Annotated in this window: 38 protein-coding genes and 4 pseudogenes; 28 read left to right on the top strand and 14 right to left on the bottom strand. The window is 73.9% G+C overall.

Annotated features, from left to right (window positions below):
* Both C569_RS0114545 and C569_RS0114540 read left to right on the top strand, forming a co-directional pair.
* A pseudogene (locus C569_RS0114545) lies at nt 1-248 on the top strand (ISAs1 family transposase); the annotation flags it as partial.
* A gap of 165 nt (nt 249-413) precedes the next feature.
* The gene (locus C569_RS0114540) at nt 414-1,670 is read left to right on the top strand and encodes a hypothetical protein (protein ID WP_018786512.1); all 1,257 of its coding nucleotides are present in this window, start codon (nt 414-416) and stop codon (nt 1,668-1,670) included.
* 35 nt (nt 1,671-1,705) lie between these two features.
* Here the strand turns inward: C569_RS0114540 and C569_RS0114535 are convergent, their stop codons facing one another.
* Together C569_RS0114535 and C569_RS0114530 are read right to left on the bottom strand one after the other, a co-directional pair.
* Complete coding sequence (locus C569_RS0114535) at nt 1,706-2,338, bottom strand: class I SAM-dependent methyltransferase (protein WP_018786511.1); 633 nt, start codon at nt 2,336-2,338, stop codon at nt 1,706-1,708.
* Entirely contained in the window at nt 2,338-2,775 is a 438-nt protein-coding gene (locus C569_RS0114530) for an Rrf2 family transcriptional regulator (protein ID WP_018786510.1), read from the bottom strand. Before C569_RS0114530 ends, C569_RS0114535 begins: the two co-directional genes overlap by 1 nt.
* 94 nt (nt 2,776-2,869) lie before the next feature.
* Between C569_RS0114530 and C569_RS30315 the strand changes: the two are divergent.
* The 5 genes and pseudogenes from C569_RS30315 to C569_RS0114505 all read left to right on the top strand — a co-directional run.
* Nucleotides 2,870-3,856 (top strand): annotated as a pseudogene (locus C569_RS30315) (FAD-binding oxidoreductase); the annotation flags it as partial.
* 66 nt (nt 3,857-3,922) lie between these two features.
* On the top strand, nt 3,923-4,111 hold the full coding sequence (locus C569_RS0114520; RefSeq protein ID WP_018786508.1) for a hypothetical protein: 189 nt from the start codon (nt 3,923-3,925) through the stop codon (nt 4,109-4,111).
* A complete protein-coding gene (locus tag C569_RS0114515; RefSeq protein WP_018786507.1) occupies nt 4,096-5,313 on the top strand; it encodes a glycosyltransferase in 1,218 nt (405 codons plus the stop codon). The genes C569_RS0114520 and C569_RS0114515 overlap by 16 nt, the downstream gene beginning before the upstream one ends.
* A 70-nt stretch (nt 5,314-5,383) precedes the next feature.
* Complete coding sequence (locus C569_RS0114510) at nt 5,384-6,241, top strand: alpha/beta fold hydrolase (protein ID WP_018786506.1); 858 nt, start codon at nt 5,384-5,386, stop codon at nt 6,239-6,241.
* 85 nt (nt 6,242-6,326) lie between these two features.
* Nucleotides 6,327-6,956 (top strand): hypothetical protein, encoded by a 630-nt coding sequence (locus C569_RS0114505; RefSeq protein ID WP_026268152.1) that lies wholly within the window; start codon nt 6,327-6,329, stop codon nt 6,954-6,956.
* Between the two features lie 196 nt (nt 6,957-7,152).
* On the opposite strand, the gene C569_RS0114500 is transcribed toward C569_RS0114505, so the two are convergent.
* Nucleotides 7,153-7,338, bottom strand: a complete 186-nt coding sequence (locus C569_RS0114500; protein WP_018786504.1) for a hypothetical protein — start codon at nt 7,336-7,338, stop codon at nt 7,153-7,155.
* Between the two features lie 62 nt (nt 7,339-7,400).
* On the bottom strand, nt 7,401-8,291 hold the full coding sequence (locus tag C569_RS0114495; protein ID WP_018786503.1) for a DUF72 domain-containing protein: 891 nt from the start codon (nt 8,289-8,291) through the stop codon (nt 7,401-7,403).
* A gap of 144 nt (nt 8,292-8,435) precedes the next feature.
* Here C569_RS0114495 and C569_RS0114490 point away from each other — a divergent pair, with 144 nt between their 5' ends.
* Nucleotides 8,436-9,128 carry a hypothetical protein gene (locus C569_RS0114490; protein WP_018786502.1) on the top strand — a complete coding sequence of 231 codons (693 nt, stop codon included), beginning with the start codon at nt 8,436-8,438 and terminating at the stop codon, nt 9,126-9,128.
* 23 nt (nt 9,129-9,151) lie between these two features.
* Nucleotides 9,152-9,889 carry a Pr6Pr family membrane protein gene (locus C569_RS0114485; RefSeq protein ID WP_026268151.1) on the top strand — a complete coding sequence of 246 codons (738 nt, stop codon included), beginning with the start codon at nt 9,152-9,154 and terminating at the stop codon, nt 9,887-9,889.
* A gap of 12 nt (nt 9,890-9,901) precedes the next feature.
* Here the strand turns inward: C569_RS0114485 and C569_RS0114480 are convergent, their stop codons facing one another.
* The 3 genes from C569_RS0114480 to C569_RS0114470 all read right to left on the bottom strand — a co-directional run bounded on the left by C569_RS0114480 (nt 9,902) and on the right by C569_RS0114470 (nt 13,033).
* A complete protein-coding gene (locus tag C569_RS0114480) occupies nt 9,902-11,980 on the bottom strand; it encodes a glycogen debranching N-terminal domain-containing protein (RefSeq protein WP_018786500.1) in 2,079 nt (692 codons plus the stop codon).
* Complete coding sequence (locus tag C569_RS0114475) at nt 11,977-12,354, bottom strand: SCP2 sterol-binding domain-containing protein (protein WP_018786499.1); 378 nt, start codon at nt 12,352-12,354, stop codon at nt 11,977-11,979. Before C569_RS0114475 ends, C569_RS0114480 begins: the two co-directional genes overlap by 4 nt.
* A 172-nt stretch (nt 12,355-12,526) precedes the next feature.
* Nucleotides 12,527-13,033 (bottom strand): DinB family protein, encoded by a 507-nt coding sequence (locus C569_RS0114470; protein WP_018786498.1) that lies wholly within the window; start codon nt 13,031-13,033, stop codon nt 12,527-12,529.
* A 99-nt stretch (nt 13,034-13,132) separates the two neighbouring features.
* Here C569_RS0114470 and C569_RS0114465 point away from each other — a divergent pair, with 99 nt between their 5' ends.
* The 10 genes from C569_RS0114465 (at nt 13,133) to C569_RS0114420 (ending at nt 23,809) form a co-directional block, all read left to right on the top strand.
* The gene (locus tag C569_RS0114465; RefSeq protein ID WP_026268150.1) at nt 13,133-13,648 is read left to right on the top strand and encodes a 2'-5' RNA ligase family protein; all 516 of its coding nucleotides are present in this window, start codon (nt 13,133-13,135) and stop codon (nt 13,646-13,648) included.
* A gap of 257 nt (nt 13,649-13,905) precedes the next feature.
* Complete coding sequence (locus tag C569_RS0114460; protein WP_026268149.1) at nt 13,906-15,015, top strand: hypothetical protein; 1,110 nt, start codon at nt 13,906-13,908, stop codon at nt 15,013-15,015.
* A gap of 23 nt (nt 15,016-15,038) precedes the next feature.
* Entirely contained in the window at nt 15,039-15,866 is an 828-nt protein-coding gene (locus tag C569_RS0114455; RefSeq protein ID WP_018786495.1) for an MEDS domain-containing protein, read from the top strand.
* Complete coding sequence (locus C569_RS0114450) at nt 15,863-16,825, top strand: anti-sigma factor RsbA family regulatory protein (RefSeq protein WP_026268148.1); 963 nt, start codon at nt 15,863-15,865, stop codon at nt 16,823-16,825. The genes C569_RS0114455 and C569_RS0114450 overlap by 4 nt, the downstream gene beginning before the upstream one ends.
* A gap of 136 nt (nt 16,826-16,961) precedes the next feature.
* Nucleotides 16,962-18,431 (top strand): hypothetical protein, encoded by a 1,470-nt coding sequence (locus C569_RS0114445; RefSeq protein WP_018786493.1) that lies wholly within the window; start codon nt 16,962-16,964, stop codon nt 18,429-18,431.
* A gap of 122 nt (nt 18,432-18,553) precedes the next feature.
* Entirely contained in the window at nt 18,554-18,928 is a 375-nt protein-coding gene (locus C569_RS0114440) for a hypothetical protein (protein WP_018786492.1), read from the top strand.
* A gap of 42 nt (nt 18,929-18,970) precedes the next feature.
* Complete coding sequence (pip, locus tag C569_RS0114435) at nt 18,971-19,975, top strand: prolyl aminopeptidase (protein ID WP_018786491.1); 1,005 nt, start codon at nt 18,971-18,973, stop codon at nt 19,973-19,975.
* Nucleotides 19,972-20,796, top strand: a complete 825-nt coding sequence (locus C569_RS0114430; protein WP_018786490.1) for a metallophosphoesterase — start codon at nt 19,972-19,974, stop codon at nt 20,794-20,796. The genes pip and C569_RS0114430 overlap by 4 nt, the downstream gene beginning before the upstream one ends.
* Entirely contained in the window at nt 20,793-21,455 is a 663-nt protein-coding gene (locus C569_RS0114425) for a 4'-phosphopantetheinyl transferase (protein WP_018786489.1), read from the top strand. The genes C569_RS0114430 and C569_RS0114425 overlap by 4 nt, the downstream gene beginning before the upstream one ends.
* Before the next feature lie 92 nt (nt 21,456-21,547).
* Nucleotides 21,548-23,809 (top strand): catalase, encoded by a 2,262-nt coding sequence (locus C569_RS0114420; RefSeq protein WP_018786488.1) that lies wholly within the window; start codon nt 21,548-21,550, stop codon nt 23,807-23,809.
* Here C569_RS0114420 and C569_RS33185 read toward each other — a convergent pair.
* Nucleotides 23,742-24,038 carry a DUF2804 family protein gene (locus C569_RS33185; RefSeq protein ID WP_255327271.1) on the bottom strand — a complete coding sequence of 99 codons (297 nt, stop codon included), beginning with the start codon at nt 24,036-24,038 and terminating at the stop codon, nt 23,742-23,744. The genes C569_RS0114420 and C569_RS33185 overlap by 68 nt on opposite strands.
* Nucleotides 24,012-24,164: pseudogene (locus tag C569_RS34885) on the bottom strand (peptidylprolyl isomerase); the annotation flags it as partial. The gene C569_RS33185 and the pseudogene C569_RS34885, both read right to left, overlap by 27 nt.
* 240 nt (nt 24,165-24,404) lie before the next feature.
* On the opposite strand from C569_RS34885, the gene C569_RS0114410 reads away from it, so the two are divergent.
* The 4 genes from C569_RS0114410 (at nt 24,405) to C569_RS33175 (ending at nt 27,829) form a co-directional block, all read left to right on the top strand.
* On the top strand, nt 24,405-25,553 hold the full coding sequence (locus C569_RS0114410) for an RNA ligase RtcB family protein (RefSeq protein ID WP_018786487.1): 1,149 nt from the start codon (nt 24,405-24,407) through the stop codon (nt 25,551-25,553).
* Entirely contained in the window at nt 25,550-26,155 is a 606-nt protein-coding gene (gene prfH, locus C569_RS0114405) for a peptide chain release factor H (protein ID WP_018786486.1), read from the top strand. Before C569_RS0114410 ends, prfH begins: the two co-directional genes overlap by 4 nt.
* A 324-nt stretch (nt 26,156-26,479) precedes the next feature.
* Nucleotides 26,480-27,307: a DUF72 domain-containing protein gene (locus C569_RS0114395; RefSeq protein ID WP_155945549.1), complete on the top strand. Its 828-nt coding sequence runs from the start codon at nt 26,480-26,482 to the stop codon at nt 27,305-27,307.
* 351 nt (nt 27,308-27,658) lie between these two features.
* Nucleotides 27,659-27,829 (top strand): hypothetical protein, encoded by a 171-nt coding sequence (locus tag C569_RS33175; protein WP_155945544.1) that lies wholly within the window; start codon nt 27,659-27,661, stop codon nt 27,827-27,829.
* 63 nt (nt 27,830-27,892) lie between these two features.
* On the opposite strand, the gene C569_RS0114385 is transcribed toward C569_RS33175, so the two are convergent.
* The 3 genes from C569_RS0114385 to C569_RS0114375 form a co-directional block, all read right to left on the bottom strand.
* Nucleotides 27,893-31,123, bottom strand: coding sequence for an Ig-like domain-containing protein (locus tag C569_RS0114385; RefSeq protein ID WP_026268145.1), 3,231 nt, complete (start codon nt 31,121-31,123; stop codon nt 27,893-27,895).
* A 243-nt stretch (nt 31,124-31,366) separates the two neighbouring features.
* Entirely contained in the window at nt 31,367-32,812 is a 1,446-nt protein-coding gene (locus tag C569_RS0114380; RefSeq protein ID WP_036345837.1) for a cryptochrome/photolyase family protein, read from the bottom strand.
* 21 nt (nt 32,813-32,833) lie between these two features.
* The gene (locus C569_RS0114375) at nt 32,834-33,385 is read right to left on the bottom strand and encodes a winged helix-turn-helix domain-containing protein (protein WP_018786480.1); all 552 of its coding nucleotides are present in this window, start codon (nt 33,383-33,385) and stop codon (nt 32,834-32,836) included.
* A 260-nt stretch (nt 33,386-33,645) separates the two neighbouring features.
* Here C569_RS0114375 and C569_RS0114370 point away from each other — a divergent pair, with 260 nt between their 5' ends.
* Entirely contained in the window at nt 33,646-38,037 is a 4,392-nt protein-coding gene (locus C569_RS0114370) for a S8 family serine peptidase (protein ID WP_026268144.1), read from the top strand.
* Between the two features lie 206 nt (nt 38,038-38,243).
* Here C569_RS0114370 and C569_RS0114365 read toward each other — a convergent pair whose 3' ends face one another.
* Nucleotides 38,244-38,735: a winged helix family transcriptional regulator gene (locus C569_RS0114365; protein ID WP_026268143.1), complete on the bottom strand. Its 492-nt coding sequence runs from the start codon at nt 38,733-38,735 to the stop codon at nt 38,244-38,246.
* Here C569_RS0114365 and C569_RS35055 point away from each other — a divergent pair.
* Nucleotides 38,704-39,219: pseudogene (locus tag C569_RS35055) on the top strand (hypothetical protein); the annotation flags it as partial. The gene C569_RS0114365 and the pseudogene C569_RS35055 overlap by 32 nt on opposite strands.
* A 30-nt stretch (nt 39,220-39,249) precedes the next feature.
* On the opposite strand, the gene C569_RS0114360 reads toward C569_RS35055, so the two are convergent.
* Nucleotides 39,250-40,284, bottom strand: a complete 1,035-nt coding sequence (locus tag C569_RS0114360; RefSeq protein ID WP_026268142.1) for a sigma-70 family RNA polymerase sigma factor — start codon at nt 40,282-40,284, stop codon at nt 39,250-39,252.
* Nucleotides 40,285-40,379: 95 nt separating this feature from the next.
* Here C569_RS0114360 and C569_RS0114355 point away from each other — a divergent pair, with 95 nt between their 5' ends.
* The 3 genes from C569_RS0114355 (at nt 40,380) to C569_RS34285 (ending at nt 42,603) form a co-directional block, all read left to right on the top strand.
* Nucleotides 40,380-41,207 carry an alpha/beta fold hydrolase gene (locus C569_RS0114355; RefSeq protein WP_018786476.1) on the top strand — a complete coding sequence of 276 codons (828 nt, stop codon included), beginning with the start codon at nt 40,380-40,382 and terminating at the stop codon, nt 41,205-41,207.
* 87 nt (nt 41,208-41,294) lie between these two features.
* Nucleotides 41,295-41,606, top strand: coding sequence for a hypothetical protein (locus tag C569_RS33730; RefSeq protein ID WP_196806729.1), 312 nt, complete (start codon nt 41,295-41,297; stop codon nt 41,604-41,606).
* 55 nt (nt 41,607-41,661) lie between these two features.
* Nucleotides 41,662-42,603 carry a hypothetical protein gene (locus C569_RS34285; protein WP_231394794.1) on the top strand — a complete coding sequence of 314 codons (942 nt, stop codon included), beginning with the start codon at nt 41,662-41,664 and terminating at the stop codon, nt 42,601-42,603.
* Nucleotides 42,604-42,623 lie beyond the last annotated feature (20 nt).

Genomic DNA, 42,623 nt, shown 5'->3' with positions numbered 1-42,623 from the left:
CGGCCCAACTGGCCGGATGGATCCGCGGCCACTGGTCGATCGAGAACAAGGTCCACTGGGTGCGAGACGTCACCTACGACGAGGACCGATCCCAGATCCGCACCGGCACCGGCCCCCAAGTCATGGCAGCCCTCCGCAACGCCGCCATCGGCGCCCTACGCACCGCCGGCATCACCAACATCGCCGCCGCGAACCGGCATCACGCCCGCGACAGCACCCGCCCGCTGGCACTACTCGGCATCACCTGACGACTTTGCCGGGGCCCTGGGGGTCCGGGCGGCACAACGCCCCGGGCGCCGGATGTCTTCCCCGGCGGGGGCCGCTGATGTCGGACCATTGACGTCCGTCACACGCGCGTGATCTGATCGCCCCCCTGAAGAATCTTTCACATTTCGATGTCTGGGAGGTCGGGCATGACCGTGTTCCGTCGTTCCGTGCTCGCGGCGGCGCTGGCGCTCGCCACGGTGGCGTTACCCGCCGCCGCGGCGCCCACCCGGCCGGCCGCCGCCGCGCTGCCCACCGCCGCGGTGGCGCTGGGAGACAGCTTCATCAGTGGTGAGGGCGCCGGGGCGTACGCGCCGGTGGTGGACGTCAACGGGGTGGCCCGGGGCTTCCCCGGCTGGTCCGCCGCCAACGCCAACGCCTACTTCTGCCACCGCTCGCCGAACGCCTCGCTGTTCCAGGCCGACCTGCCCGGCATCTCCGCGCGGTTCAACCTGGCCTGCTCGGGCGGTCAGCCGTACGACATCGCGAACGCCTCGTCGACCCGGGCCACTGGGCGGCAGGTGGCCGCCCAGCTCGACCAGCTCCGGTCGGTGGCGCGGACCCACGACATCGACCTGGTGCTCGTCGGCCTCGGCTCGAACAACAGCTCGTTCACGTTCGGCAGCGTGGCGGAGAAGTGCGCCAACCGGTTCATCGCCGACGCGTGGACCGGCTGGTGGGAGTTCTGGGCATACCTGGGCGGGCCGGTGGAGCAGAAGCCGTGCACCGACGCCGACCTGGGCACGGCCGCGCAGTTCGCCGCCGCCACCACGGAGACCACCACGGCGTTGCGGCAGCTGCTGGCCACGCTCGACGAGATCGACGCCGACGGCCAGCACCGGGTGGTCTTCCAGGACTACACCAACCCGCTGCCGTACGAGCTGGACCAGCGCTACTGGACCGAGGACAGCCGCGACGACACCCGGGACAAGTTCCGCGCGCTGGGCGCCGAGCGGTACGCGGCCGGCTGCCCGATCCACCGGGCCAGTCTGGCGCCCGGACACCGCTTCTCGCAGGGGCTCGGCACGCTCGTCAGCTCGGTCCGCGGCACGCTCGCCGGTGAGTTCCCGCAGGACGACCTGGTCTACCTGAACGTGCAGCGCGCGTTCGACGGCGCCCGGCTCTGCGAGTCGACCGGCAGCCCGGGTAACGCCCTGGCCACGCCGATCCGGCTGATGGACGGCCCGACCGGCACGTTCGTCACCAGCCTCTCCGGGTACGACAAGCTCGACATCCAGCGGATCGCCAACGCCTGCGGCACGTACTTCCAGACCTGCCAGGAGTCGTGGCACCCGAACGCCGCCGGGCACAAGGTGCTCGGCCGGTGCCTGGCCGGCGCGGCGGCGACCGGCGCCCGTACCGTCTCCTGCGTCCGCGCCCCGGACGGCACGGTGAGTGTGAGCTGAGTCCGGCACTGACGCCGGGCAGAACCGGCCCGGCGTCAGTGCCGGATCGCGGTGCCGAGCACGTGCGGCGAGGCCGGGCCCGGCAGCCCGGCCGGCGGGAAGCGGAAGCGGTGGAGCGTGGTCACCTCGAAACCGGCGGTCCCGATCGCGGCCACCGTGTCCCGGGCGGTGTGGCACCCGGCGCAGAACAGCGGCCAGAGCGTGGCGTCGGCCAGGCGCTGGGCCCGCCGCAGGCCGGGCGTGGATGCCACCACGTGTTCGTAGAAGCGCAGTTCGCCGCCGGGCCGCAGCGCCCGGCGCGCCTCCCTCAGCGCGACCGCCTGGTCCGGCACCGAGCAGAGCACGAGCGACAGCACCACCGCGTCGGCGGCACCGTCGGCGACCGGCAGCGCCTCCGCGAGACCGGCGGCGACGGTCACCGGTACCGGGGCGCCGGGTGCGGCGGCGCGGGCCAGGGCACGCAGGCGTGGTTCCGGTTCGACGGCGACCACCCGGGTCACCCCCGATGGGTAGTGCGCGAGGTTGCGCCCGTTGCCGGCGCCGACCTCGACCACCCGGCCGCGCAGCCCGGCGACGAGGCGGGCGCGGTGCTCGGACATGCCGGCCTGGTCCATGGCGACACTGGCGCGGGCGAAGAGCCGGGAGAAGATGGGGTGGGAGACGGCCATCAGCGACCGGCCGGTGGCGCGCCGAGGCTGAGCAGGAGCGGGCCGGCGGATCCGTCGACCAGGTCGCCGAGGCGTACCCCGTCGAGCACGGCGAGGAAGGCGGCCTGCGCGCGGCGCAGCTCGCCGCGCAGCCGGCACTCGGCGACCAGCGGGCAGACCGGCTGCGCGCAGTCGACCACCTCGCCGTCGCCCTCGAAGGCGCGGACCACCAGGCCGACGGTGATGTCGCCGGCGTGTTCGGCGAAGGCCACGCCACCGGAGCGGCCCCGGATGGTCACCAGAACGCCGATGCGTTGCAGCCGCTGCACCACCTTGGCGACGTGGCTGCGGGGCAGTTCGAGCCGGGTGGCGAGTTCGTCGACTGTGGCCCGGACCGGGGAAGCGGCGGTCAGCATGGCGATCCGCAGCGCCATGTCGGTCGACCGGTTGAGCCTCACGCACCGACCCTAGCCACTCGGCGCCGTCCGGGACACCTGCGGATTCACGGTGACCCATGCCACTGCGGCACCGGGACCTTAGACCCTAAAAGAGTGGGGACCGGTCCTGGACCGGATCGCCCACAAGCACGCCTCGCTCGGCATCACCGCCACCCAGTACCCGATCGTCGGTCGCCACCTGCTCGCCGCGGTCGGCGAGGTGCTCGGCGACGCGGTCACCCCGGAGGTGGCCGCCGCCTGGGACGAGGTCTACTGGCTGCTGGCCTGCGAGCTGATCGCCCGCGAGGCGCGGCTCTACGCGGGTGCCGGCGTACCCGAGGGCGGCCCGGTGTGGCGGGACTGGCGGGTGACCGGCCGGGCCCGGGAGAGCGCCGACGTCGTCTCGCTCACCCTCGCGCCGGCCGACGGCGGCGCCGCGCCCGGCTTCACCCCCGGCCGGTACGTCTCGGTCGCGGTCGACCTGGACGGTGGCCGAGGGCAGCAGATCCGCCAGTACAGCCTCTCCGGCCGCCCCGGCGCCGGCCAGTGGCGGATCACCGTGAAGCGGGTACGCGGCGAGCGCGGCGCACCCGACGGCATGGTCTCCGGTCACCTGCACGACCGGGTGACCGTCGGCGACACGCTGCGGCTCAGCCCGGCGTTCGGCGAGGTCGACGCCACCGCCGGCGACGGGCCGCTGTTGCTGGTCAGCGCCGGCATCGGACTCACCCCGGCGATGGCGGCGCTGGCCCACCTGGCCGACCGGGATCCCGGACGGCGGGTGACGCTGGCGCACGCCGACCGGGACGCCGAGGCGCACGCGCTGCGCGCGGAACTCCCCGCGCTCCAGCAGCGGCTGCCGAATCTGGCCGTTCACCTCTGGTATCTCGACGCCGCCGGGGCCGACCTGCCCGGCCTGAAGGCGGAGGTGTCCCCCGGCCTCATCGACCCGGACCGGATCCCGCTGCCCGCCGGAGTGGCCGCGCACCTGTGCGGTCCGGTCGCGTTCATGAACCTGGTCCGGGCCGGCCTGCTGCGCCGGGGTGTGCCGGCCGAGCGGATCGCCTACGAGGTGTTCGGTCCCGGGATGCTGCCGGGCTGACCCCCGGCCGCGGAGAAGTCGGTGGTGCGCCGGTTAGGGGCGGAACCCGAGGGTAGGGGTCCACCCATGCGCGCCCTCGGCACCAACGCGATCGTTCACGACCCGGCCGCCGCCCCGGCGGTCGGCGGCCGGGTGGTGGCCGCCGCCGAGGCGGAGCGGTTCAGCCGCCGCACGCCCGGCGGACGGCCGGTGCCGCGCCGCGGCGGATTGGGGCTGGACCGGATCATGAGGGAGAAGACATGCGGATCGCGATGATCTCGGAGCACGCCAGCCCGCTCGCCGTCTTCGGCGAGGAGAAGGCCGGCGGCCAGAGCACGCACGTAGCGGAACTCGCGTCCGCGATGGCCGGCGCGGGCCACGACGTACGCGTCTACGCCCGGCGCGACTCCTCCACACTGCCCCATGCGGTCGACACGCCGGACGGCTACCAGGTGTGCCACGTGCCGGCCGGCCCCGCCCGGCGGCTGCCCGAGGACGACCCGCTGCCGTACCTGGGGGAATTCGGCAGCTGGCTGGCCGACACCTGGCGGCACGGCGGCTGGGCCCCGGACGTGGCGCACGCGCACTTCTGGACGAGCGGACTGGCCACCGTGCACGCGAGCCGCCGGACCGGCGTGCCGACGGTGCTGACGTACCACGCGCTCGGCACCGTCGAGCGCCGCCACCGGGGCGTGCGGGACACCAGTCCGCCGAGACGCCTCGGCTACGAGCGGGCGCTCGGCCGGGCCGTGGACCGGGTCGTCGTCCAGTGCTCGGACGAGGTCGCCGAACTGGTCCGGATGGGCGTACCCCGGTCCCGGATGGCGCTGGTGCCGCCCGGCGTGAACGAGGCAGTGTTCCGCCCGGACGGTCCGGCCGCGCCCCGCGACCCGACCCGCCCGCGCATCCTCACCGTCGGACGGATGGTCGACCGCAAGGGTTTCCTGGACGTGGTCCGGGCGCTGCCCGCGGTGCCCGACGCCGAATGCGTGGTGGTCGGCGGCCCGCCGGCCCACCTGCTGCCCGCCGACACGTTCGCCCGCCGGCTGTCCGCCCTCGCCGAATCGTGCGGCGTGGCCGACCGGGTACGGCTGCTCGGCGGCGTGCCGCGCGAGGAGATGGGCACCTGGTACCGGTCGGCGGACGTGCTCGTCGCCGCCCCCTGGTACGAGCCGTTCGGGCTCACCCCGCTGGAGGGCATGGCCTGCGGCGTGCCGGTGATCGGCACGAACGTGGGCGGGATCGCCGACAGCGTGGTGGACGGGCTCACCGGCGACCTGGTGCCGCCGCGTGACCCCCGCGCGCTGGGCACCGCCCTGCGCCGCCTGCTCGGCGACAACGTGCGCCGGTTCACGTACGCGACCGCCGCGCTCGACCGCATCCGCAGCAGGTACTCCTGGAAGCGGTGCGCCGAACAGCTCGGCGCGGTCTACGGCGCGCTGGCCGGCACGGCACGGCGGTCGCCGGCGGTGGCGTGACGCCCCAGGCCCGGCGCGGGCCCATCCCCCCCTATTACCCGCCGGTAGGTTGGGCCGTAACCTGATCCGGGTGAGCGGGGACTACACCCAGGAGTTCGTGGACGTCGACGGCGCGCGCATCGGCGTGCAGGTCTACCCGGAGCCGGCCGGTCCGCCCGGCGCGCCGGTGGTGCTGATCTGGCCGGCCATGGGTGTGCGCGCCCGTTACTACCGGCCGTTCGCCGCCGCGCTGCGCGACGCCGGGCTGGCGGTGATCGTGGCCGACCTGCGCGGCACCGGCGAGAGCACACCTGCGCCGTCGCGTGCCTGCCGCTACGGCTACCAGGAGATGGCCGCCGACATCGGTGCCGTGCTCGACGCGCTCAAGCCCCGGCTGGACGGCCGCACCCGGCTGCTGCTCGGGCACTCCCTCGGCGGCCAGGTGGCGGTGCTGCACCAGGCGCTGCACGACGACGGGCGGGTGGACGGGCTGGCCCTGGTGGCGGTGGGGTTGCCGTGGTGGCGGCGGTACCCGGGCCTGCGCGGGTGGGGCGTGCTGCCGTACACCCAGGCGATCGCGGCGACGGCCCGGCTGCTCGGCGTCTGGCCGGGCTGGAGTTTCGGCGGCCGACAGGCCGCCGGCGTGATCCGGGACTGGGCGCACACGGCCCGCACCGGCCGCTTCCCCGTGCTGGACGGGGTGGACGCGGAGGCCGCCGTGCGGCGGATCAGCACACCGGTGCTCGCGGTGAGCGTCGACGACGACCAGTACACGCCGCACGAGACGCTCGACCACCTCTGCGGGAAGATGACCGCGGCGCCGGTGACGCGGCACCGCTACACGGTCGCCGAGGCGGGCGCGCCGCTCGACCACTTCACCTGGGTACGCACGTCGGCGCCGCTGGCCGCCCGGATCGCCGCGTTCGCCGGCACGCTCCCCCGCCGCTGATCCTCCTCCTTCTCCACCACGCCCCGGCGTGAGTCGCCCGATCGTGGGTATGCCGCACCGCCCGAACACGGCGGAGGGGGATCTGATGTCAGAACGGCACACCACGCTGCGCTCGATGCACGACCTGGGCCTGGCGGCCTGGTTCGGCGGTTCCCTGATGGGGGCGCTCGGCGTCAACGGCGCGGCGGCGCGGATCAACGACACGACCGAGCGGCTGCCGGTGGCCTCGGCCGGGTGGGCGCGGTGGACGCCCGTCAACGCGGCCGCGATCGGCGCACACCTGGCCGGCGCGGTCGGCGAACTGGTAACCGAGAGCCCGCGAATGGCCCGCCAGGCGGGCGTGGGGAAGGTGAGCGCGGTAAAGACCGCGCTGACGGTCGGTGCCCTGGCGGTGACCGGCTACAGCCGGCTGGTCGGCATGCGGCTGGAGAAGGCCGGCGGCCCGCCGGTCGAGGGGACCACCGAGCCCAACCACCAGACGCCGGCGAACGTCGCCGCCAGCCAGCGGCAGATGAAGATGCTCCAGTGGGCGATCCCGGCGCTGACCGGCGCGCTCGTGGTGGTGTCGGCGTACATGGGCGAACAGCAGAAGCCGGGACAGGTGTTCCGGGGCATGCTGGGCCGCGCGGGCGGGCTGATGTCCGCGCCGAAGAACATCGGCAAGGTGGCCGCCGTGGGGGCGGCCGGACGTCATCTGGTCGGGGCGGCCCGTTGACCACCGCGCGGCCGGCGACCCACATCGGGGTGGGTCACCGGCCGCGCGGTGCCCCGGACCAGGCCGTCCGTCCGCGGGCGGACATCAGCAACCAGGCGAGGTGACCATGACCAGCAGGGACCGGCCGGGTACGGACGACGGACGCGGGCCGGAGTCGGCCGCGCCGTGGGGCACCACCGACCGCGCCCCTGAGCGGTCAGGAGCCGGTGCCGTCCTCGCCCGGCCGGCCCGGCGCCGACGGCTCGTTGTCCGGCACCGGTGACTCGGCCACCGGGTGCCCGGTGTCGTCGACCAGGCCCGGCGCCATGCTGCCGCCGTGCGCCTCCTCGGCCTCCCGGGTCGCTCGCGGATCCCGCTCGTCCTCGTCGCGCCGCTTCTCCACAGATCCCCCCTCGGCAGTCGTCCCTGCACCCCGGCGGTACCCGGCCGGCGGCTGGGGAAACGTCAGGCGCGCGCGGCGGCGGACGCGACGCCGAGCAGGTCGGCCAGCCGGGCGGCGTCGCGCTGGGCCTGGTCGCCGCAGCAGTTGTTCATCAGCACGTGCAGCTCGGCGCACTGGTCGGCCAGTTCGCGCAGCAGCACCGACCAGTGCCGCAACTCCCGCTCGCCGTAGGCGTACCGGAACCGCTCCTGCTTGTCGCCGCTCTCCCAGGCGGTGCTGTGCCCGTGGAACCGGATCACGGCCAGTCCGGTGGTGGCGACCAGGACCGGCGGCACCGAGGAGACGTGCCCCTGCGGCATGTCCACACAGGCGTACCCGAGGTCGTGCTCACGCAGGAACGTGACGGTGTCCGCCATCGCGTCCCCGTCGAACCAGGACGAGTGCCGCAGCTCGACGGTGACCGGCCAGGGGCGGCAGCGCCGCGCGGCGTCCAGGATCCGCCGCCGGGCCGCCTCGCCGCGGGCCAGCCACGGCGGGAACTGCAACAGCACGGCGCCGAGCCGGTCGGCCGCCGCGAGCGGCGCCAGCGCCGCGTGGAACCGGTCCCACAACTCGTCGTACGCCCCGGCGGGCAGGTCGCGCCAGCGGATCCGGTTCGGGACGCCGGCCGGGCGCAGGTCGCGGGGCAGCGCGTCGACCGGCGTGTGGTGGCCGGTGAACAGCCGGAACGCCTTGACGTCGAAGGTGAAGCCGTGCGGGGTGGCGGCCGCCCAGCCCGCCGTGGTCTCCGGCGCCGGCACGGCGTAGTACGACGTGTCCACCTCCACCAGTCCGAACCGCTCGGCGTACCAGCCGAGCCGCCCGGCGGGGGTGTTGACCCCGCGCGGATACCAGCCGGAGCGGACCAGCATCTGGTCGGCCCAGGAGGACGTGCCCACCTTGATGACACCCATGTAATTCAGTTCACCGCGACCGCCGGACGTCGGCAACCGGAGATGCCGTCCGGGCCGTGACCGGCGCCGGGTGACCGGCGTCACCGGCTGGGCGGCGCGCCGGGGTGTGACGCCCGGCCGGTTGGCGGCGCTGAGGGTGACGAGATGGACGCACCCGGTCTGGACGAGGAAACCGTCGAGCGGCTGCTCGCCGGCCGCTCCGGCGACACGTCGTCCGCTCCCCGAGGGCTGGTGGCCGTACTCGCAGCGGTCCGGGCCGTGGCCGGCACGGGCGAACTCGTCGGCGAGGCGGCAGCGGTCGCGGCGTTCCGGGAGGCACAGCGGGCACGCCGTCGCCGCCGCGTCCGCTTCGGCGTCCGGGTGGCCGTGGCAGCACTGGCCGCGTCCCTCACCGGCGGCGTCGCGCTCGCCGCGACCGGCAACCTTCCGCACGCCCCGCACCCCGCTGCGCCGCCGGTCGTCACCGCGTCCCCTGCGCCGTCGGCCCGGCCGAGCCCGCCGGCCGGCTCGCCCGCACCCCGGACGCCGCACCCGTCCTCACCGCCCGGCCTGTGCGTCGCGTACCGGGCCGTCGCCGAGCCGCAACGGGGACGCGTCCTCTCCACACCCGCCTTCAGTGACCTCGTCGCCGCGGCCGGGGGTCACGACCGCGTGCCGGACTACTGCGCCGGGCTGCTGGGCGACGACGACCCGCCGGGGAGATCCGACGGCACGCGGCGCGGCGGCCGGATCGAGCGCCCGGTTCACCCGGACGGCGGGCCGCCGGGCGGGGACGGCACCCCGCCCGGGCCCGTCGAGCCGCAGTCCGGCACCCCGCCCGGGCGGGGTGCCGCCTGAGGACCGGCTGGTAACTTGCCCCCGTGACCCCCCGGCGTCGCCTACCGGCGATCCTCCTCCGCCTCGCAGTGCTGCTCGCCGTGCTGGCCGGCATCGTGCTCACCGCGCTCGGCCCGGCCACGGTGACCGGCCTGCTGCCGTACTTCACCATCCAGAGCAACGTGGCGGTCGGTGTCCTCGCCGGGTACGCCGCCTGGTGCGCGCTGCGCGACCGGCCGGAGCCGCCGAGCGTCCTCAAGGGCGCGGTGACCCTCTACATCACCATCACCGGCACGGTCTACCACCTGGTCCTGGCCAACCCGGCCAGCCCGTTCGCGATGACCCAGCCGGACCGGCAACCGGGTGAGTGGTGGGGCAACCAGTTCCTGCACACGGTGGTGCCGCTGCTGGCGGTCGCCGACTGGGCGCTGTTCGACAGGCGCGGCCGGCTGCGCCCCCGGTACGCCGCCTGGTGGCTGGTGTTCCCGGTCGGATACCTCGGATTCGCGCTGGTGCGTGGCCTGATCGTGGGCAGCTACCCGTACCCGTTCATCGACGCGGGAGAGCTGGGCTACGACGGGGTGGCGGTCAGCGCGGCCGGGTTCGCCGCGGTGTTCTGGCTGCTGGGTCTGCTGTTCGTGGGCGTGGACCGGCTGCTCGCCCGGGCCGGGCGAGTCGATGCGGAGCAGGCGCCACCCGCGGCCGGGCCGACGGAACCGACGACGGCGGCCGGGCCGGGCGCCGCGACGGCAGCACAGCGGGAGACCAGCGGCTCGGCCTGAGCGGCGGGCCGGTCAGGCGGCCCGGTGGGCCGGCTGGCCGGCGCGCGTCCGCCGGCCCGCGCCGCGTTCCCGGCCGTACGCGTCGGCCCGCCCCCACCGCCCCGGCACGTCGAGCAGCTCGATCCGCCCGAAACCCGCCGGGATCGCCGGGTTCACCAGCAGGTTCTCCCCGCACGGGCGCAACCCCAGCATGGTCGACAGCAGCATCAGCAGCCCACCGGAGGCCCACGACTGCGGTCGTCCGGCCGCCGGCAACTGGACCGGGTACGTGGTCACCGCGCGGGGGTAGCCGGCGATCACCTCCGGGACCGAGCCGCCGAGCGTCTCCGCCATCGCGAACATGCTCGCGGCGATGTCGGCCGCCTCCTCGTCGAAGCCGTACCGCCGCAGGCCCGCCGCGACGATCGCGTTGTCCGACGGCCAGACCGCGCCGAGGTGCGCGCCGACCGGGTTGTACGGCCGCTGTCCCTGCGCGTAGGTGCGCACGCCCCAGCCGGAGAACAGCTCCGGCCCGCGCAGGTGCCCGGCCAGCGCGTCGGCCCGGTCCGGCTCCACGATGCCGCTCCACAGCAGGTGCCCGAGGTGTGAGGTGAGCGCGTCGACCGGCTCGCCGTCCGGGGTGAGCGCCAGCGCGTAGTAGCCCTGCTGCGGCAGCCAGAAGTCGCTGTTGAACCGCTCCCGCAGCCGCGCCGCGTCGGCCTCCAGGCGCTCGGCGTAGCCCCGGTCGCCCCAGAACTCCCGGGCCAGCCGGGCGCCGCGGAGCCGCGCGTCGTACGCGTAGCCCTGAAGCTCGCACGTGGCGCGCGGGTACGGCGGCTCCGCGCCGTACCGGTCGACGATCGCTTCCGGGGAGTTGCGCCAGGTCTGGTTGGCGACCCCGCTGCCGGTGTTGCGCGGCAGGTAGCGCAGGTAGCCGTCGCCGCACTGGTCGCCGTAGCGGGTCAGCCAGTCCAGCGCCATCAGGGCCGGGTGCCGCAACTCGTGGACCAGGTCGGTGTCACCGGTCCAGCGCTCGTACTCGTCGAGCAGGATCACGAACAGCGGCGTGGTGTCGGCGGCGCCGTAGTAGAGCGCGGTGGGCTGCTCGTCGAACGCGGCCGCCTCGCCGTACCGCAGCTCGGCGACGATCTTGCCCGGTTCCTCCTCGTGCCGGTCGTCGAGCCGGCCGCCCTGCAACATCGCCAGCATGTGCAGCGTGGCCGGGGTCAACTCGGGCGTGAAGGGCAACGTCTGGAAACAGGTGATCAGCGCGTCCCGCCCGTACAGCGTCATCGCCCAGGGCATCCCGCCGACCGGCACCGGATCGGTGTAGGCCAGCGGCATGTAGCGCAGGGCGGCCAGGTCGGTCAGGGCCTGCCGGTACACGGCGTTGAGCCCGGGCCGCTCGGCGGTCAGGTGCGGCGCCCGGTCGAGCCACCGTTCGAGGCCGTCCCGCATGTCCTGGCTGACGTGCTGCCGGTGGGACTCGATGTCGGCCCGCAGGTCCCGCCCGCCCGCGCCCTGGATGATCATCGCGACGTGCAGGTCGGCGTGCCACTCGCCCTGCGGCTCCACGCGGATCCGGAAGGTCATCCCGCGCGCGTCCACGTCGGCCGGAGCGGTGCTGGAGACGCATGTCTCCCGGGCGAACCGCCCGCGCTCGTACCGGATCCGCAACCGCCGCTCCTGCGGGTCGGGGACCACCGTCGGGCGGCGCGGGCCGGGCCGCAGGATCTCCGAGGTGTCGGCGAAGTCGGCCGCCATCTCCATCCGCACCGTGTACTCGGCGGGTTCGGCCGAGTGGTTGAGCACCGTGACGCTCTCGTGGTACGCCTCGTCGATCGACCGGTGCCGGATCACCGAGACGTCGGCGTCCACGTAGTGGCTGGCCGCGCCCGGCACCAGCACGAAGCGGGTCTCGAAGTAGGTCAGGTCGTCGCGGGACAACGCGTGCAGCCGCTCGCCGTCGACCGTGAGCACCCAGTGGGACAGGAACCGGGTGTCGAAGGAGAACAGGCCGATCGGCGCGCACGGGTCGTGTTCCATGTCGCCCTGCGCGTCGCTCACCGCGAACGCGTTGCCGGCAAGGACGTGGACCAGTTCCTGCTTCATCGGGCCGCCACCCGCTCGCCGGTCACGGCGCGGGGATCCCGGGCATCCGGCGGGCCGGGGAAGAGCCGGCGCAGCGTCATCAGCAGCTTCAGCTCGCCCCGCGCGGTGAGGTCGTTGCGCAGCAGCGCGGCGGCCGGGTGCAGCCGCCCCGCCGCGATCCGGTCGAACACCTCCCGGTCCGCGCCGACCACCAGGTCCGCCTCCTCGGTCAGGCGGTCCACCCGGACGTCCTGCCGGTCGACGGTCAGGTACCAGTGCTCGGTGCTGCCGCCGTCGCGCAGGTCCAGGCGGATGGTGCCGGAGGTGGTCTCGGGCAGCTCCGGGTGCCGGCCGGCCGTCCCCCGGGTCAGGTGTTCCACGGCCGAGACGCTCATCGGGCCCTCCTCGTCGGTGGTCGCGGCCGCCCGCCTGCCGGCGCCGCCCGTCCCTCAGCGTCCCCGCCGGGCGGGTGAGGCGAACTCACCCGGTCCGGGTGAGACGCGGCGGCGCGGCGGGTATCCCTGCGGGCATGCCGACGACCGGGGACGCGCCGGGCGGGCGCGGCGCTCAGCGCAGGATGAGCCCGCGCACGTACGCGGCCTGACCGACGTGCTGGAAGTCGTCGTCGAGGACGCTCACCAGCCGCACCCCGAGCGTCACCGGCGGATCCCAGTTCTCGTCGACCACCCGGTCCAGGTCGGCCGGGCTCAGCCCGCGCAGGTATCCCAGGCTCCGGTCCACCACCGCCCGGTGGTAGTCGAGCAGCACGCCGCCGTCCTCCGGGCGTACCGCCGCGATCTGCTCCGGGCCGTGCCCGAAGCCGGTGTCGGCGGGGTCGGGCCGCAGGCCGCACCGCGCCGCCCAGTCGCCGGTGGTCCAGAGCTGCGGCTCCCCCATCATGTCGGCGACGTGGTCGTCCTGGATCCGGGTCAGGTGCCAGATTTGCCAGCCCACCGGGTTCGCCCCGTCGGCCGGCGCCCGCCGCAGCTGGGCCGCGTCGAGCCCGTCGAGCGCCCCGGCGACCAGATCGGGCAACCGCCCGTACGCCTCGGTCAGCACGTCCGTCGCGTCCACGCGTCCCCCACTCCCCCGCGGTTCCTGCCGTCCCTCGGGCAGTACCGCCCAGCGTGCCCGGCAAACCTCGGCGCGGACGCCGGCTCTAGGGTGATCGCTGTGGTCGCGGCGCTGGAGCTGTATCTGGACACCGACGCCACCCGGCGGATCCGGGTGCTGTGGGACCTGCTGGAGTCCGACGGGGTGCCGAGCATGCGGTCCCTGCTGGCGCAGCGGCACCGCCCGCACGTCTCGCTGGCGGTCGCGCCCCGCCTCGACCCGCACCGCGTCGCCGAGGCGCTCGCCGGAACCGCGGTGGCCGCGCCGCTGCGGCTGGAGTTCCAGCACGCCGGTCAGTTCCTCGGGCGGGTGCTCTGGCTCGGGCCGGCACCGACGCCCGAGCTGCTGGCGCACCACGGCGCGGTGCACGAGCGGCTGGCGCGGGCCGGCGTCGAGGTGGTGGAGCACTACCGGCCGGGCCGGTGGGTGCCGCACTGCACACTGTCCATGCGGGTGCCGAACCCGCTGATGGGCGCGGCGGTACGCCGGTGCCTGGAGGTGCTGCCGCTGACCGCGACGGTGGTCGGCGCGGCGGTGGCCGACCACGCCCGCGACATCTCCCACCCGCTGCCCTGACGCCCTCCCCGCCAAGATCCACGCCACCTCGGGGAGGTGGGCCTGCCACTCCAGGTGCCGGGCCCGCCCGCCGGCCCAGTGGCGGACCGCGATGCGGGCACGACAGCGGGCAGGCGACCGGGTTTCGCGCCATCTGCGGCTGCCCTGACGATCGGGGCCAAACCGAAGCAAGCTGGTAAAAGCGCAGGTCAGAGCCAATCTGGCCACCCGAAGACGTGCGGCTGGAGCGGCAGCGAAGCATGTCGAAGGAGAGCCTCATGGCCGCACCCGTCGTCCGTTCCGTCACCGCCGACCAGACCGTCCTGCTGCCCGGGCAGTCGACCACCGTACGGGTCGACGCCTTCCACCCCGACTCTCGGCTGCTGACGCTCACCGGCCGGGTCAGCGACCCCACCGGCGTCACCTGGGACAGCCCGGTCCGGGTGGACCTGAGCGTCCCCCTGACGATCCAGCTCGCCGGCGCCTCGCCGGGCGTGACGGTCACACCGAGCGGCACCGATCCGGGCCGCTTCACAGTCACCGTGCTGGCCGGCCGGGGCACGGTGACGCTGACCGCGACGGCGCGTGACGGCGCCGGCCGCACCGGCACGGGCACCACCACGCTGACCGTGCCGCTGCTGGTCGGGATGAGCGCCTACAAGGGTGCCCGGACCCAGCGGGCGGTGGCCGACTATCCGGGCATCCGCTACATGCGCGACTTCGGCACGGACGGCCCGGACGCGGACGCGCTGCCGGAGCTGCCCGCGCTGAACGCCGGCAAGTTCGCCGACGCGCCCTCGGCCGTCATGCACGTCAGCTGGAAGGACGACGTCGAACAGCTGGCCGGCTGGCTCGACGGCGTGAACCGCCCGATCTACCTGACCTGGTACCACGAGCCGATGGGCGACGTAACCCCGGCCACGTACCGGGCGACGGCGAGCCGCGTGACGCAGATCCTGGCCGCGCACCGCAACCGGCGGTGGGTGCTCGGGCACGGGCCGATCGTGACCCGCTACTGGCTCGACGAGGGGCGCGGCAACCCGACCGACTGGGGATACCCGGGCATGACCCACTACGGCGTGGACTGCTACTCCCGGGACACCGCCGCGTACTGGCCCGCCTCCCGGATGTTCGGCGTGGCCTTCGACAAGGTGCGCGCCGCGTACCCGGGCATCCGGCTCCTGGTGCCCGAGTACGGGCTGAGCCGCATCGCCGCGGACACCACCGGCGCGGGCCGGGCGCGGACGCTCCGGGAGCACGTCACCTGGCTGCGCCAGCAGAACGACGTGGACGCGATCGCGTACTGGAACAACTGGGCCGAGTTCGAGCTGGGCGACCCGCCGCTCGAGGCCACGGCCTGGCGCGATCTCCAGGTGGGCCCGGCATAGACTGGGCCGATGAGGCGGAGCCGGTGACCAGCGGGAGCGTGTCGCACCCGGGATACACCCACGGCTGCCTCGCCTACGACGATCCGGCCGCGCTGCGCTCGCTGGCGGTCGAGCAGGTCAGTGCCGGTCTGGCCGCCGGTGAGCAGGTCTGGGTAATCTGTCCGCAGGATCGCGGGACCGTCACCGGCTGGCTGGCCTCCGTCCCCGGGGTCGACGCCGCGCGCCGGCGGGACGCGCTACGGCTGCTTCCCGTCGGCGAGGCGTACCGGCACGACGAGGTCGTCGACCCGGAGCGGCAGGTCCGGGCGTACGTGCGGGCCACCACCGAGGCGCTGACCGCCGGGCACTCCGGCCTGCGGGTGGTGGCCGAGGCGACCGATCTGGTCCGGACCACCGCCCAGCGGGACGCGTTCGCCCGCTACGAGCACCGGATCGACCACTGGATGCGGCACCGGCCGATGTCGGCGGTCTGCGCCTACGACCGCAGCCGACTGGGCGACGCGGCGATCGCCGAGCTGGCCTGCATGCACCCGCAGACCAACGCCGAGGTGCTGTTCCGCCTGCACGCCGGCGACGGTGACGCGGTGGTGGCGCTGGCTGGGGAGCTGGACCCGTCCAACCACCGGGGCTTCGCCGCCGCGCTGGAGCGGGCCGACCCGCGGCCGGTGGCGGGCCGGCTCGTGTTCGACGCCGCCGAGCTGCGGTTCGTCGACCACCGCAGCCTGCTGCACCTGCGCGACCACGCCCGCCGGCACGGCGCCGTCGCGGTGCTGCGCACGCCGAGCCGCGCCCCGGCCCGGCTGGTCGACCTGCTCGGTCTGGCCGAGGTGCGGGTGGAGGTCGTCCGATGAGGAGCGGCGCGGCCTCCGGCCACGTGGGCTACTTCCACGAGGCGTTCGTCTACGGCTCCGACGAGGAGTTGCTGGCGGTGACGCTGCCGTTCCTGCTGGACGGGATCGCGGCCGGCGAGCCGACGGCGGTGAACCTGGACGAGCGCAACGCCGAACTGGTACGCCGGGCGCTGCCCACCGGCGCCGAGGTCACGTTCCTGCCGGTCTCCGACGTCTACACCCGGCCCAGCGTCGCGCTGCGCTCCTACCGGGAGTTGCTCGCCTCGTACGTGGCGGCGGGGGCGGCGCAGATCCGGATGGTCGGCGAGCTGCCTCCGGTGCTGCTCGGCGCGACCTGGGACTGGTGGGCGCGCTACGAGTCGGCGATCAACCACGCCTACGACGACTTCCCGCTCTGGGGCATCTGCGCCTACGACCGCCGGGGCACGCCCGCGCACGTGCTCGCCGACGTGGCGCGTACCCATCCGCTGGTGGCACGGCCGGACGGCGGGCACGAGGCGGCCGGTCTCTACACCGAGCCGACGAGCTACCTGACCGAGTTCCGGCCGGCGCCCGCGGACCCGGTGCAGCGGACCACGCCCCTGGTCGAGCTGGTCGATCCGACGCCGGCCCGCGCCCGCGCCGCGGTACACGCCGCCGACCGTGGCCTGCTTCCACCCGACGGCCTCGACGGGCTGGTCATCGCCGTCAGCGAGGTGGTGAGCAACGCGCTGCGCCACGGTGAGCCGCCGGTGTGCCTGCGGTTGTGGCGCGCGCCGGACCGGATCGTGGTGACCGTCCACGATCGGGGCACCGGACCCAAGGATCCGTACGCCGGGCTGCTGCCGGCGGGCGACGGTTCCGACGGCGGGCTGGGCCTGTGGATCAGCCACCAGAGTTGCGACCATGTGACGCACCACCGGGACGCGGGCGGCTTCACCATCCGCCTGACGGCGGGGAACCCGCACTTCCCGGTCTGACCGCGCCACCGGTCGGCGGGCAGCGGGGCGGGGCGGAGCGAGCCCCGCTCGCGGACGCGGTACCGTAGCGCCTCATCGTGCCCTGCGGGGCGGTCATCCGCCGGCCTGGCGCTGGCGAACCGACGGAGGATGGCGCATGTCAAACGGTGCCGAGCCGTTCGCACCCCACGACGACCTGTCCGCGCGACCGCGGTTCGATCCCGCGTTGCGCGGCTACGACAAACGTCAGGTGGACCGGTACGTCGAGCAGATCGACGCCGAGGTGAGCGCGCTGACCGCCGCCCGGGACCGGGCGTACGCGCAGGTGCGCGACCTGAACGCGCAGGTGCAGCGGGCGCAGGCCGAGGCGGTGGAGCTGCGGGACCGTCCGTCGTCGGTGGACCGGGCGTCCTTCCGCGACCTCGGCCCGATGGTCGACCAGATCCTGGACCTGGCCGAGAAGCAGGCCGGCCAGATCACCGACGTGGCCTCCCGGCGCGCGGAGGAGGTCCAGGGGCAGGCGGAGAAGCTGCTCGCCGCCGCGCACGAGCAGGCCGCGCGGGAGCGGCGGGAGCTGGACGAGGAGCTGTCCGCCCGCCGGGCCGAGCAGGAGCGGGTGGACGAGGAGCGGCGGGCCGCCGCGCAGGCGGAGCTTGCCGCCGTGCGGGAGCTGGCGGAGAAGCTGCGCCTCGAGGGTCAGGCCGTGCACGACCGGGCCCAGCAGGAGGCGAAGCGGGTCACCGAGCAGAGCGCCCAGCAGGTCGAGCAGGCGCGTTCGGCGTCCGAGGCGCTGGTGAAGGCGGCGCGGACGCAGATCCAGCAGGAGGTCCAGGCCAACCGCAGCAAGGCCCAGCAGGAGCTGGCCCAGTGGCAGGCCACGATGGCCAAGGAGCTGGACGAGCGGCGGGCCGCCGCCGAGCAGGAGTTGGCCGACCGGGCGGCCGCCGCGGAGAAGGACATCGCCGCGCTGGTGGCCGAGGCGCAGCAGTACGCGACCGAGGTCCGGGAGCGGGCCGACGAGGAGACGGCGGCGCACCAGGAGCAGCTCGCCGGTGTGCAGCGGGAGATCCAGCAGCGGCAGGAGACGCTGACCCAGCTCAAGACGGAGCTGGAGTCGGTGTCCCGGCAGTTGGAGGACACCCGCCGGGAGATCGCCACCATCGAGCGGACCGGCGCGGAGGTGGAGGAGCGGCTGGTCGGCGTACGCCGGGAGTTGAGCGCGGAGACCAAGCGGCTCGACGAGGCACGGCGCGCGGCGGACCTGGCCGAGCAGCACGCCAAGGAGACCCGGGCCCGGGTGCAGCGGGAGGCCAAGCGGGTCGCCGACCTGGCTGCGGCGGCGGTCATGGCGGCCGCCGCGGGCGGCGGGGAGACCGCCGAGTACCCGCAGGTGGCGGCGCGCCCGCCGATCACCGTTCCGGCCGAGGTGACGCCCCGGGCCGTCGACGGGCGGACCGCGCCGGACGCGATCGAGCCGGACCGGTCGGAGCCGCCCGCCGTGGAGCCGATCGTCGAGCGCCTGGACGGGCCGAGCTTCGACGCGTTCGCGGTCCGCACGCCGGCCCCGCGCGGTGTGCCCGAGGATGAGACCACGGGTACCGACAACGGCGTACCCGCCACCGCATAGGCGGTCGGCGCCGCCGGTCCGGGCCGGGGCCGGCGGCGCACCTTGCCCATCGACCTTTTTCTATGCAATTATCTGGGTTGATCTGCTGGTGCATCGCGATCCTTATTCGGGGGTAGACGGGTATGCGGAAGATTTCCTCGATCGGCGCCGCCCTGGTCCTGACCGTCGCCTCGGCGGGCGCCGTGGTTGCCGGTACGGCCGGACCGGCCAGCGCCGGGTGCAGCCACTCGCACTCCAACGTGGACAGCAAGTTCGGCCAGCTCTTCAACGCCACGAACGTCAACATCCGCACCGGTCCGCACACCACCTGCGGTTCGGTCGGCTACGGGCAGCTCAGCCACACAGTCGACTTCCACTGCTTCGCCAGCGGCGACCGGGTGACCGCGAACGGCCACACCACCTACACGTGGACCTACCTGCGGGACGTCACCACCGGCAGGTCCGGCTGGGTCGCCGACGCGCTGCTGGACAACCTCGGCGGCAACGTCGCCTGCTGACCGGTCGGCCGGACGGCGCCGCGGCGGGCATAATGACCGGGCATGACCGGCCTGCACCCGCCCGCCGAGCCGTACGCCACCCACCGCGTTCCGGTCGGTGACGGCCACGTCCTGTACGTGGAGGAGGTCGGCCGGCCGGACGGCGTACCCGTGGTGTTCCTGCACGGCGGTCCCGGCGGCGGCCTGGTGCCGGCGGCCCGCCGGTTCTTCGACCCCGCCCGCCACCGGGCCGTGCTGTTCGACCAGCGCGGCGCCGGCCGCAGCACCCCGCACGGCGAGGTGCGCGCCAACACCACCTGGCATCTGGTGGCCGACCTGGAGACGATCCGGCGGCGGCTGGGCATCGGCTCCTGGCTGGTGTTCGGCGGCTCGTGGGGCACGACGCTCGGGCTGGCGTACGCGCAGGCGCATCCGGACCGGGTGACCGGCCTGGTCCTGCGCGGCGTGCTGCTGCTGCGGCGCAGCGAGCGGGACTGGTTCTACCAGGGCGGGCTGCGCCACCTCCAGCCCGAGGAGTGGGCGCGGTTCGTGGCGCCGATCCCGCCGGACGAGCGCGACGACGTGCTGGGCGCGTACCACAGGCGGCTGCACGACCCGGACGAGGAGCGGGCCCGCGAGTACGCGCGGGCGTGGGGGCGGTGGGAGGCGGTCAACTCGTCGCTGCGGCCCGACCCGGAGCTGCTCGCCCACTTCACCGCCGACGACCACGCGCTGCCGGTGGCCCGGATCCTGTCGCACTACGCGGTGCACGGCGGCTTCCTCACCGATGGACAGTTGCTCGACGGGGTGGACCGGATCCGGCACCTGCCCGCCGTGATCGTCAACGGCCGCTACGACCTGTGCTGCCCGCCGGTGTCCGCGTACGACCTGGCCCGCCGGTGGCCGGAGGCGACGCTGCGGATCGTGCCGGACGCCGGGCACTCCGCCGCCGAGCCGGGGGTGACCCGGGAGGTGCTGCGCGCGCTCGACGAGGTGACCGCGAGGGTCGAGAGTCCGGTCGGCGAGCCTGGTCATCGGCGACCGCCGCTGGCAGGATCGGCCGGGTGACGGGTGCGCTGTACGCGGTGAGTGATCTCCACGTGTCGTACGCGGAGAACCGCGCGGTGGTCGACGGCCTGCGGCCGCAGACGGCGGACGACTGGCTGATCGTGGCCGGCGACGTCGGCGAGGTCTTCGCCGACGTCGAGCGGACGCTGCGGCTGCTGCGCGACCGGTTCGCGCGGGTCGTGTGGGCGCCGGGCAACCACGAACTGTGGACCCACCCCAACGACCCGGTGACGCTGCGCGGGGTGGCCCGCTACGACGCGCTGGTGGCGATGTGCCGTGAGCTGGGCGTGCTGACCCCGGAGGACGACTACCAGGTGTGGCGGGGCGCGGGCGGGCCGGTCACCGTGGCGCCGCTGTTCCTGCTCTACGACTACTCGTTCCGTGCCCCCGGCACCACGACCAAGGAGGAGTCGCTGCGCGCGGCGTACGACGCGGGTGTGGTGTGCACCGACGAGATGCTGCTGCACCCCGACCCGTACCCGGACCGGGAGTCGTGGTGCGCGGCGAGGCTGGCGGTGACCGGGCGGCGGCTGGAGGCCACCGATCCGGCGCTGCCGACGGTGCTGGTCACCCACTGGCCGCTGGTGCGGCAGCCCACCGACGTGCTCTGGTTCCCGGAGTTCGCGCAGTGGTGCGGCACCGACCGCACCGCCGACTGGCACGTGCGTCACCGCGCCGCCGTCGCGGTCTACGGCCACCTGCACATCCCGCGCACCACGCACTACGACGGGGTGCGGTTCGAGGAGGTGTCGCTGGGTTACCCGCGCGAGTGGCGGCGCCGTGGCGGCGTACCGGCGCCGATGAAGCGGATCCTCGGATGATCGAGGCGCTGCTGCCGGCCGGGGCGGCGGCCGTCGAGGCGTTCACCGACGTGCCGGACGAGGCGCCGTTCCCGGGCGAGGAGGACCTGGTGGCGCGCGCGGTGCCCGCCCGCCGCCAGGAGTTCGTCACGGCCCGCCGCTGCGCGCGGGAGGCAGTGGCCCGCCTCGGGTACGCCCCGGCGCCGATCCGGCCCGGCCCCCGGCGGGAGCCGGTCTGGCCGGACGGCGTGGTGGGCAGCATCACGCACTGCACCGGCTACCGGGCGGCGGCGGTGGCACCGGCCGGGGCACTGGCCGGGCTGGGCATCGACGCGGAGCCGCACGAGCCGCTTCCCGACGGGGTGGCGGGCGTGGTCCTCACCGCGGGCGAGCCGGATCGGCTGGCCGCGCTGCGGGCCGCCGACCCGGCGACTTGCTGGGACCGGCTGCTGTTCAGCGCCAAGGAGTCGGTCTACAAGGCGTGGTATCCGCTGACCGGGCGCTGGCTCGGGTTCGAGGAGGCGGAGCTGACGTTCGACCGGGCCGGCCGGTTCACCGCCCGGATCCTGGTCGACGGCACCCGCACCGACGGCGGCCCGGCGCTGGGCTCTCTGGACGGCCGCTGGCTGGTCGCCCGCGGGCTGCTGCTCACCGCCGTGGTCGTGCCGCACCGGCAGTGACCGGCGATACCGCGATTGTTCCGGTTTGCCCGCCCCGAGCCAGGGTAGGGCGGGTGTGCCTGGACATTTTCGCTGTAGGAGGACAGGTCCTGATGGAATCCAGCAAGCCCAGCCAGATCGTCAAGGGTGTCGTCGAAGCCGCCGTCGAGAAGGTCGGCGACGCGCTGACTCCGGACGTGCCGGGCGCTCCCGGCAGCGCACCGCCGTCGCTGGAGGAGCCGACCACGCCGCACGGGCCGCTGCCGCCCAAGGACGAGCAGGGCGCGCCGGACACCCGGACCCCGACCGGCGCCGAAACCGGCGTACCCAAGATCGCCAAGGGGCAGCAGGGCGCCTACCTCACCACCGCCAACGGGGCGCGGCTGCGGGACACCGACCACTCGCTGAAGGCCGGTCCGCGCGGCCCGGTCCTGCTCCAGGACCACCACCTGCGCGAGAAGATCACCCACTTCGACCACGAGCGGATCCCGGAGCGGGTGGTGCACGCCCGGGGCGCGGGCGCGCACGGCACGTTCGTCGCGTACGGCACCGCCGAGGAGGTGACCCGGGCCGGGTTCCTGAAGAAGGGCCGCGAGACGCCGGTCTTCGTCCGCTTCTCCACCGTGCTGGGCTCGCGCGGGTCGGCCGACACGGTCCGCGACACCCGCGGCTTCGCCACCAAGTTCTACACCGACGAGGGCACGTTCGACCTGGTCGCCAACAACATCCCGGTGTTCTTCATCCAGGACGCGATCAAGTTCCCGGACGTCATCCACGCCGGCAAGCCGCACCCGGACCGGGAGATCCCGCAGGCGCAGAGCGCGCACGACACGTTCTGGGACTTCGTCTCGCTGCACACCGAGGCGCAGCACCACACCATCTGGAACATGTCCGACCGGGGCATCCCGCGGTCCTACCGGACCATGGAGGGCTTCGGCGTGCACACGTTCCGCCTGGTCGACGAGGCCGGTGCGACGGTACTGGTCAAGTTCCACTGGAAGCCGAAGCTGGGCGTGCACTCCCTGACCTGGGAAGAGGCCCAGATGATCGGCGGCATGGACCCGGACTACCACCGCCGCGACCTGTACGACGCGATCGAGGCCGGCGCGTACCCGGAGTGGGAGCTGGGCATCCAGGTCTTCCCGGACACTCCGGAGGAGACGTTCGCCGGGATCGACCTGCTCGACCCGACGAAGATCGTGCCGGAGGAGCTGGCGCCGGTGCAGCCGATCGGCAAGCTCACCCTGAACAAGACGCCGACCAACTACTTCGCCGAGGTCGAGCAGGTGGCGTTCCACGTCGGGCACCTGCCGCCGGGCATCGACGTCACGAACGACCCGCTGATGCAGGGCCGGCTGTTCTCGTACGTGGACACGCAGCTCACCCGTCTGGGCGGGCCGAACTTCACCCAGATCCCGATCAACCGGCCGCACGCCGACGTCAACGACATGCTGCGTGACGGCTTCCACCAGCACGCGGTGCACGCGGGCGTGGCGCCGTACCGGCCGAACTCGCTCGACGGCGGCAACCCGTTCCCGGCCGGTGACCGGGAGCACGCGTTCGTGGACACGCCGGTGACGGTGGCCGAGGCGCCGAAGGTCCGGGCCTCACCGGCCTCCTTCGACGACCACTACAGCCAGGTACGCCTGTTCTGGCAGAGCATGTCGCCGGTGGAGAAGGAGCACATCATCCGGGCGTACACGTTCGAGCTGGGCAAGTGCTACCACCAGGTGATCAAGGAGCGGCAGCTCCAGTGCCTGGCCAACGTCGACCCGGTGCTGTGCGAGCAGGTCGCGACCGGCCTGGGCCTGCCCGTGCCGCAGCCCACCGTGCCGCTCGCGGACGTGCAGCCCAGCCCGGCGCTGTCCCAGGTCGGCCGGGAGTGGCCGGCCGACGGCCGGATGGTCGGCATCGTGGTCGACGCCCAGGGCGACCTGGGCGACGTGCACGAGGTGCGCCGGGCGGTGTTCGACGCCGGCATGGTGCCGCTGCTGATCGCCGCGCACGGCGGCACCGTCGACGGGCTGCCGGTGCAGCGCACGTTCGCCACCGGCCGCTCGGTCGAGTTCGACGCGGTGCTGCTGGCCGGCGCGCCGGCCCCGGCACCGGACGCGGTGCCGGCCCGCGACGCCAAGGCGGGCGCGCCGGGCTCGGCCACCGTCGACCCGCGGGTGCTGCTGCTGGTCGAGGAGGCGTGGCGGCACGCCAAGGTGATCGGCGCCTGGGGCGCGGGCGCCGAGGTGCTGCACCAGGCCGGTGTGACGGGCACGCCGGGCGTGGTGACCGGTGCCGCCGGGGCCGAGGTGCTCACCGAGGTGCAGCGGCTGATGGCGGCGCACCGGGTCTGGGAGAGGTTCCCGGCCTCGGTCGCCTGATCTGCGAGTCGTACGTGGGGCGGTCCCGGACGGGGCCGCCCCACGCTGTGCGTACGCCCGGCCGCAGCCAGTCGGCGCGGTCGTACTCCCAGGTCAGGTCAGCGCCGACCTGGTGCAGCCGTCCGTCGACGAACACCGCGTTCTCGGTCGAGCCGGTGCCGTCGGTCCACGTGCCGCCGAGCTGGATCGACCGTCGCGTCAGCGGCCCCAGCGCCGAGTCGGCCTGCACCAGGAAGAACTGGCTGCCGTTGGTGTCCGGACCGGCGTTGGCCATGGCGAGTGTGCCACGCGCGTACAGGCGGCGTACGCCGGTCGGGTCGGTCGGCGCGGGCGGCAGGTCGGTGGGCAGCTCGTCCTACGTTCGGGTTTCGCTCGACACGGTGGTCCTCCCGGGACTCGTGGTACCAGAACGACGGGAGTCTATGGATCGGGTGGGGTGATGTCGACGCGCCCGCCTGGCGGGTCGAAAGTAGGTTGCCGCGCCGGGTGGTGTGGGAGAGGGTGACCGGCATGACGTTCTGACGGATCGCATCCCCGCCCGCAGGCCCCTTGCCGCCTGCCGTCTCCCGCCTCTCTTCCGCAGAAACGAGCGTCTGTGTCCGCGTACCCCTCCGGGCGGGCCGTCGTGCCCGCCACCGTCTCCGTCTTCTCCTCCCCCGGCAGCTGGATCGAGTCCGCCGCGCTCGACCAGTGCCACCAGGTCGCCGCCCTGGACGGCATGGCGCACGTCGCCGCCATGCCGGACCTGCACCCCGGCAAGGGCGCGCCGATCGGCGCCGCGATGTCCTCCACCGTGCTCTACCCGTTCCTGGTCGGCTCCGACATCGGGTGCGGCATCGCGGTGTTCCCGATCGCGCTGCGCCGGGTCGTACCGGAACGGCTCGCCGCCCGGTTCCCCGACCTGGACCGGGCGCTCGACCCGGACGCCGACGACCCGGCCTGGTCGGTGCTGGACGGCGACATCCCGGCCGGTCACCTCGACGGGCTCGGCACGGTCGGGCGCGGCAACCACTTCGTCGAGCTGGCCCGCGTCGGGCCGGTCCTCGCGCCGGAGCACGCCGCACGGCTCGGGCTGGGCACCGGTGACCTGGTGCTCGTGGTGCACTCCGGGTCACGCGGGCTGGGCGAGCGGATCCTGCGCGAGCACACCGGGACGCACGGCGCCGGTCCCGCGCCCGACCCGGACGCCTACCTGGCCCGGCACGACGCGGCCGTGCGGTGGGGTTCGCTCAACCGGCGGCTGCTGGCCGCACGCGTCGCGTACGCGCTCGGTGCCGAACCCACCGAGCCGGTCGTCGACCAGTGCCACAACCTGGTCGAGATCCGCGACGGGCGCTACCTGCACCGCAAGGGCGCGGCACCGGGCGACGGCCGGGACGTGCTGATCGCCGGCACCCGTGGCACACCCTCCTACCTGGTGGCGGCGCACGCCGGGCCGGACGCCGGCTACTCGGTGGCGCACGGCGCCGGGCGCAAGATGTCCCGCGCCGACGCGCTGCGCCGCGGCCGGGCCAAGCACACGGTCGAGGAGCTGCGCCGGACGCCTGTGGGCTCGGTCGTGGTGTGCGGCGACCGGCAGTTGCTGTTCGAGGAGGCGCCCACCGCGTACAAGCGCATCGAGCAGGTGATCGGCGACCTGGTGGCGCACGACCTCGCTACGCCGATCGCCACCACGGTTCCGCTGGTCACCTACAAGACGCCGGACGTGGGCCGCCGCGACGAGCGCCGGAAGGACCGCCGGTGACCGAGCTGCTGCTGTCCGCCGGGCGCGGACCGGCCGAGTGCGCGTGGGCGCTGGCCCGGCTGCTGTCCCGCCTGGAGAGTGCGGCGGCCCGGCGGGGCCTGCGTACCGAACGGGTCGAGACGGTGCCCGGCGACCGGGCCGGCACCTACCGGTCGGTGCTGGTCCGGATCACCGGTGCCGGGGCGGAGCCGTTCGCGGCCGGGTGGACCGGCACGCTCTGCTGGCAGGCGCCCAGCCCGTACCGGACGGGGCACGGACGGAAGAACTGGTACGTCACCGCGCGGACGTGCCGGACCGACGTGATGGTCACGCCGTTCCACGAGGCCGACGTCGAGTTCGTGCCGTGCCGCACCGGCGGGCCGGGCGGCCAGCACCGCAACAAGGCCAGCACCGCCGTCCGGGCCATGCACCGCCCGTCGGGCCGGACCGTCGTGGTCGACACCGAACGGTACCTGCACCTCAATCGCCGTATCGCCGTCGAGCTGCTGCGGCAGCGGATCGCCGCCGACGACGAGGCGGCCCGGCGCGCGGGTGTCGACGCCCGCCGGCGGATCCACGACGAGCTGGTCCGCGGCGACCCGGTACGGGTGGAGCGGCCGTAGATCGGGCCCGACCGGCCCTCACCCGACGAAGACGCAGTACGGGTGGCCGGTCGGGTCGGCGTACACCCGCAGCACCACCTGGCACCGCCGCAGGCCCGGCGCGTCGGCCATCGCCACCACCTCCGGCCTGCTCTTGCCCGGCGGTCCCGCCCCAATCCGCCGCCGGTGACCGGCCCGGCTACCGTGGGCGCGGCGCCCGGGACCGCCGAGGTGCGACGCGTGAGGAGGACGGATGCGACGGAGCCAGCGCTTCCGCGCCGTGGTCGGCGGGTCGACGTTCCGGCCCTACCGGTGACCGGGGTGCGCCTGCACGTCGGCTGCGCCATGTGGACGCACAAGTCCTGGTCCGGCCGATTCCTGCCGCATCCGCTGCCCGCCCACGAGCGGCTGCGCGCGTACGCCGCGTGGTGCGACGCCGTGGAGGGCAACACGACGTTCTACGCGACCCCGGCCCGGGAGACGGCGGCGTCCTGGGCCGAGCAGACCGATCCCGGCTTCCGTTTCCTGCCGAAACTGCCGAAGGTGGTCACCCACGAACGCCGGCTCGCCGGCGGCGAGCCGGAACTGCGGGCGTTCCTGCACGCCATGGAGCCGCTCGGTCCGCGGGCGGACACGCTCTGGATCCAGTTGCCCGGCTCGTTCGGCCCCGGTGACGTGCCCGGCCTCGACCGGTTCCTGCGCACGCTGCCCGCCGGTCACAGGTACGCCGTCGAGGTCCGCCACCCCGCCTTCTTCACCGAGGCCGGTGCGGTCCGCGAGCTGGAGGCGACGCTGCACCGGGCCGGCGCGGAGTGGATCCCGTTCGACACCACCGCGTTCTTCCGGACGCCGCCGACCAGCGACGCGGAGCGGGAGGCGTGGACGCGCAAACCGCGCCTGCCGCTGCGTACCCGGGCGCTGACCGACCGGCCGATCGTGCGCTACCTCGGCCGGGACGACCCCGGCCGCACCGTCGAGGGCTGGCAGCCGTGGCTGGACGTGGTCACCGGCTGGCTGCGGGAGGGCCGCTCGCCGATCGTGTTCGTGCACACGCCGGACAACGCGGACGCGCCCGAGCTGGCCCGCCGCTTCCACGACCAGGTCCGCGAGCGGGTTCCCGGGCTCGCGCCACTACCCGAGCCGGAGCCGGTCGGCCCGGCCACGCTGTTCTGAGCCCAATCCGGGTTCGACCGCGTGTCACGGTCGGACTGGTCGCCGGGCGACGCGCCGGACGGTCACCCGACCTCCGACTTCCTGGTCAACGACGTGTCCGACAGCGACCGCCGTCGGCCATGTCCCCCGGCGCACCCGCAGGCGCGACCCATCCGGGGGCGAGCGGACGACCCGGACAGCGGCGATCTGCACTTTCGGCCCGGGCAGACGGGATATTCCCGGCACTTGCCGGGCCGCAAGTGCAAGATCGCGGAGAGCGGGCGAGGGCGGGACAGGGGCGGGGCGGGCGGGGGTGTGTGCCGGCGCCGGACGGCGTGGTCGTCCGGGTCGGCGCGACCGGCCTGTGCCGCAGTGACTGGCACGGCTGGTAGGGCCACGACCCGGACATCCGCCCGCCGCACGTACCGGGTGCTGCGCCCGGCCGAGCTGGTCACCCGCACGATCGACCTGACTGCCGCGCCTGATGCGCCGGCCACCAGGGACCGGCCGGGCGCCGCCGGGGTGTGCCTGGTCCGTCCCTGAGACGGGCACGGGCCGGCCCGGCGCCGGGAGCCCCGGCGCGGACCGGCCCGCGCGGCCGTCCGGTCAGTCGGTGACGGTCACCGTGACGGTACGGGGCGGCTGCTGGTACTGCCCCCGGTTGTCCATGCCGCGGATCGTCACCGTGTACGTACCGGCCGGGACCACCGGTGACGTGTACGCGAAGTTCGACCCCGGCGAGCCCGGGCTGGTGAGGAACGTGCCGATCCACGGCCAGCTGGTCGGCGCGCCCGCGCGGCCGAAGGTGCCGGCCGAGTTCATGCCCTGCCCGGCGCTGTTGCCGATCTGCACCTCGACCTTCTGCATCCCGCCGTCGTCGACGGCCCGGCCGGTGATCACGATCCGGCCGCCGGTGTACGCCTGACCCTCGACCGGCGTGATGCTCGGCTCCAGCGTCGGGTCGGTGTCGCCGGGGTAGACCAGGTAGCGGGCGGTGGCGCCGCTGGTCGAGTTGTCCTGCTGACCCGCGGTGTCCACGGCCCACGCCTCGACGTTGTACGTGCCCCGGGTGGGCAGGTCGATCGGGAGCGTGAACGCGGTGCTGGTCGCGCCGGGCGCGGCGAGCGTCGCGTGGACCGTGGCGAACGCGGCGGCCATGGTGCCGTCGGGCTGCACGTACCGGCCGGTGTCCAGGTCGCGCAGCGCGATCCGGACCGCCTGGACTCCCTTGTCGTCGGTGGCGGTGCCGGCCAGGTCCAGGTGCAGCTGGTCGATGTCCTGGTTGGTGCCGGTGAAGCTGAGCAGCCCGTTCGGGAAGGCGTCACCCGGTACCTGGGCGGTGACGGTGAGCCGGCCCATGTTGGTGCTGGACGTGGTCAGGCCGAGCTTGTCGGTGGCCCGTACCCGGAAGTCGTAGACGCCGGGGGTGAGCGGCACCGTAGTGAACGACCAGTCGAACGTCGCGGCGTCGAGGTTGATCGGGGAGATCCGGTGGTAGCCGGCGACCGAGTCGGCGCCCCACGTGCCGTCGCTGGCGAGCGCCTCGCGGGTGGTGTTGTTGCGCAGGTAGATCTCGACCGACTTCAGGGCGTCGTCGTCGTTAGCCGTCCCGGCGAACGTGACCGCGCCGCCGGGCGCGACGGTGAACGGCACGGCGTTGCCCGGCGGGGTCATCGCCGCCGGCGAGGTGATCGCCACGGTCGGCGGTACGCCGTTGGCCGAGACGGTCCAGTCGCGGGTGTCGCCGCGCAGGTCGCTCTGCCCGGTCGTGTCGACGGCGGTGGCGGTCATCCTCCACTGTCCCTCGACCGGCAGCGTGACCTCGTACTGCCAGGTGGCGGACGTCGCGCCGATCACGTCCGGCTCGCCGCGGAAGGTGTTGTAGACGGCGGCGACGGTGCCGTCGTCCTGGAGGTACCGGTTGTCGGGCGTGCGGAACGAGTAGATCAGCGAGTTGACGCCCTTGTCGTCGGTGGCGGTGCCGGAGGCCACGAACGTCTGGGTGGCGAGCAGGCCGGCCGACGGCGCGCTGATCCGGGTCGACGGCGGCAGGTCGTCGAAGCGGAACGCCTCGATCTTCTTGACCGCCTTGGTGGTGTCGCCGGCTCCCTTGCTGTCGAACGTCTTCGCCTGCAACTGGTAGACGCCGGCCGGCAGCGTCACCGGCAGGCTCCACGTGGTGGAGGTGGCGTTCGGCGCGGCCACCGTCGTGTTGATCGCCTTGAACGCGCCCCAGGTGGTCAGGTCGGCCTGGAGGTACCTGCCGCTGTTGCGGTCCTGGATCTCCAGCTGGACGCGGGCCACGCCGGCCGGGGCGAGCGCCTGGCCGCTGATCGTGAACGACTCGCCGGCCGGTTTCACAGCGCCTTCGATCGGCGTGGTGACGGTGGTGTCCAGCGCCGCGGGCGCGGGCTGCTTGGAGAGGTCGAAGAAGGCGACCCGGCCGGTGGTCTTGCCGCCCTTGACGTTGCCGTCACCGCCGACGAGCAGGCCGCGCGAGGTGGCGAGCATCGCCTTCTCGCCCTCGTACGAGTTGGAGCCGGGGTTCCACTCCAGCGCGGTGCCGGTGAGCGGGTCCAGCGCGCCGAGGTGGTCGCGGCGGACCACCTGGTCGCCCAGGCCGTAGCCGCTGAGCCCCTGGCCGGTGCCGTAGCCGACGTTGTCCAGGCCGGGCCACGGCACGTTCGAGGTGGGCGACTCCTGCCAGCTGAAGTGCCCGCCGACGTAGACGGCGGTGTCGGTGATCGCGACCGAGTAGATGCTGTCGAAGTGCCGGGAGATCCAGAGCGGCTCGACGTGGTCGTTTCCGGTCAGCGGGTACGCGATGGCGGTGTCGTTGATCGGCGGGCGGTCGCCGCCGGAGCCGCTGGTGACCACGAAGTACGAGTCGTCCGGCGCGATGTCACCGGCGAAGACGCGCTGGATGCCGCCGACGAAGGAGAGGTTGTCCTCCCACAGCCGGGTACGCCACGGCAGCAGCGCCTTGCTCGCCGTACCGATGAGCGCCACGCCGTAGCGGTCCTGGCCGCCGATCTGGCGGCCGGTGTGCACGACGAGCAGCTTGCTGCGGTCGTGGGTGAGCTTGAGCTGCTGCACGGTGAGCATGCCGCCGACGCCGATGCCGCCGGTGACCGGCAGGTTGAATCCGGTGTCGACGGCGCCGGTGGTGGGATTGAGCGCGGCCAGGCCGCTGCGGCCGACCCCGTTGACGGTGGCGAACTGGCCGCCGACGTAGACGGCGTTGCCGCTCACGGCGAGCGCGGTGGCCCGCGCGTTGGCGGTGGCGGTGAACGCGGCGACCGGCGCGCCGGTGGCCGGGTTCAGCCGGGCGATCTTGCGCTTGGTGACGCCGTTGATCGTGTTGAACGAGCCGGCGATGTAGAGCGACGAGCCGTCCGGCGACGCCTCCACCGCGGCGACCGCGCCGTCGATGACCGGCTTGAACCCGGTGTCCACCTTGCCGGTGTCCAGGTTGTACGACGCCAGGGACCGCTGCGCGATCGCGGATCCGCCGACGTTGGCGATCGAGGTGAACGTGCCGGCGATGAAGACCCGGTTGCCGATCACCTCGATGTCGGTGATCTCGCCGTTGGTGATCCGCGGCGTGTCGGTGCGGGGCGTGGTCGGCATCAGCCGGGTGTCCCCGGGGGTCACCAGCGCACGGGTCGCGGTGGTACGCGCGGCGCCGAGCGCGGCGCTGCTGCCCGTCGCCTGTGCGCCGGTGAGGCCGGCCACACCGGCCTCCCGCACGGTGACGGTGGCGGCCACCGCCGGCACTCCCGCCACCACTGTCGCGCCGGCGGCGACGGCCGCCACCGCGCGAAGCCAAACTCGCATCGAGACAACTCTCCCTGTCCGCCGGGACGGCCCCCTCGGGTGATTCCCGAGTCCCCTCCGTCCGCGTGCCGGACGCCACCGTAGGAGGCAAAGACTTCTCGCGATACGCGCCGCACCGGTAATCGACCGGTTGCCATCAATTTCGGCCACACCGGCGGTGCGGCTCCGCCGATCGGATCACCGGCTGTCACCGTCCGGCCCGTGCGTGCCGGCCGGTTTGGGACACCACCGTCCCGGCGGGCGTCAGGGCGCCTCGCTGCCGCGCTTGTCCTCCTGCGCCAGCACCGCGTCGCGCCGCTTCGGGTCGTCGCGCCCGGCGAGCGCCGCCGACAGCCTCGGGTCGGCCGCGAGCCGCTCCCGGTTGCGGTGCCAGAACGCCTCGAAACCACCGGTGTACGGGCACGCCGTGTCGCCGAGCGCCACGCCGGGCTCGTACCGGCAGCCGGCGCAGTGGTCGCTGATCCGGTCCACGTGCGTTCCGTCGAACGCCCACGGCCGGGTGTCGACGCGGGCCAGGTCGGCGTACTGGCTCATGCCGATGACTGTCGCGTTCATGACCCAGTCCGCGCCGTCGACGAAGCTGCGCCGGAACCAGTCGGCCAGGTCGGCGGGACGCCAGCCGCGTTGCAGGCCGTAGTTGCCGAGCACGGTCAACCGCGCGGTGTGGTGCGCCCAGCCGGTGTCCCGGACGCCCGCGAGCACGTCGGCCAGGCAGCGGGCCTCCACCGCGTCGGCGTCGAGCCGGTCGAACCACTCCGGCAGCGGCTGGGTGGCGGCGAGCCAGCCGGCGCCCCGGAACTGCGGCGCGAAGTACCAGTAGAGCTGCCACAGGAACTCGCGCCAGCCGAACAGGCCACGCACGAACCGGTGCACCGCCGCGGGTGGCGCGGCGCCGTCCCGGGCGGCACGCTCGGCGGCCCGGATCGCCGGTTCCGGGTCGAGCAGGCCGCTGTTGAACGCCGACGACAGCGCGCTGTACGCGAGCTGCCGGTCGCCGTCGCGGAGCAGGTCGTGGGTGTCGGCGTACGCGGGCAGCCGGTGGGCCAGGAAGTGCGTGAGGCGGGCCTGCGCCTCGGCGTGCGTGGCCGGGTGACGGCGCGGCCCGTCCCGGCCGGTGAACCGGGTCCCCTCGTCCGCCCAGCGGTCCAGGTCCCGCCGGACCTGCGCGTCGATGTCGTCCTCGACGATCGGCGGGGGCGGCGGCACGTCGACAGGTGTCCGGGCGCGGGGACGGCGGGCGGGCGCGGGCAGGTCCCGCAGCACGCCGTGACGCTCGCGGGCGTACCGGTAGAAGTCGTCCATCCGCAGCCGGCCGCGCCGCCGGTCGGCCCAGGCGGCGAAGTCGGCGCGGTCGGTGACGAATCCGCGCGGCGGCAGCACGGTCAGCCCGTCCACGGTGCGGGCGAACGCCAGCGCTGCCCGGGACGCCGGGTGCACCACCTCGACCGGCTCGCCCAGCCCGGTGAGCGCGGCGCGGAACGTGCCGGCCCGCACCAGCCGCGCCCGGTCGCCGAGTTCGGCGGCGCGGTGCCGCAGCGCGGACAGGACCAGGTGTGCCTTCTGCCGGTGCATCGGGCGGGCGGCGAACAGCGACCGGGCCTCCACCAGCAGGACGGGCTGCGTGTCGTCGTCGAGGAAGTGCGGTCCGACCTGATCCGCCAGGAGCCAGCGCCAGGGTGCCAATGCCATCCCTTCACAGTGGACGTGCGGTCAGCCGCCGCGCACCCTGGGGTGGCGGTGGTCGGTGAGCCGCAGGCCGACGCCGCGTACCGCCGCGATGGTGACGCCGGTGCCCAGCTCGTCGAGTTTACGGCGCAACCGCTTCACCAGTGACTGCACGTCGGCCCGGCCGTGCGTCGGTGCGTCGTGCCAGACCGCGTGGTGCAGCTCGGCGTAGCTCCACACCCGGACCGGCTCGGCGGTCAGGCAGGTCAGCAGGTCGCGCTCCAGGCGGGTCAGGGCGGTCTCCCGGCTGCCCCACCGGGCGGTCGACCGGGCCGCGTCGATCACCAGCGCGCCGTCCGGCGCGGGCTTCGCCGGGGGTACGGGCGGAACCGGCGCGCCGGCCGGGCCGGACGCGTCCGTGATCAACTCGCGCAGCTCGTCCAGATCGGCAACCATCAGGAGGGGCGCGACGCCGTCCAGCAGCTCGGTCAGCCGCAGCCGTTCGGCCGGGGACGGCGTCACCCCGATGACGAGCGAGAAGGGGCGCTCCGACGGGTCGGTGCCGGAGTCCGCCGCGTTCGTGCCGTCAGTCGTCACCGCGCCCCACCGTGACAGAAACTGTCAACAGGCCGCCCGATCCGGGGGACCTGTTGGTGACATGTTGCTCACGTACGGTCATTGATCGTTCCCTGCTGTCGATCATAGTGTCCACTCAGGCGTCCGGCGCAGACCCGCACGGCGCCCAGGGGGCCTGGGGGGTTCTTGTCACACCGGTCTAGCAGTCGGGAGAGTTCGTCTCCTGGCCCTTCTGCCATGGCTCGATCATCCGCGGGTCATCTGAACAGGAGGCAGCACCGATGCTGAGACGTCCACACAGATGGGGCCCGGCCCGGCGGCTGGTGAGCGCGGGCGCCGCCCTGGTGCTCGCCGCCACCGCACTGGCCGCGACCGGCACGGCGGCGCAGGCCGAGACGGGCGCTTCGGCCGGCGACAAGATCCGCCCCGAACTCACCCGCCAGCTCCAGGGCAAGAGCGAGGGCGACTTCTGGATCCACTTCGGCGCCAGGGCGGACCTGAGCAAGGCCGCCGCCATCAAGGACTGGAACGAGCGCGGCGCCGCCGTCGCGGCGGCGCTGAAGAAGACCGCCGCCGGCAGCCAGTCGAAGATCCGCGCCGAGCTGGACCGCTCGGGCACGAAGTACCAGACCTTCTGGGCGACGAACGCCATCAAGGTCACCGACGGCTCATTGGCCCTGGCACAGGACTTCGCCGCCCACTCCGAGGTGGACGGCCTGTACGCACCGGTGGAGTACAAGCTGCCGGAGACCACCCCGGGCACCGACGAGAAGTCGGCGAACGCTTTGGAGTGGGGCATCGCCAACATCAACGCCGACGACGTCTGGTCCCAGTACGGCGTCAAGGGCGCCGGGATCACGGTGGCGAGCATCGACAGCGGCGTCCAGTTCGACCACCCGGCGCTGGTAGACGCCTACCGGGGCAACAACGGTGACGGCACCTTCGACCACGACTACAACTGGTTCGACGCGGCCGGCGACTGTGCCACCGCGCCGTGCGACTCCGACGGCCACGGCACGCACACCATGGGCACCATGGCCGGCGCCGACGGGGCCAACCAGATCGGCGTCGCCCCCGAGGTCAAGTGGATCGCCGCGAACGGGTGCTGCCCGTCCGACGCCGCGCTGATCTCCTCCGGGCAGTGGATGCTGGAGCCCACCGACCTCGACGGGGAGAACCCGGACGCGAGCAAGCGGCCGAACATCATCAACAACTCGTGGGGCACCACGACGCCGTCCAACGAGCCGTTCATGGAGGACGTCACGAACGCGTGGACCGCGTCCGGCATCTTCGGCGTCTGGTCCAACGGCAACAACGGCCCGTCCTGCCAGACCAGCGGCTCACCGGGCAGCCTGGCGAGCAACTACTCGGCCGGCGCGTACGACGTCAACAACAACATCGCCAGCTTCTCGTCCCGGGGCACCGGGCAGAACGGCGAGATCAAGCCGAACATCTCGGCGCCGGGCGTGAACGTGCGCTCCAGCGTGCCGGACAACGCGTACGCCAGCGCCAGCGGCACCTCGATGGCGGCACCGCACCTGGCCGGCGCGATCGCGCTGCTCTGGTCGGCGGCGCCCACCCTGGTCGGCGACGTCACGGCCACCCGCGCGCTGCTCAACGACACGGCGATCGACAAGGCCGACGCGCAGTGCGGCGGCACCACCGATGACAACAACGTCTACGGCGAGGGCCGGCTGGACGCGCTCGCGCTGCTCGCCGCCGCCCCGATCGGGGACAACGGCACGCTCGCCGGCAAGGTCACCGACGCCGCCACCGGGGCCGGGATCGCCGGCGCGACCGTCACCCTCACCGGCGCGGCGGACCGCACGCTGACCACCGGCGCGGGCGGGACGTACTCCTCGCTCCTGCCGGCCGGTGACTACCAGGCGGTCGTCTCGGCGTTCGGGTACGCGACCCGCACGCTGTCGGCGACGATCACCGCGGACACGACCACCACGCTGGACGTCGCGCTCACCGCGGTACCGAGCGTCACGGTCAGCGGTCAGGTCACCGACGGGTCCGGGCACGGCTGGCCGCTGTACGCGAAGGTGAGCGTCGAGGGAACGCCGATCTCCGACTACACCACGCCGTCGACCGGCCGCTACAGCCTGTCGCTGCCGTCCGGGACCACGTACCGGCTCACCGTCGAGCCGCGGTACGCGGGCTACCTGACCACCACCAAGGAGATCACTGTCGGCGCGGGCAACGCGACCGCCGACATCGCGGTGGAGGCGAACCCGGAGGCGTGCACGACCGCCCCCGGCTACACCGTCAGCTCCGACGGTGAGTACGAGACGTTCGACGGCACCGGCGTGCCGGACGGCTGGACCGTCGAGGACAACGCCGGCACCGGTCAGGACTGGGAGTTCACCGACGCCGGTGAGCGCGGCAACCTGACCGGCGGCAGCGGCAACTTCGCCATCATCGACAGCGACAACTACGGCAGCGGCGGGCGGCAGGACACCTCGCTGGTCAGCCCGGTGGTCGACCTGACCGGCGTGACCGCGCCGGTGATCCGGTTCAACCAGGACTACAACTGGCTCAACAGCGACCGCGCGGACGTCGACCTGAGCCTGGACGGCGGCACCACGTGGAGCAACGTGCTCCGGCAGGCGGCCGACGTCCGCGGCCCGCGGGTGACCGAGGTGCCGATCCCGCAGGCGGCGGGCCAGTCGCAGGTGCGGGTGCGGTTCCACTACTACGAGGCGAGCTGGGAATGGTGGTGGCAGGTAGACAACGTCCTCATCGGCAGCAGGCTCGTCTGCCAGCCGGTCCAGGGCGGCCTGGTCCTCGGCCACGTCCGGGACGCCAACGACAAGAGCTACGTCAACGGCGCCACGGTGACCAGCAAGGACCGCCCGGCGGAGAAGGCAACCACCGTCGCCACGCCCGATGACACCGAGCTGCCCGACGGCTTCTACTGGATGTTCTCGTCGCTGACCGGGAAGCACCCGTTCACCGCCGGCGCCGGCAACTACGTGGGTCAGACCAAGCAGGTGACGGTCGAGGAGGACCGGGCCACCGCGGCCAACTTCCAGCTCGCCGCCGGCCGGCTGTCGGTGAAGCCGACCTCGATCACCGGCACGGTCCGGATGCCGAGCGGCAAGGTCAGCAAGACCTTCACGGTGACCAACACGGGCGGGGCCCCGGTCACCGCCGAGTTCGGTGAGCGCGACGGCGGGTTCGTGCTGCACCGGGCCGACGGCTCCCAGCTGTCCGAGCAGGCGCTGCTCGGCTCCACCGGCGCGCCGGTGCAGCGGCTGACCGCCGCCACGTCGTTCGCGGCCAGCTCGTCGGGCAGGTCGTCGAACGCGATCGCCGCCGCCGCACCGCAGGCGGACCCCTGGACCACCATCCCGGGCTACCCGGCGAACGTGATGGACAACCGGGTCGTCACCGTCGACGGCACCGCCTACTCCATCGCCGGTGGCGACGGCACCACGTCGAGCGCCAAGAACTACAGGTACGACCCGATCACCCAGGCGTGGACCGGCATCGCCGACCTGCCCGGCGCGCGCAACGCCATGACCGTCGGCGTGATCGACGGCAAGATCATCGCCACCGGTGGCTGGGGCGCCGCCGGTCCGGACGCCGCCACCTTCTCGTACGACCCGGCGGCGAACACCTGGACCCGCAAGGCCGACAACCCGGCGCCGCGCGCGGCGGCCGGCCAGGCGGTAGCGGGCGGCAAACTGTACGCGATCGGCGGCTGCACGACCGCGAGCTGCACGCCGATGGCCAACTCGGTGGTCCGGTACGACCCGGGCGCCGACGCCTGGGAGACGCTGCCGGCATACCCGAGGTCGGTGGCGTTCCTGTCCTGCGGCGGGATCGACGGCACCGTCTACTGCACCGGCGGCAACGACGGGACGGTCTCGCAGAAGGCCGGTTACGCCTTCGACCCGGGCGCCGGCACCTGGACCGCCATCCCGGACGCGCCGGCCGACAGCTGGGCCGCGTCGTACGCGGTCGCGAACGGCAAGCTTCTGGTCGTCGGCGGGTCGCAGGGCGGCGCCATCACCAACGCCGGCTTCGCGTTCGACCCGGCGACCGGCTCGTGGGCCAACCTGCCCAACGCCAACACCCCCCGCTACCGCGGTGGCGCGGCCTGCGGGTTCTACAAGATCGGCGGTTCGTCGGGCGGCTTCACGGCCACCAAGGACAGCGAGGTCCTGCCCGGCTTCGGCGAGTGCGCCGAGGGCTCGGCCGACGTGAGCTGGCTGACAATCGACACGTCGGCTGTCACGCTGGCGCCGGGTGAGAAGGTCACAGTCACGGTCGGCATGACCGCGGACGTCGACCAGCCCGGTACGTACTCCGCGTCCGTGGTGATCAAGGAGAACACCCCGTACACGGTGGAGCCGGTGGCGGTGACGATGACCGCGCAGCCGCCGACCACCTGGGGCAAGCTGTCCGGCACGGTCTCCGGCAGGAGCTGCCAGGGCGTCACCGCGCCACTGGCGGGCGTGACGGTGCAGGTCGACTCCTGGGCGAACTCGTACACCTTCACCACCGATGCCGAGGGCCGGTACGCCTACTGGATGGACCGGCGCAACAACCCCCTGACGTTGATCGCCGCCAAGGACGGCTGGAAGCCCCAGACGCGCCAGACGAGGATCAACAGCAGTACGCCCACCGTTGAGAACTTCACCCTCTCCCCCAACCGCTGCTGACGCAGCATGCGGCTAGGAGCGGCCCGCCCGGCGCGAACGCACCGGGCGGGCCGTCCCACTCTTGTCGATCGGCTCCCGACGAGATCTTGGTATCAGACGGCCCCCATCGGGGCCCTTTCCTACAGGGGCGTCCCGGGGGCCGGAACTGCAAGATCGCCGGGGCGGGGCGGGCGGCGGGGCGGGGCGGGCGGCGGGGCGGGGCGGGGTTACGGGGTGAGGCGGAAACCTACGCCTCTTACGGCGTGGATGGTGGCGGGGGCGTCGAGACGGCCCAGCTTGCGGCGGAGGCGACGGACCACGGAATGCATGTCCGAGCCCCGCCCGAGGTGGTCGTTGCCCCAAACGGCGCGGTGCAGCCGGGCGTACGTCCACACCTGGCCGGGCGTACCGGTGAGGCAGACGAGCAGGTCGTGCTCAAGCGGCGTCAACCCGATCTCCCGCTCCCGCCAGCGCAGCACCCGCCGGTCGGAGTCGACGGCCAGTTCCCGTGCGGACGGTTCGGCCGGCACCTCGTCGACGGAGGGCCGGTGCGGCGCCGGGGCGAGCGCGGGCCGGCGTACCAGGTCGAGGAAGCGGCGGGCCTGATGGGCACTGGAGACGATCAGGAACGACTCGGTGCCGCCGAGCAGTTGGGCGAGCTGCCGGCGCTCGGCCGACGAGGACGCGATGCCGATGACCAAGGACGGGAGCCCTGTCATCCGTTCCCACCTTTCCGGCAGGCCGAACCACAACGCCGGGCGGTCGCCAGGCACGACGTTGCGGAGGCACCTGGCTTGCGGAGTTCGACCCGAGGGGTGCGGGAGCTGCAGTTTCGTGAGGCTTCGGGGTGAACTACCGGAATCATATAGCCGAGCACCGATGATTGGTATAGCAGTTAACGTCGATGTAACTGGTTGCAACACGGTTGTTCGAGGCGAGATGCGCCGATGCGCCGATGCGCGCGGACCGATGAGAGCCGGGGCGTACGGCGGTCCAATGCGTGTGATCACCCACATGCTCTGCCTGGCCGACGGGACGCCGACCCGCACGGACATCGCGGCCCGCTGCGCCGAACTGGCCGAGGCGTTGCGCGGCCACGACCGGGGCGTGGTGGTGTGCGACGTGTCCGCGGTGACCGCGCCCGACCTGGTCACGGTCGAGGTGCTGGCGCGGATGCGCCTGACCGCGCGGAGGTTCGGCTGGCGGCTGGAGGTACGCGGCGCGGGCGACGACCTACGCGAACTCGCGGGCCTGCTCGGGCTGGCCGGAGCCCTCCTCGAGCCGGTCCGGCAGCCCGAACAGCGGGAACAGGCGGTCGACGTCGAGGAAGTTGTTGAGCGAGGTGATCCGGCCGCCGGAGACGCCGACCACGATCAGCGCCCAGGGCACGTGGCCTGAGCCGTCCGGGTCGCGCCGGTAGTGGCCGAACGCGGGCATGCCGTTGGCGGCGGTCGGCACCAGGCGGGAGCCGCGGCAGCCGCTACCGGTGCCGGACATCCACGCCGCGATGTGCTCGGGGCCGCGCAGCCACAGCGGCAGCGGCGGCATCGACAGCGTCGCGTCCTCGTGCAGCAGCGCGGTGAGCGCCGTCAGGTCGTACGCCTCGAAGGCACGCACGTAACGGGCGAGCAGTGCCTGCTGCTCGCTGTCGAGCGGCCGGCGGACCTCGGCCTCGGTGTCGGCCGAGGCGAGGGTGGCGCGCGCCCGTTGCAGCGCGCTGTTGACGCTCGCCACCGACGTGTCGAGCAGGTCGGCGACCTCCTGGGCCGACCAGGCCAGCACCTCGCGCAGGATCAGCACAGCCCGCTGCTTCGGCGGCAGGTGCTGCAACGCCGCGACGAACGCCAGCCGGACCGACTCCCGGCCGGCGACCACCTCGGCCGGGTCGGCGACCTCGGGCAGCACCCGGTCGTCGGGCGCCGGGCCGAGCCAGATCTGCTCCGGTCGCGGCTCACCGGGGTGGGTGGCGGTACCGCTGCCCGCCGGGCCGAGGTCCATCGGCCGGATCCGCCGCTGGGCGCTGGTGGACATGGTGAGGCAGACGTTCGTCGCGATCCGGTAGAGCCAGGTGCGCAGCGCGGACCGCCCCTCGAACTTGTCGAAGTTGCGCCAGGCCCGGACGAACGTGTCCTGCACCGCGTCCTCGGCCTCGAAGGCCGAACCCAGCATCCGGTAGCAGTAGCCGGTCAGCTCCGACCGGTACGCCTCGAGTTGCGCCTCGACGGGGACGCTCGCCACCTCGCTCACCTGGCTGAAACTAGCCCACATGCTGCCTGAACGCGAGTACGCCGGGCCCGCACCGATGAATCCGCCCCGCCCACCCGGTCCGACAGTGGTCAGGTCACCACGTCCGAGGAGCACCGATGACCACTGCACAGCGCGACGAGACCCGCGCCCCGGGGCGGTACGCCGACGTCAACGGCGTCCACCTCTACTACGAGACGCACGGCGAAGGCCGGCCGATGGTCCTGCTGCACGGCGGTCTCACCTCGGGTGAGATGTTCGCGCCGATCCTGCCCGCGCTCACCGCGAAGCACCAGGTGATCCTGGTGGACCTGCAGGGGCACGGCCGCACCGCCGACGTGGACCGGCCGCTCGACATGGCGCTGATGGCCGACGACGTCGCCGCGCTGATCGATCACCTCGGGCTGGACCGGCCGGACGTGGTCGGTTACTCCCTCGGCGGCGGCGTCGCCCTGCACACCGCTTTCCGGCACCCGGGCAAGGTCGGCCGGCTGGTGGCCGCGTCCGCGCACATCCGCCGCGACGCGGTGTACCCGGAGATGCTGGCGCAGCAGGGCCAGGTCGGCGCCGCGGCGGCCGAGTACATGAAGGACACCCCGATGTACGAGCTGTACCAGCGGGTCGCGCCGCGTCCGGAGGACTTCCCCCGGCTGCTCGACAAGATCGGCGCGGCGATGCGGAAGGACTTCGACCTCACCGAGCAGGTCCGTGCCCTGCGGGTGCCGACGCTCATCGTGGCCGCGGACGCGGACATGGCCCCGCCGAGCCACTTCGTCGAGGTGTTCGGGCTGCTCGACGGCGGGCGGCGCGACGGCGGCTGGGCGGGTGAGGGCCGGCCGGCGGGTGGGCACGCGCTGGCTGTCCTGCCCGGCCTGACCCACTACGACATCGACCGGTCGCCGCTGTTCGCCGCGGTCACACTGGGCTTCCTCGACCGGGACCGCTGACCGGACCACGCCTCCGTCGATCAGGCAGTTGTGGCGCCAGGCCAGAGCGGCATGGTGGACACCCCAGGCGCCGCAAGTCCAAGAGCCGTGGCCGATGCGCTCGTCGCCCGGGGCCGTCCCCGCCCCACTGTCACGCCACCTCGGACGCCGCCCGCCACCACAGCCCGGCCCCGCCCCGCCCCGCCCCCAACCGAACCGGACGGAAACAGCCCGGCCGCGGACCGGCGGTACGGACCGGACCTGTCGACGGTGACCACGTTGCGGGCGGACCTGCGCCCCGGCGGCGCCGCCGAGTCGTACCGGATCGACGCCGGCCCGGCCGCGCTGACCGTCACCGGCGACCTCGCGGGCGTCACGGCCGGGCTACCGGCTGGCCGACCGGATCCGTTCGGGCGCTGAGGTGCTACCGGCGGCGGAGGCGGGCCAGCCGGTCACGCCCAGGCTGGGGCTGCGGTTGACCGATGCCGGCTCGGTCGGCCGTGAGGCGGACCCGGCGGCGTTCGCGACCGGCGACGACTACAGCCTGAACGCCGACGTGGTCACCCCGGCGCTGCTGCCCCGGGCGCCGTGGGTGGACACCGCCGCGGTGGCCCGCATCGACACGCAGTTCCGGCAGTTCGTCGACCACGCGGTCGCGCGGGGCTACAACGGCGTCGTGGTGCCCGGCTTCCTGGAGTACGTCACGTTCGCCGGGGTGGGCGACGGGAACGCGGTCTACCCGGCCGGGGACCCGCACGTCGACCGGGCGCGAGCGATGGTCGCGGCGTTCGGCCCGGTCTTCCGGTACGCCGACGGGATGGGCCTGCGGGTCTTCCTGCTCACCGACATGCTCGCGGTCTCGCCGCCGCTGGAGAGGTACCTGGAGCGGACCGTCGGCGGGCTCCCCGCCGCCGGGATGCCACTCGCGGTGCTCGGCGGGCTGGTCGCGTGGGCCGGCGCGGAACGCGCGCTGACCGTGTGGAACGACCAGATGGCGCTGCTGCCGTGGGGGTTGTCCCGGATCCTCGGCATCACCGTTCATCTGGGCATTCCGACCGGGGTGCCCGGGTACGCGGCCGGCGCCGGGGTGATCCTGGCCGCCGCCGGGCTGCTGCTGTCGGCCGGCCGGCGTGTGCCGCGCCCCGTCCCGGGGTACCGCGAGAGCAGGAGCACCGGTGAGGAGGACGAGATGACCGACCCCAGGTACGCACCGATCGGGCTGGCCGCCGCCGGGCGGCTGGTCCCGGACGATGAGGAAACCGGCGGCGGCGAGGTCGTCGGCGCTGACGACGCGGCTGCGGACGCCGCCCGGGCCGGCGCCGACGTGGACCTGTCCCGGGCCGACCGGGACAGCGACGGCACCCCGGTCGGCGCCGCCGACGCCGAGGCCGACCGCAAGCGCGCCGCCGGCGAGTGACACTCTCCGCCCCGCCACCG

The organism is Micromonospora sp. CNB394 (assembly GCF_000374985.1).
Classification (GTDB): Bacteria; Actinomycetota; Actinomycetes; order Mycobacteriales; family Micromonosporaceae; genus Micromonospora; species Micromonospora marina.
Note: the sequence above shows the minus strand (reverse complement) of the source record. Positions and strands in the feature narration are given on the sequence as shown.

What these genes read in the sequence shown, in the direction of transcription:
- pip (WP_018786491.1), top strand. Translation starts at nt 18,971, where the DNA reads ATGACCGGCCTGCACCCGCCCGCCGAGCCGTACGCCACCCACCGCGTT.
- C569_RS0114385 (WP_026268145.1), bottom strand. Translation starts at nt 31,123, where the DNA reads ATGCGAGTTTGGCTTCGCGCGGTGGCGGCCGTCGCCGCCGGCGCGACA.
- C569_RS0114520 (WP_018786508.1), top strand. Translation starts at nt 3,923, where the DNA reads ATGCGCGCCCTCGGCACCAACGCGATCGTTCACGACCCGGCCGCCGCC.
- C569_RS0114420 (WP_018786488.1), top strand. Translation starts at nt 21,548, where the DNA reads ATGGAATCCAGCAAGCCCAGCCAGATCGTCAAGGGTGTCGTCGAAGCC.
- C569_RS0114515 (WP_018786507.1), top strand. Translation starts at nt 4,096, where the DNA reads ATGCGGATCGCGATGATCTCGGAGCACGCCAGCCCGCTCGCCGTCTTC.
- C569_RS0114440 (WP_018786492.1), top strand. Translation starts at nt 18,554, where the DNA reads ATGCGGAAGATTTCCTCGATCGGCGCCGCCCTGGTCCTGACCGTCGCC.
- C569_RS0114370 (WP_026268144.1), top strand. Translation starts at nt 33,646, where the DNA reads ATGCTGAGACGTCCACACAGATGGGGCCCGGCCCGGCGGCTGGTGAGC.
- C569_RS0114360 (WP_026268142.1), bottom strand. Translation starts at nt 40,284, where the DNA reads ATGTGGGCTAGTTTCAGCCAGGTGAGCGAGGTGGCGAGCGTCCCCGTC.
- C569_RS0114505 (WP_026268152.1), top strand. Translation starts at nt 6,327, where the DNA reads ATGTCAGAACGGCACACCACGCTGCGCTCGATGCACGACCTGGGCCTG.
- C569_RS0114355 (WP_018786476.1), top strand. Translation starts at nt 40,380, where the DNA reads ATGACCACTGCACAGCGCGACGAGACCCGCGCCCCGGGGCGGTACGCC.
- C569_RS0114380 (WP_036345837.1), bottom strand. Translation starts at nt 32,812, where the DNA reads ATGGCATTGGCACCCTGGCGCTGGCTCCTGGCGGATCAGGTCGGACCG.
- C569_RS0114535 (WP_018786511.1), bottom strand. Translation starts at nt 2,338, where the DNA reads ATGGCCGTCTCCCACCCCATCTTCTCCCGGCTCTTCGCCCGCGCCAGT.
- C569_RS0114425 (WP_018786489.1), top strand. Translation starts at nt 20,793, where the DNA reads ATGATCGAGGCGCTGCTGCCGGCCGGGGCGGCGGCCGTCGAGGCGTTC.
- C569_RS0114475 (WP_018786499.1), bottom strand. Translation starts at nt 12,354, where the DNA reads ATGAGCGTCTCGGCCGTGGAACACCTGACCCGGGGGACGGCCGGCCGG.
- C569_RS0114490 (WP_018786502.1), top strand. Translation starts at nt 8,436, where the DNA reads ATGGACGCACCCGGTCTGGACGAGGAAACCGTCGAGCGGCTGCTCGCC.
- C569_RS0114540 (WP_018786512.1), top strand. Translation starts at nt 414, where the DNA reads ATGACCGTGTTCCGTCGTTCCGTGCTCGCGGCGGCGCTGGCGCTCGCC.
- C569_RS0114450 (WP_026268148.1), top strand. Translation starts at nt 15,863, where the DNA reads ATGAGGAGCGGCGCGGCCTCCGGCCACGTGGGCTACTTCCACGAGGCG.
- C569_RS0114480 (WP_018786500.1), bottom strand. Translation starts at nt 11,980, where the DNA reads ATGAAGCAGGAACTGGTCCACGTCCTTGCCGGCAACGCGTTCGCGGTG.
- C569_RS0114395 (WP_155945549.1), top strand. Translation starts at nt 26,480, where the DNA reads ATGTGGACGCACAAGTCCTGGTCCGGCCGATTCCTGCCGCATCCGCTG.
- C569_RS0114495 (WP_018786503.1), bottom strand. Translation starts at nt 8,291, where the DNA reads ATGGGTGTCATCAAGGTGGGCACGTCCTCCTGGGCCGACCAGATGCTG.
- C569_RS0114365 (WP_026268143.1), bottom strand. Translation starts at nt 38,735, where the DNA reads ATGACAGGGCTCCCGTCCTTGGTCATCGGCATCGCGTCCTCGTCGGCC.
- C569_RS0114445 (WP_018786493.1), top strand. Translation starts at nt 16,962, where the DNA reads ATGTCAAACGGTGCCGAGCCGTTCGCACCCCACGACGACCTGTCCGCG.
- C569_RS0114460 (WP_026268149.1), top strand. Translation starts at nt 13,906, where the DNA reads ATGGCCGCACCCGTCGTCCGTTCCGTCACCGCCGACCAGACCGTCCTG.